The 56,809-nt window shown below is 70.0% G+C and carries 49 protein-coding genes and 2 tRNA genes (1 of these 51 running past the window's edge); 17 read left to right on the top strand and 34 right to left on the bottom strand.

Annotated features, from left to right (window positions below; all coding sequences use genetic code 11):
- From BXA11_RS17020 to deoC, 3 genes are all read right to left on the bottom strand, one after another.
- Nucleotides 1-791 carry the 5' portion of an aldehyde dehydrogenase family protein gene (locus tag BXA11_RS17020; RefSeq protein ID WP_030510791.1) on the bottom strand. The gene continues 82 nt to the left of window position 1, outside the view, so the window shows 791 of its 873 coding nt (coding positions 1-791); it begins with the start codon at nucleotides 789-791; its stop codon lies beyond the left edge, outside the window.
- A 212-nt stretch (nucleotides 792-1,003) separates the two neighbouring features.
- Nucleotides 1,004-2,431, bottom strand: coding sequence for an aldehyde dehydrogenase family protein (locus BXA11_RS17015; RefSeq protein ID WP_030510790.1), 1,428 nt, complete (start codon nucleotides 2,429-2,431; stop codon nucleotides 1,004-1,006).
- Nucleotides 2,432-2,446: 15 nt separating this feature from the next.
- Complete coding sequence (gene deoC, locus BXA11_RS17010) at nucleotides 2,447-3,439, bottom strand: 2-deoxyribose-5-phosphate aldolase (RefSeq protein WP_030510789.1); 993 nt, start codon at nucleotides 3,437-3,439, stop codon at nucleotides 2,447-2,449.
- 207 nt (nucleotides 3,440-3,646) lie between these two features.
- On the opposite strand from deoC, the gene BXA11_RS43170 reads away from it, so the two are divergent.
- Both BXA11_RS43170 and BXA11_RS45370 read left to right on the top strand, forming a co-directional pair.
- Nucleotides 3,647-3,814 (top strand): hypothetical protein, encoded by a 168-nt coding sequence (locus BXA11_RS43170; RefSeq protein WP_156081123.1) that lies wholly within the window; start codon nucleotides 3,647-3,649, stop codon nucleotides 3,812-3,814.
- A 116-nt stretch (nucleotides 3,815-3,930) separates the two neighbouring features.
- Nucleotides 3,931-6,795, top strand: coding sequence for an ATP-binding protein (locus BXA11_RS45370; RefSeq protein WP_275409781.1), 2,865 nt, complete (start codon nucleotides 3,931-3,933; stop codon nucleotides 6,793-6,795).
- Here the strand turns inward: BXA11_RS45370 and BXA11_RS17000 are convergent.
- The 10 genes from BXA11_RS17000 to BXA11_RS16955 form a co-directional block, all read right to left on the bottom strand.
- On the bottom strand, nucleotides 6,792-7,361 hold the full coding sequence (locus BXA11_RS17000; protein ID WP_076435569.1) for a TMEM165/GDT1 family protein: 570 nt from the start codon (nucleotides 7,359-7,361) through the stop codon (nucleotides 6,792-6,794). The genes BXA11_RS45370 and BXA11_RS17000 overlap by 4 nt on opposite strands.
- Nucleotides 7,362-7,574: 213 nt before the next feature.
- On the bottom strand, nucleotides 7,575-8,624 hold the full coding sequence (locus BXA11_RS16995; protein ID WP_076435566.1) for a UDP-N-acetylmuramate dehydrogenase: 1,050 nt from the start codon (nucleotides 8,622-8,624) through the stop codon (nucleotides 7,575-7,577).
- 40 nt (nucleotides 8,625-8,664) lie between these two features.
- Nucleotides 8,665-9,018, bottom strand: coding sequence for a hypothetical protein (locus BXA11_RS16990; protein WP_143734336.1), 354 nt, complete (start codon nucleotides 9,016-9,018; stop codon nucleotides 8,665-8,667).
- Between the two features lie 57 nt (nucleotides 9,019-9,075).
- The gene (locus BXA11_RS16985) at nucleotides 9,076-9,504 is read right to left on the bottom strand and encodes a MaoC family dehydratase (protein ID WP_030510784.1); all 429 of its coding nucleotides are present in this window, start codon (nucleotides 9,502-9,504) and stop codon (nucleotides 9,076-9,078) included.
- A 2-nt stretch (nucleotides 9,505-9,506) separates the two neighbouring features.
- Complete coding sequence (locus BXA11_RS16980; RefSeq protein WP_076435562.1) at nucleotides 9,507-9,956, bottom strand: MaoC family dehydratase N-terminal domain-containing protein; 450 nt, start codon at nucleotides 9,954-9,956, stop codon at nucleotides 9,507-9,509.
- Nucleotides 9,957-10,104: 148 nt separating this feature from the next.
- A complete protein-coding gene (gene rpmG, locus BXA11_RS16975; RefSeq protein WP_030510782.1) occupies nucleotides 10,105-10,269 on the bottom strand; it encodes a 50S ribosomal protein L33 in 165 nt (54 codons plus the stop codon).
- 79 nt (nucleotides 10,270-10,348) lie between these two features.
- Nucleotides 10,349-10,422, bottom strand: a tRNA-Met gene (locus BXA11_RS16970).
- Between the two features lie 178 nt (nucleotides 10,423-10,600).
- A tRNA-Thr gene (locus tag BXA11_RS16965) sits at nucleotides 10,601-10,673 on the bottom strand.
- A gap of 92 nt (nucleotides 10,674-10,765) precedes the next feature.
- Nucleotides 10,766-11,185, bottom strand: coding sequence for a hypothetical protein (locus tag BXA11_RS16960; RefSeq protein ID WP_143734334.1), 420 nt, complete (start codon nucleotides 11,183-11,185; stop codon nucleotides 10,766-10,768).
- Nucleotides 11,186-11,244: 59 nt separating this feature from the next.
- Complete coding sequence (locus BXA11_RS16955; protein WP_076435560.1) at nucleotides 11,245-11,454, bottom strand: transposase; 210 nt, start codon at nucleotides 11,452-11,454, stop codon at nucleotides 11,245-11,247.
- 105 nt (nucleotides 11,455-11,559) lie between these two features.
- On the opposite strand from BXA11_RS16955, the gene BXA11_RS16950 reads away from it, so the two are divergent.
- A complete protein-coding gene (locus tag BXA11_RS16950; protein ID WP_076435558.1) occupies nucleotides 11,560-12,180 on the top strand; it encodes a hemerythrin domain-containing protein in 621 nt (206 codons plus the stop codon).
- On the opposite strand, the gene BXA11_RS16945 is transcribed toward BXA11_RS16950, so the two are convergent.
- Nucleotides 12,161-15,496, bottom strand: a complete 3,336-nt coding sequence (locus BXA11_RS16945; RefSeq protein WP_076435557.1) for an ATP-binding protein — start codon at nucleotides 15,494-15,496, stop codon at nucleotides 12,161-12,163. The genes BXA11_RS16950 and BXA11_RS16945 overlap by 20 nt on opposite strands.
- Nucleotides 15,497-15,515: 19 nt before the next feature.
- Nucleotides 15,516-16,043: a C40 family peptidase gene (locus BXA11_RS16940; protein ID WP_083744300.1), complete on the bottom strand. Its 528-nt coding sequence runs from the start codon at nucleotides 16,041-16,043 to the stop codon at nucleotides 15,516-15,518.
- Nucleotides 16,044-16,269: 226 nt separating this feature from the next.
- On the opposite strand from BXA11_RS16940, the gene BXA11_RS41350 reads away from it, so the two are divergent.
- On the top strand, nucleotides 16,270-16,605 hold the full coding sequence (locus tag BXA11_RS41350) for an STAS domain-containing protein (RefSeq protein ID WP_159454795.1): 336 nt from the start codon (nucleotides 16,270-16,272) through the stop codon (nucleotides 16,603-16,605).
- Here BXA11_RS41350 and BXA11_RS16930 read toward each other — a convergent pair.
- The 3 genes from BXA11_RS16930 to BXA11_RS16920 form a co-directional block, all read right to left on the bottom strand.
- The gene (locus BXA11_RS16930) at nucleotides 16,602-18,749 is read right to left on the bottom strand and encodes a transglycosylase domain-containing protein (protein WP_308441092.1); all 2,148 of its coding nucleotides are present in this window, start codon (nucleotides 18,747-18,749) and stop codon (nucleotides 16,602-16,604) included. The genes BXA11_RS41350 and BXA11_RS16930 overlap by 4 nt on opposite strands.
- A gap of 72 nt (nucleotides 18,750-18,821) precedes the next feature.
- A complete protein-coding gene (gene bla, locus BXA11_RS16925) occupies nucleotides 18,822-19,742 on the bottom strand; it encodes a class A beta-lactamase (RefSeq protein ID WP_076435553.1) in 921 nt (306 codons plus the stop codon).
- A 134-nt stretch (nucleotides 19,743-19,876) separates the two neighbouring features.
- Complete coding sequence (locus BXA11_RS16920) at nucleotides 19,877-20,275, bottom strand: ribosomal maturation YjgA family protein (RefSeq protein WP_076435551.1); 399 nt, start codon at nucleotides 20,273-20,275, stop codon at nucleotides 19,877-19,879.
- Nucleotides 20,276-20,517: 242 nt separating this feature from the next.
- On the opposite strand from BXA11_RS16920, the gene BXA11_RS16915 reads away from it, so the two are divergent.
- On the top strand, nucleotides 20,518-23,847 hold the full coding sequence (locus tag BXA11_RS16915; protein ID WP_275409779.1) for a S8 family serine peptidase: 3,330 nt from the start codon (nucleotides 20,518-20,520) through the stop codon (nucleotides 23,845-23,847).
- Nucleotides 23,848-23,954: 107 nt separating this feature from the next.
- Here the strand turns inward: BXA11_RS16915 and BXA11_RS16910 are convergent, their stop codons facing one another.
- On the bottom strand, nucleotides 23,955-25,310 hold the full coding sequence (locus BXA11_RS16910; protein ID WP_076435549.1) for a protein kinase domain-containing protein: 1,356 nt from the start codon (nucleotides 25,308-25,310) through the stop codon (nucleotides 23,955-23,957).
- Entirely contained in the window at nucleotides 25,300-26,703 is a 1,404-nt protein-coding gene (locus BXA11_RS16905; protein WP_083744299.1) for a DUF4407 domain-containing protein, read from the bottom strand. Before BXA11_RS16905 ends, BXA11_RS16910 begins: the two co-directional genes overlap by 11 nt.
- A gap of 218 nt (nucleotides 26,704-26,921) precedes the next feature.
- Here BXA11_RS16905 and BXA11_RS16900 point away from each other — a divergent pair, with 218 nt between their 5' ends.
- From BXA11_RS16900 to BXA11_RS16885, 4 genes are read left to right on the top strand one after another with little or no spacing between them, the layout of a single operon-like run.
- Nucleotides 26,922-28,346 carry a hypothetical protein gene (locus tag BXA11_RS16900; protein ID WP_076435545.1) on the top strand — a complete coding sequence of 475 codons (1,425 nt, stop codon included), beginning with the start codon at nucleotides 26,922-26,924 and terminating at the stop codon, nucleotides 28,344-28,346.
- An 8-nt stretch (nucleotides 28,347-28,354) separates the two neighbouring features.
- Nucleotides 28,355-29,341, top strand: coding sequence for a DEAD/DEAH box helicase family protein (locus BXA11_RS16895; RefSeq protein ID WP_076435543.1), 987 nt, complete (start codon nucleotides 28,355-28,357; stop codon nucleotides 29,339-29,341).
- On the top strand, nucleotides 29,338-31,635 hold the full coding sequence (locus BXA11_RS16890; protein WP_143734333.1) for a hypothetical protein: 2,298 nt from the start codon (nucleotides 29,338-29,340) through the stop codon (nucleotides 31,633-31,635). Before BXA11_RS16895 ends, BXA11_RS16890 begins: the two co-directional genes overlap by 4 nt.
- Before the next feature lie 13 nt (nucleotides 31,636-31,648).
- Entirely contained in the window at nucleotides 31,649-32,872 is a 1,224-nt protein-coding gene (locus BXA11_RS16885; RefSeq protein ID WP_076435624.1) for an erythromycin esterase family protein, read from the top strand.
- A gap of 3 nt (nucleotides 32,873-32,875) precedes the next feature.
- Here the strand turns inward: BXA11_RS16885 and BXA11_RS16880 are convergent, their stop codons facing one another.
- Together BXA11_RS16880 and BXA11_RS16875 are read right to left on the bottom strand one after the other, a co-directional pair.
- Nucleotides 32,876-34,402, bottom strand: a complete 1,527-nt coding sequence (locus BXA11_RS16880) for a serine hydrolase domain-containing protein (protein WP_083744298.1) — start codon at nucleotides 34,400-34,402, stop codon at nucleotides 32,876-32,878.
- A gap of 247 nt (nucleotides 34,403-34,649) precedes the next feature.
- Nucleotides 34,650-35,519: a hypothetical protein gene (locus tag BXA11_RS16875; protein WP_076435538.1), complete on the bottom strand. Its 870-nt coding sequence runs from the start codon at nucleotides 35,517-35,519 to the stop codon at nucleotides 34,650-34,652.
- A 188-nt stretch (nucleotides 35,520-35,707) separates the two neighbouring features.
- On the opposite strand from BXA11_RS16875, the gene BXA11_RS16870 reads away from it, so the two are divergent.
- Nucleotides 35,708-36,553, top strand: a complete 846-nt coding sequence (locus BXA11_RS16870) for a class I SAM-dependent methyltransferase (protein ID WP_076435537.1) — start codon at nucleotides 35,708-35,710, stop codon at nucleotides 36,551-36,553.
- Between the two features lie 152 nt (nucleotides 36,554-36,705).
- Here BXA11_RS16870 and BXA11_RS16865 read toward each other — a convergent pair whose 3' ends face one another.
- Together BXA11_RS16865 and BXA11_RS16860 are read right to left on the bottom strand one after the other, a co-directional pair.
- On the bottom strand, nucleotides 36,706-37,578 hold the full coding sequence (locus BXA11_RS16865; RefSeq protein WP_204054041.1) for an alpha/beta fold hydrolase: 873 nt from the start codon (nucleotides 37,576-37,578) through the stop codon (nucleotides 36,706-36,708).
- Nucleotides 37,579-37,597: 19 nt separating this feature from the next.
- The gene (locus BXA11_RS16860) at nucleotides 37,598-38,146 is read right to left on the bottom strand and encodes a dihydrofolate reductase family protein (RefSeq protein WP_076435535.1); all 549 of its coding nucleotides are present in this window, start codon (nucleotides 38,144-38,146) and stop codon (nucleotides 37,598-37,600) included.
- A gap of 104 nt (nucleotides 38,147-38,250) precedes the next feature.
- Between BXA11_RS16860 and BXA11_RS16855 the strand changes: the two genes are divergently transcribed.
- Complete coding sequence (locus BXA11_RS16855) at nucleotides 38,251-38,856, top strand: response regulator transcription factor (RefSeq protein WP_076435534.1); 606 nt, start codon at nucleotides 38,251-38,253, stop codon at nucleotides 38,854-38,856.
- On the opposite strand, the gene BXA11_RS16850 is transcribed toward BXA11_RS16855, so the two are convergent.
- The gene (locus BXA11_RS16850; RefSeq protein WP_076435532.1) at nucleotides 38,772-40,718 is read right to left on the bottom strand and encodes a sensor histidine kinase; all 1,947 of its coding nucleotides are present in this window, start codon (nucleotides 40,716-40,718) and stop codon (nucleotides 38,772-38,774) included. The two genes, BXA11_RS16855 and BXA11_RS16850, sit on opposite strands and share 85 nt — an antisense overlap.
- A gap of 158 nt (nucleotides 40,719-40,876) precedes the next feature.
- On the opposite strand from BXA11_RS16850, the gene BXA11_RS16845 reads away from it, so the two are divergent.
- Together BXA11_RS16845 and BXA11_RS16840 are read left to right on the top strand one after the other, a co-directional pair.
- A complete protein-coding gene (locus BXA11_RS16845) occupies nucleotides 40,877-41,419 on the top strand; it encodes a GNAT family N-acetyltransferase (protein WP_076435531.1) in 543 nt (180 codons plus the stop codon).
- A 110-nt stretch (nucleotides 41,420-41,529) separates the two neighbouring features.
- Nucleotides 41,530-42,450, top strand: a complete 921-nt coding sequence (locus tag BXA11_RS16840; protein ID WP_076435529.1) for a LysR family transcriptional regulator — start codon at nucleotides 41,530-41,532, stop codon at nucleotides 42,448-42,450.
- Nucleotides 42,451-42,467: 17 nt separating this feature from the next.
- On the opposite strand, the gene BXA11_RS16835 is transcribed toward BXA11_RS16840, so the two are convergent.
- Entirely contained in the window at nucleotides 42,468-43,535 is a 1,068-nt protein-coding gene (locus tag BXA11_RS16835; RefSeq protein WP_076435527.1) for a bifunctional NAD(P)H-dependent oxidoreductase/GNAT family N-acetyltransferase, read from the bottom strand.
- A 43-nt stretch (nucleotides 43,536-43,578) separates the two neighbouring features.
- Nucleotides 43,579-44,010, bottom strand: a complete 432-nt coding sequence (locus tag BXA11_RS16830) for a nuclear transport factor 2 family protein (RefSeq protein WP_076435525.1) — start codon at nucleotides 44,008-44,010, stop codon at nucleotides 43,579-43,581.
- 345 nt (nucleotides 44,011-44,355) lie between these two features.
- On the opposite strand from BXA11_RS16830, the gene BXA11_RS16825 reads away from it, so the two are divergent.
- A complete protein-coding gene (locus BXA11_RS16825) occupies nucleotides 44,356-44,814 on the top strand; it encodes a hypothetical protein (RefSeq protein WP_076435524.1) in 459 nt (152 codons plus the stop codon).
- A 57-nt stretch (nucleotides 44,815-44,871) separates the two neighbouring features.
- Here BXA11_RS16825 and BXA11_RS16820 read toward each other — a convergent pair whose 3' ends face one another.
- Complete coding sequence (locus BXA11_RS16820) at nucleotides 44,872-45,480, bottom strand: hypothetical protein (RefSeq protein ID WP_076435522.1); 609 nt, start codon at nucleotides 45,478-45,480, stop codon at nucleotides 44,872-44,874.
- Between the two features lie 103 nt (nucleotides 45,481-45,583).
- On the opposite strand from BXA11_RS16820, the gene BXA11_RS16815 reads away from it, so the two are divergent.
- Nucleotides 45,584-46,303, top strand: a complete 720-nt coding sequence (locus tag BXA11_RS16815; protein WP_076435520.1) for a response regulator transcription factor — start codon at nucleotides 45,584-45,586, stop codon at nucleotides 46,301-46,303.
- The gene (locus BXA11_RS16810; RefSeq protein WP_076435518.1) at nucleotides 46,293-48,173 is read left to right on the top strand and encodes a HAMP domain-containing sensor histidine kinase; all 1,881 of its coding nucleotides are present in this window, start codon (nucleotides 46,293-46,295) and stop codon (nucleotides 48,171-48,173) included. Before BXA11_RS16815 ends, BXA11_RS16810 begins: the two co-directional genes overlap by 11 nt.
- Nucleotides 48,174-48,184: 11 nt before the next feature.
- Here the strand turns inward: BXA11_RS16810 and BXA11_RS16805 are convergent, their stop codons facing one another.
- The 3 genes from BXA11_RS16805 to BXA11_RS16795 all read right to left on the bottom strand — a co-directional run bounded on the left by BXA11_RS16805 (nucleotide 48,185) and on the right by BXA11_RS16795 (nucleotide 51,850).
- Complete coding sequence (locus BXA11_RS16805; RefSeq protein ID WP_076435516.1) at nucleotides 48,185-49,780, bottom strand: CocE/NonD family hydrolase; 1,596 nt, start codon at nucleotides 49,778-49,780, stop codon at nucleotides 48,185-48,187.
- A gap of 174 nt (nucleotides 49,781-49,954) precedes the next feature.
- Nucleotides 49,955-50,884, bottom strand: a complete 930-nt coding sequence (locus tag BXA11_RS16800) for an NADP-dependent oxidoreductase (protein WP_076435514.1) — start codon at nucleotides 50,882-50,884, stop codon at nucleotides 49,955-49,957.
- Nucleotides 50,885-50,929: 45 nt separating this feature from the next.
- Nucleotides 50,930-51,850, bottom strand: coding sequence for an NADP-dependent oxidoreductase (locus BXA11_RS16795; RefSeq protein WP_083744296.1), 921 nt, complete (start codon nucleotides 51,848-51,850; stop codon nucleotides 50,930-50,932).
- Nucleotides 51,851-51,936: 86 nt separating this feature from the next.
- Here BXA11_RS16795 and BXA11_RS16790 point away from each other — a divergent pair, with 86 nt between their 5' ends.
- The gene (locus BXA11_RS16790; RefSeq protein WP_076435510.1) at nucleotides 51,937-52,506 is read left to right on the top strand and encodes a TetR/AcrR family transcriptional regulator; all 570 of its coding nucleotides are present in this window, start codon (nucleotides 51,937-51,939) and stop codon (nucleotides 52,504-52,506) included.
- Nucleotides 52,507-52,616: 110 nt separating this feature from the next.
- Here BXA11_RS16790 and BXA11_RS16785 read toward each other — a convergent pair whose 3' ends face one another.
- The 3 genes from BXA11_RS16785 to BXA11_RS43165 all read right to left on the bottom strand — a co-directional run.
- Nucleotides 52,617-53,840, bottom strand: a complete 1,224-nt coding sequence (locus BXA11_RS16785; RefSeq protein WP_076435508.1) for an FAD-dependent monooxygenase — start codon at nucleotides 53,838-53,840, stop codon at nucleotides 52,617-52,619.
- 628 nt (nucleotides 53,841-54,468) lie between these two features.
- Nucleotides 54,469-54,795, bottom strand: coding sequence for a hypothetical protein (locus BXA11_RS16780; protein ID WP_076435506.1), 327 nt, complete (start codon nucleotides 54,793-54,795; stop codon nucleotides 54,469-54,471).
- Between the two features lie 154 nt (nucleotides 54,796-54,949).
- On the bottom strand, nucleotides 54,950-56,809 hold a 1,860-nt coding region (locus BXA11_RS43165; protein WP_208865568.1), incomplete at its 5' end, for a tetratricopeptide repeat protein.

Genomic DNA, 56,809 nt, shown 5'->3' with positions numbered 1-56,809 from the left:
ACGCGATCCACCGGCGGCCGGAGCACCCGTTTGAGGTTCTCCGCGGCCAGCTCCTCACACGTGACGGCCAGCTCGGCGTCCGCGCCCGTCAGGTCGATGCCGTTGACGTCCATGTGGCCCGCGAGCCAGGGGGCGATCTCGGCGGCCGAGCCGGTGAGGATGTTCACCACCCCGCCCGGCAGATCGGAGGTCGCCAGCACCTCGGCCAGCGTGATCGCCGGCAGCGGCGCCCGCTCGCAGGCCACCACCACGCAGGTGTTGCCCGTCACGATCACCGGGGCGATCACGCTGACCAGCCCGAGCAGCGGTCCCTGCGGGGCGACCACGGCCACCACGCCGGTCGGCTCCGGGCTCGACAGGTTGAAGTACGGCCCGGCGACCGGGTTGGCCGACCCGAGGACCGCCCCGATCTTGTCGGACCAGCCCGCGTACCAGACCAGCCGGTCGACCGCCGCGTCCACCATCTCGCCGGCCTGCTTGGCCCCCACGCCGCCCACGGCGGTGATCTCCGCGACGAACTGCGCGCGGCGGCCCTCCAGCATCTCGGCGATCCGGTACAGGATCTGGCCCCTGTTGTACGCCGTGGCGCCCGACCAGCCGGGGAACGCCTTCCGCGCGGCCGAGACCGCGTCCCTGGCGTCCTTACGCGAGGCCCTGGCCGCGTTGGCGATGAAGTCGCCCTTGGAGGAGGTCACGACATACGACCTTCCGCTCTCCGAACGCGGGAACGCGCCGCCGATGAACAGCTTGTACGTCTTGCGCACACTCAGGCGTTCGGTGCGCTCACTCATCGAAGGTTCCAATCTCCAGAGGACGGGCCGGCTGGTAGGTCTGGCCGCAGCGGCACACGCCGCCACGGTGCGCGAACCAGCCGTGCCGTACGGCGAAGCGGCGGGAGCGGCGGCCCCGGGAGAAGCCCTCCCCGGCACCGGCGCGCGCCCGGCGCGTCAGGCGGCGGCGCTGCCCGTCGGCGCACCTGCAGGACGGGCGGCCGGAGGAATGATCACAGCGCAAGATAGCCCTCCAGACCGTGCCGCCCGCCCTCGCGACCGTAGCCCGACTCCTTGAAGCCGCCGAACGGCGAGGCCGGGTCGAACCGGTTGAACGTGTTGGACCAGACGACGCCGGCCCGCAGCCGGGACGCCATCCACAGCATGAGCGAGGCCTTCTCGGTCCACACGCCCGCCGACAGCCCGTACGGCGTGTTGTTGGCCTTCTCCACCGCCTCGGCGGGGGTGCGGAAGGTCAGCACCGACAGCACCGGCCCGAAGATCTCCTCCCGGGCGATGCGGTGCGACTGGGCCACGCCGGTGAAGAGGGTGGGCGGGAACCAGTAGCCGCGGTCGGGGATCGGGCAGGCGGGCGACCACCGCTCGGCGCCCTCGGCCTCCCCCGCCTCCGACAGCTCGCGGATCTTGGCGAGCTGCTCGGCCGAGTTGATCGCGCCGATGTCGGTGTTCTTGTCCAGCGGGTCGCCGAGCCGGAGCGTGCCGAGGCGCCGCTTGAGCGCCTCGAGCAGGTCGGCGGCGATCGACTCCTGCACCAGCAGCCGCGATCCGGCGCAGCAGACGTGGCCCTGGTTGAAGAAGATGCCGTTGACGATGCCCTCGACGGCCTGGTCCAGCGGCGCGTCGTCGAACACGATGTTGGCGGCCTTGCCGCCGAGCTCCAGCGTGAGCTTCTTACGCGTCCCGGCGAGGCTCCTCGCGATGAGGCGGCCGACCTCGGTCGAGCCGGTGAAGGCGACCTTGTCCACGCCGGGGTGGTTGACGAGCGCGGCGCCCGTCCCGCCCGCGCCGGTGACGATGTTCACGACCCCCGGCGGCAGGTCCGCCTGACGGCAGATGTCGGCGAACGCCAGCGCGGTCAGCGGCGTGGTCTCTGCCGGCTTGAGCACGACCGTGTTGCCGCAGGCCAGCGCGGGCGCGATCTTCCAGGCCAGCATGAGCAGCGGGAAGTTCCACGGGATGACCTGCCCGGCCACGCCCAGCGGCCGGGGATCAGGACCGAACCCCGCATAGGCCAGCTTGTCGGCCCAGCCGGCGTAGTAGAAGAAGTGGGCGGCGACCAGCGGGAGGTCCACGTCGCGGGACTCCCTGATCGGCTTGCCGTTGTCGAGCGTCTCCAGGACCGCCAGCTCACGCGCCCGTTCCTGGATGATCCGGGCGATCCGGAACAGGTACTTGGCCCGCTCCGCGCCCGGCATGGCCGACCACACGGGGAACGCCTTGGCCGCCGCCTGGACCGCGCGGTCGACGTCGGCCTCCCCCGCCCACGCGACCTCCGCGAGCACCTCCTCGGTGGCCGGGTTGACGGTCTTGTGGCGCTCCTCGCCCTGCGGCTCGACCCACTCGCCGTTGATGAAAAGGCCGTACGACGGCCGGATGTCGACGATGTCCCGCGACTCTGGTGCGGGTGCGTATTCGAACATGCCTCAGTCCAGCCCTCAGTCCAGCGTGAAGTAGTCGGGACCGGCGTACCGGCCGGTGGCCATCTTCTGCCGCTGCATGAGCAGGTCGTTCAGCAGCGAGGAGGCGCCGAGGCGGAACCAGTCGGGGTCGAGCCAGTCCGGCCCGGCGGTCTCGTTGACCAGCACCAGATACTTGATCGCGTCCTTGGTGGTGCGGATGCCGCCGGCGGGCTTCACGCCCACCTTGCGGCCGGTCGCGGCCAGGAAGTCGCGCACGGCCTCCAGCATGACGAGCGTCACCGGGAGCGTCGCGGCCGGCGACACCTTGCCGGTCGAGGTCTTGATGAAGTCCGCCCCGGCGATCATCGCGAGCCAGGAGGCCCGCCGCACGTTGTCGTACGTCGCGAGCTCGCCGGTCTCCAGGATCACCTTCAGATGCGCACCCTGCCCTCCCTGCGCGCCTCCGGCACGACGCCCTCCCTGCGCGCCTCCGGCACGACCACAGGCCTCCTTGGTGGCGACGATCTCCTCGTACACCTTGAGGTAGTCGCCGGCGAGGAACGCGCCGCGGTCGATGACCATGTCGATCTCGGCCGCTCCCGCGGCCACGGCGAGGGACGTCTCGGCGACCTTCACCTCAAGGGAGGACCGGCCGCTGGGGAACGACGTGGCGACGGACGCCACCTTCACGCCGGATCCGGCGAGGGCCTCGACGGCGGTCGCGACCAGGTCGGGGTACACGCAGACGGCGGCGACCGGCGGCACGGAGGAGTCGCCGGGGTCGGGCCGCACCGCCTTCGCGCACATCGCCCTGACCTTGCCGGGGGTGTCCGCGCCTTCCAGGGTGGTGAGGTCGACCATCCGGATGGCCATGTCGATGGCCTGCTTCTTGGCGGTCGTCTTGATGGATCGCGTGCCCAGCATCGCGGCCCGGGCGTCCGCCCCGACCCTGTCGACCCCGGGAAGGCCGTGCAGGAACGCACGCAGCGTCGAGGGTGAGGAGGCGACCTCCGCGAGCGGAGTAGTCATAGTTGGCACGAGACCAGCATCCCCGACCACGCGGAATGATTCCAAACCCGGGGACCCAGGCGTTCCTAAGGCATCTCCTTACCCGCCTTAGAAGTCCTACGCCGTCGGGCCGTGCCAGAGATAGGGCATCCGCCCGATGTGCCGCACCACGCCTTAGACCGAACCTTGAGGAGTACGAGAAGAGACCCGAAACAAGGAGACGCTCTGATGGGTCCCGAACTGCACTACCAGGTAATGATCAACCGGGCGGCCGAGCTTCAGGAGGAGGCCGCCGCCCACCGCCGCGCCCGTCAGGCGCAGGCGGGCAGGAAGGCTCAGGAGCGCTCCGGCCAGCGCCGGCTGCGTGCGGCCTTCGGCAAGCTCCGCACCTCATGAGACGCGTACGAAGGCCCGGCCGGACCCTCCCTCCCGGCCGGGCCTTTCAGCCGCCGTGACAAGGGCTCCGAAAATTCAAGCGAACCCACGCAAAGGGTCATGACATGCTTGAGGACATGACACGCCGGGCGGTGAGCCCCGTTTTCGTCGGGCGGGGCGCGGAGCTGGAAACCCTGGGCGAGGCCTATGACCAGGCGCGCAAGCAGGCCACCGCGGCAGTGCTCATCGGGGGCGAGGCGGGCGTGGGGAAGACCCGCCTCGCCGGCCGGTTCGCTGAGCAGGCCGCGCAGGACGGCGCCCACGTGCTCGTCGGGGGCTGCGTGGAGCTGTCCGCAGAGGGCCTGGCCTACGCGCCGTTCACCGCCACGCTGCGGCAGCTCGTCCGGGAGTGCGGCGCGGCCGAGGTCGCCGCCCTGCTGCCCGACGGCGCCGCCCGCGACCTGGCCAGGCTGCTGCCCGAGTTCGGCGAGCCGAGCGGCGACGGGGAGACCGAGTCGGCCCGCGCCCGGCTTTTCGAGCTGATCCTCGCCCTGCTCGAGCGCCTCGCCGAGCGGCGGCCGGTGGTGCTCGTCATCGAGGACATCCACTGGGCCGACCGCTCCAGCCGGGACCTCATCGCCTTCCTCAGCCGCAACCTCAAGTCGGCTCCCGTCCTGATGGTCATGACGTACCGCTCGGACGAGTTGCACCGCACTCATCCCCTGCGGCCGGTGCTGGCCGAACTGGGGCGGGTCGACGGCGTGGTCCGGGTGGACCTGCCCCGCTTCACCCAGGACGAGGTCGCCGCGCAGATGGCCGGGATCCTCGGGGTGACCCCCGAGTTCGCCAACGTGGACCGGGTCTTCGACCGCAGCGGCGGCATCCCGCTGTTCGTGGAGGCGCTGCTCGACTGCGGCGACGAGTGCTCGTTCCCCGACTCGCTGCACGACCTGATCATCGGATCGGTGGAGCGGCTGCCCGAGGAGAGCCAGCGGGTGCTCAGGATCGCCGCCGCCGGGGGCGTGCGCGTCGGTCACGACCTGCTCGCGGCGGTCAGCGGCCTGTCCGACGTGGACCTGGAGAACGCGCTGCGGCCGGCCATCGCGGCCAACGTGCTGCAGGTGGCCGACGGCGGGGCGTACGCGTTCCGGCACGCCCTGATCCGCGAGGCGGTCCACGACGAGTTGCTGCCCGGCGAGCACGCGCGGATGCACGCGCGGTACGCCGAGGAGATCGACCGCGACCGCGCTCTGGTGCCCCCGGGCCGGGCGGCCATCGAGATCGCCCACCACTGGTACTCCGCACGCGACGACCTGTGGGCGCTGATCTCGGCGTGGGAGGCGGCCGAGAAGGCGGCCAAGTCGTTCGCCTACACCGAGCAGATCCAGCTGCTCGAACGCGTGCTGACGCTGTGGGACAAGGTGCCCGACGCCGCCGAGCGCATCGGCCACGACCACTGCACGGTGCTGGAGCGGGCCTCTGAGGCGGCCTTCCTCAGCGGCGAGATGGAGCAGAGCCAGAAGTACGTGCGCGGCGCGCTGGCCGAGCTGGACGAGCAGACCTCCCCCGAACGGGTGGCCGAACTGCTGGTCCGCATGGCCAACGTCAAGGCGCACAAGGGCAAGCCGGGAAGCCTGGAGTATCTGTGGCACGCCGAACGACTGGTCCCTGAGCCCGGCGACGTACGCGCGCTCGTGCTGACCCGGCTGGGCCAGACCCTGATGTGCGCCGACGGGGTCGCCGAGGGCACCGCGCTCACCGAGGAGGCGCAGCGCATCGCCCGCGAGATGGGCGACGAGGTGCAGGAGGCCGACCTCCTGATCAACCTGGCGCTCGGCCACTCCATCAACGGCGACCTGGAGACCACGTTCGCGCTCAACGAGCAGGCGCTGGCGATGGGCACCCGCCTGAACTCGCCCCGCATCATCCTGCGCGCCCTGGCCAACAACGTCGACGCCCTCGACAACCTCGGCCGTTCGGAAGAGGCCGTGGCGCTCGCGCTGGAGGGTGAGAAGCTCGCCCGGCGGTTCGGCAGGTTCCGCCACCAGGGCACGTTCATCGCCAACAACCGGGCGGAGGCGCTGGAGTCGCTCGGCCGGTGGGACGAGGCCGTCGAGATCATCGAGCGGTCCCTGACGATGGGACCGACCCTGCGCAACCGGTGGCACATGCTGCGGGTCCGCGCGGACATCGCGATCGCGCGCGGCGAAGAAACCCTCGCGCAGGACATCCTCACCGAGGTCGGCGCCTTCTCCCCGCACCGGGACGAGCAGACCCAGGAGTGGACGAACAACGTCCGCCTGCGTCTCGCGTGGCACCTGCTGCGCGGCGAGCCCCTGAAGGCCCTCGACGTGCTGGAGGGGGCGCTCGACGACCCGCCGCTGGCCCGCAAGGCCATGCTCGCCGGACGGCTGCTCGCCTCGGTCCGATACGTCTGCGACGCGGCGGCTCCGGTCGCCTCCGACCGGGTGGCCCACGTGCGGGGGCTGGGCGACCGGCTGGCCGTCAACCTGGGCGCCGGTCCGGTGAACGAGGCGTTCGGGCTGGTCTACCGGGGCGAGTTCGACGCCGCGGCCGAGGCGTGGCGCCGGCTGGGCCGTCCGTACGTCCAGGCGAAGGCGCTCCTGCACGGCGCCACGGCCGCCGCCGCGAGCGGCGACCGCGAGGGAGCCTCGGCGCGGCTGCGCGAGGCCTGCCCGCTCGCGGTCGCGTTGCGCGCGGCCCCTCTGGTCGCCCAGATCGAGACGCTGGCCCGCCGTCTCGGCGCTCCTCTCTCCGAGCCCACGCCGTCCGAGCCCGTACGGCAGGCCGACCTGACCCCGCGCGAGCTGGAGGTGCTGCGCCTGGTGGCGGCCGGGCGCAGCAACCGGGACATCGCGGCGGAGCTGTTCATCTCGGCCAAGACCGTCAGCGTGCACGTGTCGAACATCCTGCCCAAGCTCGGCGTGTCGACCCGGGGCGAGGCCGCCGCCGCGGCCCACCGCCTGTCTCTACTCGATTAGGCGAACAGGGGTTCGACCAGCAGCAGCACGCCGAAGACGGCGAACGCGGCGGCCGCGCCATACTTGATCCACTTTTCGGGCAGGCGCGTGCCGAGGAACCGGCCCACCAGGATGGCCAGCGCGTCGGCGACGACCATGCCCACGGTCGAGCCGACCCACGTGCCGAACCAGCCGTGCTGGGTGGCCAGCGTGATGGTGGCGAGCATGGTCTTGTCGCCCAGCTCGCTGAGGAAGAACGCCACGGCGACGGCGATGAACGCGTTGCGGGTGGTCTTGGCCGCCTTGCCCTTCTCCTCCTCGGTGAGCTCGTCGCCGCGCAGCGTCCACGCCGCGAAGGCGAGGAACGCCAGGCCCGCGATGATCGAGATGGCGGTGGTGGGGAGAGCGTCGCCGACGACCCTGCCGAGGCCGACGCTGACGAGATGGACGAGCGCGGTCGCCACGGTGATTCCGGCGAGCACCGGCCCCGTCTTTAACCGGGTCGCGAAGGTCAGGGCCATGAGCTGGCTCTTGTCGCCGAGCTCCGCCACGAAGATGACGACGAGGGAGATCCAGAGGGCTTGCACGGGGTCGCCTTCCTACAGGGGAGATGCGACCGGGCCGCCGTGCGTCACCCGGGGAGTTCGGGCACGACTTCGGCCCGGCAGCATGTGATCATGACTGTCGGGCCGAAGGTCTCGTCCGCCACGAGGGCTCCACGACCGGGCGGACGAACCGCCAGTGTGTCGATCAGTGGATTTCGGACTACTCCCCTTCGGTGTTGTCCCAGTTTAACCGAGCTAAAGACTTGCTCCCACCAGCACGGGCTCGTTGACCAGCCACACCCCGAACTTCTCGTGCACGCCCTCGCGCACCTCGCGGGCCAGCGCCAGCAGCTCGGCCGCGCCCGCCTCGCCCGTGGGGTTGGTGAGGGCCAGCGTGTGCTTGGTCGAGATGCGGACCCGGCCCCTCTCGTAGCCCTTGGGGAACCCGGCGTTCTCGATCAGCCACGCCGCCGGCACCTTGACCATGCCGTCGGGCGTGTCCCAGCGCGGATGGCCGGGGGCCCGCAGCGCCAGGGCAGCCGCCTCCTCCGGGCCGAGCACGGGATTGGTGAAGAACGACCCGGCGCTGCGCGTGTCCGGGTCGCCGGGGTCGAGCACCATGCCCTTGCCCCGTCGCAGCTCCAGCACCGCCTCCCGCGCGTCGGCCAGCGGCACCCGCGCGCCGATCTCCACACCGAGCCGCGCGGCCAGCTCCTTGTAGGCCACGGGCCCCGACAGCCGGGAGCGCTCCAGGGCATAGGTGACGGCCAGCACGACGTGCCGGTCGGGGTCGTGCTTGAACGCGCTGTGCCGGTAGGCGAAGCCGCACTCGGCCGCCGTGAGGTCCCTCACCTCGCCGGCCCTCCGGTCGTACACGCGGACGACGGCGACGGTCTGCGAGACGTCCTGCCCGTACGCGCCGACGTTCTGGATCGGGGTGGAGCCCACCAGCCCGGGAACGCCCGACAGGCACTCGACCCCCGACCAGCCTTCGGCGACGCAGCGGGCGACCAGGGCGTCCCAGTCCTCCCCCGCCTGAACGGTGACCCGCGCGCGGCCGTTCTCGGATGTTGCTTCCACGCCCCGGGTGGCGACGCGCACCACGAGCCCGTCGAACCCGTCGTCGGACACCACGAGGTTGCTGCCACCGCCGAGCACCAGCACGGGCTCGCCCTCACGGTCGGCCTCGGCCACGATCGCGACCAGCTCGTCCTGCGTCCGCGCCTGCGTGAACGCCCGGGCCGGTCCGCCCGTCCGCAACGTCGTGTACGGGGCGAGCGGCACCCCTGCCAACCGGTCAGCCATCGGTCTCCTCGCACCCGGAACATCCCGACGAACAGGATAACTACCCGTGGTCCTCGCGCTCGGCCTCGGCGATCGACTCGTCGACCCTGGACGTGGCCGAACTGCCGTCCCACAGGAGCTGGGAGGCGACCACCGACGGCTCGCCCGAGGGGGTCAGCGCGGTCTCGATCGTCCCGCCGGGGGCGACGTCCCGTTTGACCTCGGTGATCTCCTCCGGGCCCACGGCTCCCGCGGCCTCCCTGGCGTTCCGCGCCCGCGGGCGCGGCATCGCGCCGCCCTGGGCGTCGCCCGCCTTGCCCGGGTCCTGGGTCTCGGCGGCGACACCGGCGACGTCGCCGTGCTCCCGCTGCGTCGTGACCGGCTCGTTCTTCGCTTCGCTGTCTCGCTCGCTCACGATCCGACCGCTACCCAGCACCGCCACGGCCAATCGGGCCCGGCCGGGAGAGGGAGCTCAGGAGAGCTGGACCACCGCGCGGGCCTTGGACAGCACGCGGGCGTCGCCGGACCTCGCGGTCAGCGCCACGACGACGCGCTTGTCCTCGCGCTTGTCCTCGACGACCCCGCTGATCGTGATCGTCGCGCCGTTGTCGTCGTCCGGCACCACGACCATGGAGGAGAACCGGACGCCGTACTCCACGACCGCGCCGGGGTCGCCCGCCCAGTCCGTCACGAACCGGCCGCCCTGCGCCATCGTGTACATGCCGTGCGCGATGACGTCGGGCAGGCCGACCGCCTTCGCGTACCGCTCGTTCCAGTGGATGGGGTTGAAGTCGCCCGAGGCGCCGGCGTACCTCACCAGGTCCACGCGGCGGACCTGGTATTCGACGGCCGGGATCTCCTGGCCGGTCTCCACCTCGTCGTACTTGACCGTCGCCGCCATGATCAGGCCGCCCCTCCGCGCTCCACGATGATGTTGTACGTCCGGCAGACCAGCTCACCCGAGGTGGTCGAGACGTCGCTGCGCAGGGTCAGGAACTCGTTGCGGCCGACGCTGCGGATCTCCGCGACGGTCGAGGCGCACACCAGCTCGTCGCCCGCGTGGATGGGCCGCTCGTACTCGAACCTCTGCTCGCCGTGCACGACCATCGCGAAGTTGAGCCCGAGGTCGGGGTCGGCGAGCGCCTCACCGGTCCCGAAGAGGCTGAACACGATGGGGAACGTGGGCGGCGCGACGACGTCGGGGTGCCCGGCCGCCATGGCGGCCTGCCGGTCGTGGTAGATCGGGTTGGAGTCGCCGATCGCGGTGGCGAACTCGCTGATCTTCACGCGGCTGACCTCGTAGGGCGCGGACGACTCGTACGTCCGCCCGACGAAATCGCGGTTCAAAGGCATCGGGCCGGGCTCCTTAGAGACGAGCTGGGTAGGCCGTACCGTAACAGACCCACACCTGCGGACACCGGCCCGCGCCGCTCCGGACACGACAAACCGGCGCCCCGCAGGGAACGCCGGTGTCGGAAGTGCGTGCGGTCCGCGCCGTAACCTAGCGGGTCTCGCGGTGCGCCCGGTGCGTCTTGCAGTTGGGGCAGTACTTCTTCAGCTCAAGCCGATCCGGGTCGTTGCGCCGGTTCTTCCGCGTGATGTAGTTGCGGTGCTTGCACTCCTGGCAGGCCAGCGTGATCTTCGGCCTAACGTCTGCGGCAGCCACGTGGGAGTGCCTTTCTGCGTTCGGGACTACTGGACAACCCACACCGGGGTCTCCTTATGCAGGTGACCCGGCAGGGTAGTAGCGGAGGCCGGACTTGAACCGGCGACACAGCGATTATGAGCCGCTTGCTCTGCCTGACTGAGCTACTCCGCCTCGGCCGGAACTGCATCCGGCCACGCAAGGATACCCGACCTGTACGGCTATTCACGCATCGGGATCAGCCATGATCGAGATCGGTGCTTCGGCGAGGATGAGGCATCCCCACCAAGCCGAAAGCCCCACCCGGCAGCGCTCAGTCAGAAACACTGCTTGGATAGGACTTTCTGGCTAGAGCCCCCAAACGGAATCGAACCGTTGACCTTCTCCTTACCATGGAGACGCTCTGCCGACTGAGCTATAGGGGCGGGTCCGCTGCCGCTCTCGCGCTGCGGACAGGTGTAACCATACACGGCCACGGCGGCGTATGCGAAATCGAATCTCCCCTCCCGCACAGGGCTCAGGGCGTCGGCAGCACCCCGGCCAGATCGGCCTCGGGACGGTGCTGGACGGGCACGTCGGCCGTGACGGCGTAGCGGCTGAAGTACCCCTTGCCCTTGACCGGGACCACGCTGCTCAGCGTCACCGTGGCGGCGTACGGCGCGTCCGCGCACTCGGGCAGGCACCAGGTGCCGCTGATCCGGCCGGCGCCGGTCGCCCTGGTCGGCCCCCAGGTCCGCCAGGTGACTTCGCTCATCGTGCTGAACTCCGAGAGCACGAGGTTCGCCGGCCGCTGCTCCGCCCTGCCCCGCTCGGAGTTCTGGAGGTTGAGCACGTACACCGGCGTCTCGGGCGCGGAGTCCGTGGGCGCCGCCCCGCAGCCGCCGACGGCGACGCAGAGCACGATGGCGGTGCCGGACAAGCGGGCAGACAAGCGCATGGATTCCCCCTCGGCACCTTGAGTGCCCAGGGCCCGCCGCTGTTACGCCTGTGACCTGGCTACTTGGCGGCCGTACGAGCGTCGCCGGCCCTGACGGGCAGCGGGATCACCTCGCAGAGGTCGGCGAGATCGACATATCGGGCGACCTCCTCGACCGAGAGACAGTCGGCGACCACCTGACCGTTGCGCCGCACCCGCAGCACCTGGCGGTCGCGGCGGTACGCGGGGACGACCTCGTATCCGTCCGGTCCCACCCATCGGCTGTCCATAGGGGAACAAGCTATCGGTTTTCCCCAGGGCTATCTCCCGTCCCAGGGGAATCGTCTTAAGTAAGGTCTCAATCGACCCCAAGTGGGCAGCCGCAGGATGAGCCCATGTCCGATACCCCCAACCTGCTGGGCTTCCGCATCGCGCACCGGGCGATGCGCACCGACTCCCGGCGCCTCGCCGACGTCACCGCCGAGATCGCCGCGGGCCGGCAGCCGTGCGGCCAGGATCGCGCCGCCGCCATCCGCGAGTACGCGACCAAGCTGTGCCGCGGCATCCACCACCACCACAAGGCCGAGGACGACCACCTGTGGCCGCTGCTCGTCCGCTCGGCGGGCGCCGAGATCGACCTGAGCGAGCTGAGCGAGGACCACTCCGAGCTCGACCCGCTGCTGGAGGAGATCCAGGCGGTCGCGGGCGACCCGGCCGAGCTGGCCAAGCCGCTGCGCCGGCTGGCCGACCTGCTCGACGAGCACATCCAGGAGGAGGAGCGCACGATCTTCCCGATCATCATGCGGCACGTCTCCGGCACGGACTGGGAGGAGATGGAGCAGCATGTCCGCAAGGGCGGCGACGTGCGCTTCGAGCTGCCCAGGATCGAGCAGCACGCGCTGCCGGAGGAGCTGGCGGAGCTGCGCAGACTGGCCGGCCCTGTCCTGGTCGTCATGCTGGCGCTGATGCGCCGCGCCCACCGTCGCCGCGAGCGGCTCATCTTCGGCGCCGCGTGAGCGCTGCGTTGTCGGCTTCGCGGCGGGCGGCCTCCTCCCAGTGCGGGGAGCCCACCTGCCGGGCGACCTCTGCGGCCCGCAGGTAGTGGGCCTCGGCGTCGCCGGACCGGCCGAGGAATGCCGCCAGGTCGCCGAGCGTGTGCGCGACCGGCCCGAGCGTGACCGAGCCCGAGTGCAGCCCGGCGAGCTCGCCGTCGGACGGCAGCAGCAGGCGGTAGCACTCCTCGGCCGCCGCCCGGTGACCGAGCGCGATCGCGTTGTCGGCACGCAGGGACATGAACACGAGCCAGTAGTAGTCCCGGCGGGGGACGCGCGCGGAGGCCCACACCACGCGGGCCTCCTCCAGCCGGCCGGCCCCGGCGAGTGCCCGCGCGTACAGCTCTCCGACGTCCTGCGGCAGGCGTTCCCACAGGGCGGCGAGCTCCTCCACCGACTCGTGGACCCGCCCCGCCGCCAGTTTGACCACGAAGCGGCCCACCGTCCCCACCATCGCGCCGTTGGCGTCGCCGGTGCCGGCCAGCCGCTCTCCGAGCTGCGTGTAGACGCTCTCGGCCCGCTCGAACTCGCCCCTGACCAGCAGGTGCACGGCGTCGAGGAACGCGAGGATGCCGAGGGCCAGGCCGAGCTGGCCGCTCGTCGACAGCTCCATGGCCTTGTCGGCGTGCCGGCGCGCCGTGGTCCAGTCGTTGCGGCCCAGCGCGACCATGAGAAGCGCGAAATGACCGAGCGTCTGGTAGCCGAGAAGCCCGGCGGCGGCCGAGGCGGCCAGCAGGTCGTGCCCGAGTTCCTCCAGGTCGTCCCGTCTTTCCGGGGTCAGGCAGACCCAGTAGCGCCCGTTGAGCGCCATGCACCGCAGGCGGGGATCGCCGAGGGCGTCGGCGATGGCCAGCGCCTCCGCACTGGCGGCCTCGATGCGCTCCGCGTCGTGTCCTTCGAGCGCGTGGCAGAGGGCGACGAGCATCCGGCAGCGCAGCTCTCCGGCCTCCGCGGGCAGCGCCTCCTCGATCGCCCCGACGAGATCGGCGTCGAGCACGCGGTCGGGCTGGATGGTCCAGATGACCGGCGCGTCGAGCGAGGACACCGCCCGCGCCACCGCGCCGCGATCCCCCGTCTGGCGGGCCACCGCGAGCGCCTTCGTCCGGTTGCGCACCGCCGTGATCACGTCGCCCGCGTGCGACTGCGCGGACACGAGGCGGCACAGGAGGCCGAGGCGGACGTCTCTGGGCGCGTCTCCGGCCCCTTCGCCCACCAGGTCGAGCGCGCCCAGCGCGCCCTCCAGCAGGGCCGCCGCCTCTCGATGCGCGTACAGCGCGGTCGCCTGCCCGGCGGCCCGCGCCGCGTACTCGGCCGCGGTGAGGGCGGTCGCGGTCGTCGCGGCGGCGAGCGCGTGGTGCCCGAGCGCCCCCACGTCGCCGGGGCGCACCCGCTCGAGCGCCGCCAGGACCTTGCCGTGCATCCGCGTACGGCGCAGCCGCGGGATGTCCTCGTACAGCGTCTCGCGGACGAGTACATGGGCGAACCGGACGCGGCCGGGGCGAGGCTCCTCCAGCAGGCCGGACAGCACGCCCGCCTCCAGGCCGTCGAGCACGGTCTCCTCGTCGGCCCCCGGCATGGCGATCAGCACGTCCGCGTCGGCCTCGCGGCCGAGGACGGCGGCGTTGCGCAGCGTCGTCCGGGCCGTCGCGGGCAACCGGGCGAGACGCCGCCGGATGAGGTCGCGCACGCCGGGCGGCAGCGCGTGGGCCGCGGACGGGCCGTCCACCGCGAGCAGCCGGGCCGTCTCCGTGACGAACAGCGGGTTGCCGCCGGTGCGTTCGGTGACCGTGCGCACCGTTGCCTCGTCGACCCCCGTGCCGGAACGCTCCGCGAGCAGCCGGGCCACCTCGCGTTCGCCGAGGCCGCCCAGCGTGATGTTCTCCGCGGCCTGCACGGCGAGCGCCGCCCCGGTGGCCGTGAGGTCGTCGCCCGCTTCGGCCGGCCGGTGCGTCAGCAGGACGAGGACCGGCGTCCGCGCCAGGCGGCCGGCCAGGTGGCGCAGGAGCTGGAGGGTCTCCTCGTCGGCCCGGTGCACGTCCTCCAGCACGATGAGCAGCGGTCCCGGCACGCCCTCCAGATAGTCGCCCGCCGCCCGCGCCAGCCAGAACTGCCCCACGGGCGCGGCGTCGTCGGTCAGCAGAGGCGCCAGCCTGGCCGCGGTCCCCGGCTCGGGCGGGCAGGTCGCGGACAGCTCGCGCAGCACCTCGCTCCACGCCCACGCGGGCGGCACGCCGCCGGTCGTCTCGGGGCAGCGGCCGACCACGGCCTGCCAGCCGTCCGCCGACAGGCGCCGCACGAGCGCGTCGGCCAGCGTGCTCTTGCCCGAGCCCGCCTCGCCGCCGAGCCAGGCGATGCGGAAACCGGCCCTGGCCCGTTCCGCCGCGGCGGCCAGGCGGGACAGCTCGGCCGTACGGCCGACCATGCGAACGGGCTCGGGATCCGCGGCGGGCGCCGGGTGCCGCGCCGACGGCGGGACGGGCGCCGCGCGTACGGGGGTCGCGCGTACGGGGGTCGCGTCGAGCGACGCGGCCTGCGTGAGGATGTCCGCCTCCAGCGCGCGCAGGGCGGGCCCGGGATCGACGCCGAGCTGGTCGGCGAGCAGGTCGCGAGTCCTGCGCAGGACCGCCAGCGCCTCCCCCTGCCGTCCGGCCCGGTAGTAGGCGAGCGCGAGCAGCCGCACGGCGTTCTCGCGCAGGGGGTGGGCGGTGAGGTGACGCTCCAGCTCGGGAACGACCTCGGCGTGGCGGCCGAGCGCGAGCCCGGCCTCGGCGCGGTAGTCCACCGCGACCGCCCGCAGCTCGTCCAGGTGGACCACCTCGGGGACGGCCCACTCCTCCTCGCCGAACTCCGCGTACGCCTGACCGGTCCACAGCGCCAGCGCCTCGTCCACGACTTCGAGCGCCTGCGCGTGCCGCCCCTCGGTGAGCAGGCCGGCGGCGGACTCCACCAGCCGGGGGAAGCGCCACGCGTCCACGTCTCCGGGCTCCAGCGCCAGCCGGTAACCGGGGGGAGCGGTGACCAGCACGCGGGCGGCGGCGCGGGGGGCGCGGCCCGGTTCGAGTGCCCGCCGGAGGTTGGAGACGTAGACCTGGAGCGCGCCCAGTGCGCGCGGCGGCGGCTGGCCCCTCCACAGGTCGTCCACGAACCGGTCGGTCGACACCACGTGTCCCCGGGCGCAGACCAGCCGGGCCAGCACGGCGCGCTGGAGCGACGTCCCGAGGTCCGCCGGGCGCCCGTCGACCTCCGCCGTGATTCGCCCCAGAACCCGCAGTCTCACCATTACGGGGCAAGCATAGGGATCAGGGCCGGTAGTGGTAATACCCGAGCAGGTCATCCAGCACGGACACGTCGTCCATGCGGATGCGCGTCCCGGTGGCGAAGGCGTTGATCATCTTTCCCGCGCCGACGTACACCCCGACGTGGTGGGTTCTGCCCGGCCTGCCGTAGAAGACCAGGTCTCCCGGTTGCGGCACGCCGACCCTGCGCAGCCTGCCGATGTGGTCGTCGGTGTTGCCGGGGCCGAGCACGTCGTCGCCGAACGCCAGGTCGTACACCCAGCGGGTGAACCCCGAGCAGTCGAAGCCGCGCGTACGGTTCGCCGGACAGGGCGTGATCGCGCCGCTGTATCCCCGGCAGGTTCCCTTCGACGGCCCCGGCCGCGTCGCGTGTCCCCCGCCCCACGAGTACGGCAGCGTGCCCTGGGCGGCGTACGCGACGGCGACGGCCCTGGACAGTTCCTCGTCGAGCGGCGCGGATCCCGCGGCGGCCAGGGCGACGATTCCCCCGATCAGGACCAGCCGGCGCCTCAACGCACGCTCAACCTCCATGGATCGTGACAATAGCCACTCAATTCGGTGGTGACCACGGAAGCTTTACTTCACCCGATCGACGCACCGGAGGGGGATTGTTACCCTGAGTACGGCTCAGCTCGTACCGTCAACAGCTCGCACCGTCATCGGCGTGTCGGTCGAAGCGCTTCGTCGGTCGCCGCGGACCTCCCCGTCCCGCTCCTCCCGGTGGTCCCCGGCGTCAAGGAGAGCGAAGGGAACCACCGTGGAGACGTGGACGGCACAACCCCCTTCCCCCACCCGCTGGTGGGTGCTCGGGCTGCGCGGAGAGCTGGATCTCCACGCGGTGCGCCACCTGCGCGAGCCGCTGCTCACCGAGATCGAGGCCCACGGCCCGTGGCTGGCCATCGACCTCAGCGAGGTGCGGTTCATCGACACCACGGGCGTGGGACTGCTCGTGCGCCTGGTGCACAACCTGCGCGACAGGGACGGCGACCTCGCCCTGATCGCGCCGGCCGGCCAGGTGCTGCGGATCCTCCGATGGACGAACCTGATCAGGGTGTTCCGCGTCCTCGACACGGCCGACGCGCTTGAGGGCTAGTTGGGCAGGATCGTCACCGGCGTGTTGTCGCCTGGCAGAGGACCGTCGTCCCCCGTCGGAGGCGTGACGGACACCAGGCCCCGGCAACTGTCGCCGCAGCCGCCGAACCGCTCGCCGTCGACGGGCGTGAAGTCCGTCGGCGGCACCCCGCGCAGCGCGGTCAGCATGGTGTCCTTCCAGATCGGGCCGGGAACGCTGGCGCCGAACACCTCGCCGTAGTAACGGCCGCCGATCGTGACGCCGTTCAGCTTGTACTTCTGGGCGCCGCGTGGATCGCCGAGGCTGACCGCGCCGGCGAGGTCGGGGGTGAACCCGGCGAACCAGGCGGAGGAGGAGTTGTCGTTGGTCCCGGTCTTGCCCGCCGCGTCACGCCCGATGCCGCCGACCGCCGCCATCGTGCCCTTGGTCAGGACGCCCGACAGCACGTGCGCCGCCGCGTCCGCCACCTCGGGGTCGACGGCCTGACGGCACTTGGGCCTGTAGTCGGTGGTCTTGCCGGTGCTGTCGGTGATGCGGCTGATCGCCATCGGCGCGCAGTACTTGCCGCGCGCGCCGATCGCGGCGTAGGCGTTGGCGACGGTCACCGGGTCCATCTCGTTGATGCCGAGCGTGAACGTCTCGTACTCCTGGAGCGGAGCGCCGTCGGCGCGGTGGATGCCCAGCGACTTGGCCGTCTTGACCACGTCGCAGAGCCCGACCCGCTGCTCCAGCATCATGAAGAACGTGTTGACCGAGTGCCAGGTGCCGGTCTGCAGGGTCAGCCAGCCGGGCGAGCCCTCGTCGTTGGTGACGGTGTGGCTCGGGTCGCCGATGGACTGGCCCGCGCAGTTCTTGAACGTCGCGTAGGCCGGCGCGGTGTAGCCGGCGCCCGCGCTGAACCCGTCGTTGATCTTCATGCCCTGCTTGAGCGCGGTGAGCAGGGTGAAGGTCTTGAAGGTCGAGCCCGCCTGGAAGCCGATGCCGCCGCCGTGCGCGACGTCGGCCACGAGGTTGTAGGACACCTCGTTCCTGGTCTTGTGCGTCCCGTACGGACGGCTCGCGGCCATCGCCTTGATCGCCCCGGTGCCGGGCTGGACCAGCGCCTCGGCGGCCACGGGGGCGTCGGACGGATGGACCCACTTCCTGATCGCCTTGTCGGCGGCGGCCTGCATCGTGGGGTCGATCGTGGTCTTGATGGTCAGGCCGCCGCGGTTCAGGAACGCCAGGCGCTGCTTGGCCGTCTTGCCGAAGTCGGGGTTGCTGAGGATCTCGTTGCGCACGTAGACGCAGAAGTACGGATACTTGCTCGACTCGCAGCCGCCGGGCAGCGGGGTCCCCTTGTAGCCCAGCCTGGCCTTCTTCGCCTCGGCCGCCTGATCCTTGGTGATCTTGTTCAGCTCCGCCATCCGGTCGAGCACGACGTTGCGCCGCTTCAGCAGCCGGTCGCGGCTGGTCTTGCCCAGGTTGGGGTCGGTGGCGTTGGGGTCCTGCACCGCTCCCGCCAGCGTCGCCGCCTGCGACAGCGTCAGCTCGCTCGCGCTGACTCCGAAGAACCGCTTGGCCGCCGCCTCGACGCCGTACGCGCCCGCGCCGAAGTAGGCGATGTTGAGGTATTTCTCCAGGATCTGGTCCTTGGAGTACTTCTCCTCCACGCCCATCGCGTAGCGCAGCTCGTTGAGCTTGCGGGCGTAGCTGGGCGCCAGGGCCTTGTTCTTCTCCTCCTCGGTCTGGGCGGAGTTGAGCAGCACCTGCTTGACGTACTGCTGGGTGATGGAGGAGCCACCCTGGGCCACCCCGCCCGACTGCAGGTTCTTCGCCAGAGCGCGGACGGTGCCCTCGATGTCGATCGGACCGTGCTCGTAGAATCGGTAGTCCTCGATCGAGATGATGGCCGTCTTCATGATGTCGGCGATCTGGTCGAGCGGGACCACCTCGCGGTACTGCTCGTAGAACCGCGCGATCTCGTGGCCCTTCACGTCCTGCACGACCGAGACCTGCGCCAGCGGAGGCTCGGGGAGGTCCCGGGGCTCCAGGCCCACGTCCTCGACGGCCGACACCAGCCCGACGCCCGCGCCTCCCACCGCCGGCAGCGCGATTCCCGCGACCAGCACGCCCGCCGCCGCTCCCATGGCGACCAGGCGCAGCACCTTCCCCGTGGCGTTCACACGAACCTCCCCCAAATGGCTATAGACAAGGTTATGGGGCTGTAAAACGCGGTCGGCCCCATAACGCGGTATTTACGAGAGCCGGCCGAGACCGCGCGCGAGCACGGTCGCCGTCTGGGCGACGACCTTGTCCGCGGTCGCGCCGTCGGCCGCCCGGCGGTTGGTGTAGATCGCCATGATGATCGGAGCGGCGCCCTTGGCCGGCCAGACGACGGCGATGTCGTTCGCGGTGCCGTACGTGCCGCCGGTGCCGGTCTTGTCCCCGACGATCCACGTCTTCGGCAGCCCGGCGCGGATCCGCGCGTCCCCGGTCGTGTTGTCGCGCAGCCACCCGATCAGGCGGGACCGGTCCTTCGCGCCCAGCGCGTCGCCGGTCGTGAGCGCCCTCAGGTCGCGGGCGACGGACGCGGGCGTGGTGGTGTCGCGCTTCTGCTTGGGCGACCACTCGTTGAGCTCGGTCTCCCAGCGGTCCAGCCGGGACACCGGGTCCTTGAGCGTGCGGAAGTAGCGGGTGAGGCCCCGCGGCCCGCCGATCCGCTTCAGCAGCATGTTGCCCGCGGTGTTGTCGCTGTAGATGATCGCCGCCCGGCACAGCTCGGCGAGGGTCATGCCGTCCTTCACGTGCTTGCCGGTCTCCGGCGAGTTCGACTTCACCTCGCCGGCCGTCCAGTGGACGACCTTCCGCGTCAGCTCCCGGTCGGTCGTCCGGGCCAGCACCGCGCCCGCGGCCACCGCCTTGAAGGTGGACAGCAGCGCGAACCGCTCGCCCGCCCGGTAGCCGATCGTCTTCCCGGTCGCCGTGTCGATCGCGTACGCGCCGATGCGGCCCTGGAACGACGCCTCCAGCGCGCGCAGCGCGGCGGCCACGTCCGTCCGGGGCGCGGCGGCGGCCTGGGGCGCAGCGGCGGCAGGGCCCGCCGCGGGAACGGCGCCGACCAGGAGGGAGACCGTGAGCGTGGCGGCCTTCAGCGCGACCGGCGGTGTCCGTGTCATGGCATGTCCTTGCTCTCGTCCGTCACAGGAGTGTCAGACGCAGGAGCAAAGCAAAGTGTTCGGAACATGTCCAATATTCATATGAACAACCGACCGATATGCGTTTCCGTATAGATCCAGCTCACGACGGCGGGTCACCCGGCGTCGCGACTGTCCGGCGGGCCCAGATATTTCCCGCGGATCGAATGGACGGCGTACCCGGCGGCCGCCCCCACCGCGTACCAGAACAGGTCGGGGGCGTTGAACGTCGTGCCGAGGACCAGCCGCGCCGGCGTGCTGTGCGCCGACAGCTCGGCCGGCACCCCGGTGAGCTGGGCGAACTCGACCAGCCAGCTCACCCCGAGCGCCACGGCCGCCACCACGAACGGCCGGGCGCGCGGCGCGGCCACGACGACCAGCGCGTACACGAGGACGGTGTAGAGGAGGTCGCCCGCATACTTGGCGACCGCGCCGGGCAGCAGCGCCCGGACCGCCAGACCGGCGGCCACGACCACTACGGCGGCGGCCAGGGCGGCAAGTCGGCGGCGCGGCATCCGGGCACCCTATCGGGAATCCGGCGCCACCCATTACCACCACACACGCGAAAAATCACGCCATGGAACGATCTAGCCGGAAAAACGATGGCTAGTTAAACTCCGAGTCAGCTTCGGCCACCCGTCTGGGGTGGCCGTTCGCTCGTCGCCCAACGGGGAGGGCCGTGCCCTCCCATGCCCGTGGGCGACACGGCTCCTCCACGCCCGGACGGCGAGACATCACCGGTCTTCATGGAGGTGTCGTGTCGAAGAAGCCCCCACCTGCCTACGTACGGACCACAGCGATCGTCGCCGGTCTCGGCCTCGTGACGGCGATGATCCCGGCGGCCACCGCCGCCGCGGACCCCACCCCCACCCCCTCGCGGTCGTGGAGCGCCACGGCCGTGACAGGCGCCGAGCGCGTCCAGGGCGCCAAGTCGGTCAGCGGCCGGCTCGCCAAGAGCGACGCGTCGCTGCTCGCCTCGAAGTCGCCGCAGCGGACGAGCGTCGTCGTGAAGCTCGACTACGACGCGGTCGCGGCCTACAAGGGCGGCCTGCCGGGGCTCCCCGGCACCAGCCCGTCGGTCACCGGGAAGTCGCTCAACCTGAAGAGCGGCGACGCGGCGAAGTACCAGAAGCACATTGAGGGCATCGAGAACACCTTCCTCGGCGAACTGGGCAAGAAGATCCCCGGCGTCACGGTGGGGCGGAAGCTGCGCACGGTCTACGGCGGCATCGCCCTGACGCTGCCCGCCGACAAGGCCGCCGACCTGCTGAGGCTGCCCGGTGTGGCGGCCGTGCAGGAGGACAGGCGGGAGCAGCCCCTCACCGACTCCAGCCCGGAGTTCATCGGCGCGACCACCGTCTACAAGCAGCTCGGCGGCGCGAAGTCGTCGGGCAAGGGCGTCATCGTCGGCATCCTGGACACCGGCGCGTGGCCGGAGCACCCGTCGTTCGCCGACCCGGGGACGCTCCCCGCTCCCCCGCCGAAGGCGGACGGCACCCCGCGGACGTGCGACTTCGGCGACAATCCGCTGACGCCGGCGGCCGACCCCTTCCAGTGCAACAACAAGCTGATCTCCGGTCAGCCGTTCCTTGAGACCTACAACGCGGTGGTGGGCGGGGAGGTGTACGCCGACAGCGCCCGTGACTCCAACGGCCACGGCACGCACACCGCCACGACGTCGGCGGGCGGGCCGGTCGACCACGCCAACCCGCTCGGCATCGACCGCGGCGCGATCCACGGCATCGCGCCCGCCGCACACGTCGCGGTCTACAAGGTCTGCGGCGCGGAGGGCTGCTACCAGTCCGACTCGGCGGCCGCCGTCGCGCAGGCCATCGCCGACGGCGTGCGAGTGATCAATTTCTCGGTGGGCGGCGGCGCCGACCCCTACAGCGACCCGGTCGAGCTCGCGTTCCTCGACGCGTACGCGGCGGGCGTGTTCGTGTCGGCCTCGGCGGGCAACTCGGGACCGGGCGCCGGGACGACCGACCACCGCGGGCCGTGGGTGACCACGGTGGCGGCCTCGACGCAGAGCCGCACCTACCAGTCGACGATCACGCTGACCGGCGGGCCGTCGATCAAGGGCGCGTCGATCACCCAGGGCGTCACGTCGCCGTTGCCCGTGGTGCTGGCGTCGGCCCCGCCGTACAGCGACCCGCTGTGCGTCAACCCGGCGCCCCCGGGGCTGTTCGCCGGGAAGATCGTCGCCTGTGAGCGCGGCCCCAACCGGGTGCTCAAGGGATTCGCGGTCAAGCAGGGCGGCGCCGCGGGGATGATCCTCTACAACTCCACGCCGCTCGACGTCATGACCGACAACCACTGGCTGCCGACGGTCCACATCGACAAGCCGGAGACCGACGTGCTGCTCGCCTGGCTGAGCGCGCACCCGGGCGCCACGGCGAGCTTCACCCAGGGCGAGAAGACCACCTGGCAGGGCGACGCGATGACGACGTTCTCCTCGCGCGGACCGGGCGGCGACTTCCTCAAGCCGGACGTCACCGCGCCCGGCCTGCACATCCTGGCGGGCAACACCCCGACCCCCGAGTCGCCGCTGGAAGGTCCTCCGGGCAATCTCTACCAGGTGATCGCCGGCACCTCGATGTCGTCGCCGCACGTGGCGGGCGCGGGCGCGCTCGTGTTCGCGCTGCACCCCGACTGGACGCCGGGCCAGGTCAAGTCGGCCCTGGAGACCACCGCCACGACCAAGGTCACCAAGCAGGACCGGACCACCCCGGCCGATCCGTTCGACTACGGCGGCGGCCGCATCGACCTGACCAAGGCGGGCGACCCGGGCCTGACCCTCGACGAGACCGCGGCGAACTACGCCGCCTCGGCCGCCGACCCGATGAACCGGATCGACCTCAACCTCCCGTCGGTCAACGCGCCCGTCATGCCGGGCGTGATCAGCGCCAAGCGCACGCTCGTCAACACGACCGGCAAGACGCTGGTCTACACCGCGACGGGCACGACTGTCAGCGGGGCGAACATCACCGTGCTGCCGCCGCTGTTCACGGTCAAGCCGGGCAAGAGCCAGACGATCACCATCGTGATCACCGCGCCGGACCTGCCCGACGGGCAGTACTTCGGCCAGGTGAACCTCAAGCAGGTCGGCGGCAACCGGGAGCAGCACCTGCCGGTGGCCTTCTACCGGCAGGAGGGCGCCGTGCCGATCGACCAGACCTGCGCGCCGAGCAGCATCCCCAGGAACACGGGCACGTCCACCTGCACGGTCACCGTCCAGAACAACACCCTGGAGGACGCCGAGGTCACCGCCCTCAGCACGCTCGACCTCAGGCTGCGCCTCACCGGCGTCACCGGCGCGACCAAGATCGGCAGCCAGATCGTGACGGCCAAGCGCACGCTGCCGGGCAAGCAGCCGGACAAGCCGTCCATCGCCCCCGGCGCGACCCCGGCGGGCTACCTGCCGCTCGCGGCCTTCGGCATCGCCCCCACCCCGATCGGGGACGAGGAGGCGCTGAACTTCACCGTCCCGGCGTTCACCTACGCCGGCCGCACGTACACCAGGATCGGCGTCGTCTCCGACGGCTACACGGTCGCGGGCGGCACGAACGGCTCGGCGGACATCCAGTTCGCGCCGCAGACGCTCCCCGACACCGCGCCGCCCAACGGCGTGCTCGCGTCGTACTGGACCGACCTGAACGGCGAGGGCGCCCCCGGCGTCTACGTCGCCAACCTGACCGACGGGGTGAACAGGTGGCTCGTGGTCGAGTGGCAGGTCTACCTGTACGGCACGAACAGCCTGAAGGTCTTCCAGCAGTGGATCGGGCTCAACGGCACCGAAGACGTCTCGTACGCCTACGACCCGGGCAACCTGCCCGGTGACCCGGGGGCGGCCTACGGCCTGACCGTCGGCGCCGAGAACGCCGACGGCACCGCGGGCGGCCAGATCAGCGGCCCGCCGACGCAGGACTACCGGATCACCAGCACGCCGGGCGCCCCCGGCGGCACGCTCACCTACTCCTTCACGGTCAAGGGCGTGTCCTCGGGCACCGGCACTGTCACGACCGGCACCTCCACTCCCCAGGTGAAGGGCATCACGGTCGAGGTCGACAAGATCACCGTTCAGTAGGATTCCGGGGCTTTCCGAGAGGCCCGGCGGACCCGCGTGTCCGCCGGGCCCTCGTCCCCGGGGGTTCGGCCGGCGCGGCTCAGTCGGCGCGGTTCAGTAGGCGCGGCTCAGTCGGCGACGGCGATCTGGGCGCGTACGGCGGGGCTGAGCCCGGCCAGGAGGCGAGCCGCGCGGCCGTCCGTGGTCGCCCGGAGCAGGGCCGCGGTGACCGGCGGCGGCACGTACTCCAGCACCTGCCTGGCCCGCCGGGTCGTCATCGCCTCGACCAGCCGGACCGCGGCGGGGGTGACGCCGAGCGCGTTGAGGATGTCGGCGGCGACCCGATCGGGGACGTCCGCGAGGATGCTCGCGCCCCGGCTCGCGGGCAGCTGCCGCAGCAGCGCGGCCGCTCCCGCCGCGGTCATGTGACCGACCGTCCGGCCGGCCTGACCGGACGGCAGCAGGGCCAGCACGCCGGCCGCCCGGGACGGATCATCGGTCATGGCGTCCAGCGCCTGCCCGGCGGCGGCCGGCGCCATCGCGGCGAGCGCCGCGGCGGCACTGCGCAGAGAGGAGGCATCGCGGAGAGCGGAGGCCTGCCTCGGCGGCGGCTGGGGTGGTCGTGCTCGCGGCCTCTCGACCGGCGGCTCACGCCGCGGCGGGGCGGTGATCGCCGCCAGCCTGCGGTCGACTTCGGCCGCTCCCATGCGGAGAGCGGGGTCCTTCCTGAGCAACGCGGCGATCACGTCGTACAGCGGCCCGCCGCGGCGAGGCGGCGGAAGGTCGTCGGTGCAGACGGCGTGCACGGTCGCGTAGGCGTTGTCCCGCCGGAAGGGCGAGTAGCCCTCCAGCGCGCAGAAGAACGTGACGCCGAGCGACCACAGGTCGGCGGCGGGCCCCACCGCCCGCCCGTCGATCCGCTCCGGCGCCATGAACTCGGTGGTGCCGAGCATGATGCTGCGCGAGGTGAGCCCGCTCTCGCCGACGATCTGCGCGATGCCGAAGTCGACGAGCACCACCTTTCCGTCGTGGCCCACTACGATGTTGGCCGGCTTGACGTCACGGTGCACCACGTGCGCGGCGTGTGCGGCCGTCAGCCCGGCCAGCACCTCGCGTCCCAGGGCGGCGATCTCGCGCTCGGACAGCGTCCGCCGCCGGATCAGGTCGTCCAGGGAGCCGCCCTCGACGTGGACCATGACGATCCACGGCGAGCCGCCCTCCTCGAAGACGTCGTAGATCTCGGCGATCGCGGGGTGTCTGATCCGGGCCAGCGACCGGGCCTCGCGCAGGGCCCTGGCGCGCTGGATCTCGATCCCCTCGCCGTACGGCGTCAGCACGACTTCCTTGAGCGCGACGAGCCGGCCGAGCATCCGGTCCATCGCGAGCCAGACCGTGCCCATGCCGCCGCGGCCGAGCTGGGTCCTCAGCTCGTAGCGGTTTTTGATCAGCCGTCCCGGGCCCCCCGCCGGAGCGTCAGTCGTCATCGGGCAGCAGCTCGACACCGCCGGGGCGGTCGGCGCCGGCCCGCGGCACCCGCGTGGTCCTGGCGTCCGGCATCCGCCTCAGTTCCTGGTCCTCCATCGAGTCGTACGCGTCGGTCTCGCCGACGGTCTCCGCGCGGGTGCCGGTAGGGCCGCGGTACGCCGCGCCGTCCTCGGGGAGGGTGACGACCGGTTGCGGGCCGGTCTCGCCCGTACGGGACCAGATGCGCCAGACGTCCTGCGAACGGCCCGAGGGCGACGCGGGCGTCCCGGCACCGCCCACGCCCGGCGAGGTGAAGGCGCCCTGCGCGGCGAAGGAGCCGCGCGCGTCCCGGAACTCGTGCTTCTCGGCCAGCGCGAGGACCTTCTCGTAGTTGCCCGGCCGCTGCATCAGCTTGATCGTGACCGGCAGGCACTCGATGAGGAGGAACAACAGGAACAGCAGCAGGCGGGTGACGCCGAGGCTGCTGTCCTTGCCGGTCACCTCGTTCAGCGCCTGGATGCGGATGAGCAGGCCGTTGGTCGCCATGTTCTCCGCGTCGAAGGTCGTCTGGAGGTCCGTCTGCCGCTTGATCCCGGCGTCGAGCTGCGCCTTCGCCTTGGGCAGGGCGTCCCGCGCGCTCGCGAGGCGGGCCTGCTTGGCCTCCTCGCTGCCGGCGCTCAGCTCCCGCTTACGGTCCTCGATCTGCCGGTTGACCAGATCGATGCGCCGCTTGTCCTTCTCGTACGCGCGCCGGCTGTCCTGGGCGAGAGGGCCGTCTCCCTTCTTCGGGCACGACGGTCCTCCGTACAGCTGGCACTGCCACTCGCCGTAGTGCTTGTCGGCCAGCTTCTGCTGCCTGGCGCGCTCGGCGGTCAGCGCCTTGATGTTCGGGTCCTGCTCGGTGTCGATGGGCACGTCACCTCCGGAGGAGATGACTTTCTCCAGGTCCGCCACCTCCTTGCGGAGCTGGCCGACGTCCTTTCCGACGTTGCCCTGCTGCTGCCGTGCGGCGAACGCGTCCGCACGCTGCTGCTTGATCTGGACAATCTGGGCATCGATTTCGGACCGGAAGATCTGGAGCACCAATGGCGTGGAGATGACGAACCCGAGCAGAAGCGCCATGAGAAAGCGCGGAACGGCCAGCGGCCAGCGGCGCGGCGCGTCCGCCTTCATCGTGCTGACCAGCCAGCGGTCGAGGCTCAGGATCATCAGGCCCCATACCAGCGCGGCGAGAACGGCCAGGACGACGTTCACGCCCAGAGCGCTGTTGAGGGCGAACGTCATCGAGACGACCGCGAGGACGGCCGTCGTGAGCACGGCGCCGCCGATTCCCTCAAACTTCCCGTACTCACTCGGGCACCGTTCGAGCACTTCAGGCCGCGCTCCGGACAGCGCAATCAGAAACCGTCTCATGTTTCTCCTCGCCTACGCGCACATATTGGAACGTGGCATAACGATCGAGACTCGGGCTATCGTAGATCACCGCCATAAGATTGCGGGAAACCGAGAATGATCCGACGCAACGACACGACAAGAACCCTACCGTTATGACAAGTCGTCTTTTCGTTGTTACCCACTAGTTCGGATATAGGGGGACAGGGGCGACGAATAGGACAATAAACGGAGGATCTGTGTCAGAGCCCGACAAGGCTCTGCTTCGCAAGGCCGTCGCCCGAGCCGTTGCGGGGCTCACCGCCACCGGCCGCCTCACGATCGTGGAGGTCGCCGCCGACGGCATGACCGTCTTCCGAATCCACCGGGACGACAACGGCAGGCCTCGCTGCCATTACTGGTCGTCGTCATGGGAGGACCTGACCTCCGAACAGGGGTGGGAGCACGAGTCCTCCCGGCAGGCCGTGCTCCGGGCCGCCGACTCACTCCTCGCCGACGAGGTCGTCCTCGTCTGCTCGTTTCCCGAGGGCGCCGAGGCCAACCGGGCGCTCGCCTGGCTGAGCGAGGCGCGGCCCGTCCCCGTCCTCCCCTGCGACGGGCCGGTCGTCGCGATCGTCGAGGACGTCCTGGCCTCCGACCCGCTCTCCCGGTCGTACGACCTGGTCGTGCTGCGCGCCGACCACGCGAGCGGGCGGCTGCGGCTGGGGAGCAAGCAGCTGTTCCCCATCGGCACCCTGCCCGGGACCAGGGCCGAGGTGGTCGTCCGCTGCGAGCCCGGCGACGAGTACGGCACGGCGTTCGCCGTGGTCACCTGGCAGGGCCGGGAGCCCCGGTTGCTGTCGGTGCACAGCGCCAGGCTCACCCCCGGCCGTTATCTGCTGACGGCCGAGCTGGTGCGGCCGGGGAAGGTGCGCTTCACCGGCGTGCCCGAGCTGACGCGAGATCCGCGCGGCTGGAACGACCTCGTGGCGGCGGCGCCGTCGCAACTGCCGACCAGGGCCGGGCCGGCACACCTGATCTGCGCGGTGGAGGTGAGCGGGCCGGACGCGAAAGTGGAGGAGCGCCTGAGCCGGGTGCGCCAGATGGTCAGTCATCTGTCCGCCGAGCTCGCGGACCTCCTGCGGGTCTCCCTCGTGGCGTACGGCGCGCACTCCTACGACGACCGGGCGGCCAGAGAGCATCCGGTGGAGGTCGCCGCGTGGCAGGTCACGCCCGAGCGCGCGCTGGCCGCCCTGGAGTGGCTGGAGGAGCGCGGCGCGATCACCGAGGGCTACCCCTACTATCCGCACGCCGCCCAGGTGGAGGACATGCTGGAGGCGGTGGCCCGGCGGCTCACGACGGCGGAGCAGGTGCGCACGGTCCTGCTCACGGTCGGCGACCGCCCGCCGCACCCGGCGCGGACGAACCGGTCGCTGATCCTGCCCTGCCCGCACCCGCACGACTGGCGGTTACTCGTGGGCCGCGTCCAGAGCCGGCCGGACACCGCGCTCGCGGCGATCTGCGACCGCGAGGACACCTTCGCGCACCCGGCCTGGCGCCGGCTCGGCGCGAACGCGCTCGCGCATCTCGACGCCCTCGACGTCCGGGGGCTCGCCGCCGACCTGGGGCTGGCCGCGCCCGCCGCCCTCCCCATCCCGTTCCCCCTCCTCGACGAGACGGAGTGAGACCAGACATGCAGTCCGACCCGGCGCAGGGACCACCGGCCCACGAAATCGCCATGTGGGGCGCCCCCGGCAGCGGCAAGACCACGCTTCTGGCCGCCCTGAACATCGCGCTGATGCGGCGGAAGGACGAATGGAAGATCGTCGGCTCCGACGCCGCCTCGTCCGACTACCTCATCGAGAGAACGAACGCGCTGTCGAGCGGGAAGATCTTCCCGGAGGCGAGCCAGAGCCTGGAGCACTACCGCTGGACGCTGCTCGGACCGGCCGAGCGGCAGGAGCGCCGGTGGCTCCGCAAGGCCCGGCCCACCGCACCGCTGAAGATCGGCATCAGCATGGTCGACGCGCCGGGCGGTCTGTTCAGCGCGGGCCCCCTCCATCTGGGGAACGGCTCCGGCGTCGCCGACGACCTGCGCCGGCGCCTGATGGACAACCTGGTGAAGAGCCGGGGCCTGGTCTTCCTCTTCGACCCCATCCGGGAGTTCGAGCTCGGCGATGCCTTCGACCACCTGCACCCGCCGCTCACCCGCCTGGCCGAGAAGATGCTCGAGAGCGGGGAACTGCGGGACGGCATGCTCCCCCATCACGTCGCGGTCTGCATCACCAAGTTCGACGACCCCAGGGTGCTGGAGACCGCGGAGAAGCTGCACCTGCTCGACTCCGCGCCCGACGACGAGTACGGATTCCCCCGGGTGACCAGCGAGGACGCCCGTGACCTGTTCCGGGCGCTGTGCGAGGTGTCCGCGAGCGGCAACGCGGACATGGTCGTCAACGCCCTGGACCAGTTCTTCCACCGCACCCGCGTCGAGTTCTTCGTCACCTCGTCGATCGGCTTCTACCTGCGGCCGCACACCAAGACGTTCGACTGGAACGACTACCAGAACCTGCTGCCCGAGGCGGGCAGGGACCTGCGGATCCGGGGACAGGTCCATCCCATCAACGTCGTCGAGCCCATGCTGTGGCTCGGCCGGCGCCTCGCCGCCGGCGGTCCGCGGTGATCGGTTTCGAGTGGGCGCTGGAAGGCAAGCGGCCCGGCAGCTACGACGAATACGGCCTGCTGGAGTGGAGCGACGGGCGGCTCGGCCGCGAGGTGTTCGACAAGCTCAGGCACCGCTACACGGCCGGCACCGCCGGCGACCTGCCCCAGGTGACGATCGGGACCGCGAGGATCGGCGAGAACGGCCAGATCTCCCACTATCTGGTTCTGGCGATCCGGCAGTGGTCGGGCCACCGCGACTTCGCGAACCGCAAGATCGCCTACACCCGGTGGTTCTACGTGCCGTACGAGCAGCTCGTCGACCGGCCGGTGTCGTACACGGCGCTCTACACCGCCTTCGCCGCGCTGCCGCTGGAGCCGCGGCCTCCGCTGACCGTGGCCGTGCCGCCGTACGACCCGGAGGCCATGGCTCCCGGACCGGACACGTTCTCCGCCGCGGCGCTGCTGCTGAACGGCCGGCCCGTGTGCGTGGTCGGCGCCGACACCGTCCCTATGATCGAACGGCTGCGCTTCGCGGACACCGTCGCGGCGCTGCTGCCGTACGGGACGCGGACCAGGTTCACCGCCGCCACCTGGACCAGCAGCACGAGCGAGCACAGCATCAAGCTGTCGTTCGCGCGGTATGCGCCAGAAGGGGCGCAGACGGTGGTCTGGGGACGCGCGGCCGACAGCGTCCTCGGCCAGACACCGTCGAAGCTCTGCCACCAGTTCTACACGCGGTCCGACGTCCCGGCGGCGGAGATGATCGCCAGGCTCGCCCGGCAGACCGAGCCGCTGTCGATCGAGAAGGACCGGCCCAAGGTGCTACAGCTGGTCGAGCTCTCCGGTTCCGCTGCGCCGGAGCCCGAACCCGAGCCGGACCGCTCCCCGCCCGGCCCTCCTCCCGCCCAGCCCACGGGCTCCGCGGAGCCCACGGTGGCGTACCGGAACGGCGCGGGAAGCCCCTTCATCGAGGCGCTGGCCGACGCGCTCCCGTACGCCGCTGACGTCGGCGCCGCGGTCGAGGACCTGGCTCGCTCGGGCACGACCCCCACCGCCCGGCAGCACCTCCAGAGGGTGCTGCTCAAGCGCAACTGCTTCCGGAGTGTGATCGGTCCCCGGAGCGACGCGACCCGGCTCTACGCGCGGCTCGTGGACGCGGCCTTCCCGGCCGAGGAGATGCGGAGCCAGTCCAGCCAGCACAGGCAGTCCAGCCAGGACGTCGCCGACGCCCTCATCTGCTCGCCGGACACGCCGGACGCCGTCCGGCACAGGCTCGCCTCTCTCCTGGGCACGCCCGCGGCCGAGCACCGGCGGACCTGGTGGCCTCCCGGCCGGCGCGTCCGCCTGGCGTTGATCCTGACCGGCACGGCCGCACTCGCCGCGGTGGCGGTCGTGGCCGTCTTCCTGACCCTGGGCGACGCCGGGGAGACCCCACAGGAGAGCCTCTCCCCTCCACCGCTGGCGGTGGCCGTCCAGGCGCCCGCGGACCAGCGGTACGCCGCCGAGGCCTTCGCCGAGAGGCTCCGCCGCGACGGCTACGCCCCGGCCGTAGAGACGATCGACCCCGCCACCGTCACGCCGCCGGTGGGCAAGCCGGCCGTGACCATCGCGTACGACCTCGACGTCCTGGAGTCGGTCAGCGGCGGCCGGCACTCCGGCAAGGACGTAAGGGAGGATCTGCGGCAACGGGGCCTCAGTGAGCTGGCGGACCTTCCGGTGACGAGCAGCGACGTCCTGCTCGTCAGGGAGGGCGTCAAGCCGCAGCGGTTTCTCGACCAGCCCGGCGAGGGCGACGACGTCCTCATTCGCAACACGATCGGCGAGGAGCAGCTGCGCGCGCTGACCGATCACGGCCTCCAGCTGGCCACCGCGCCGGCCCAGAACATCGCACGCCGGCTGGCCGAGCGATCCGCCGACGCCGCGATCGTGCCCGAGAACGTGAGCGCGGTCGAGGGCTACCAGCGCGTCGCCCCGCGGGACCTGCCGCTCCCCCAGCGCAGGCTGGTCGTGCTCGTCAACCGCGAGGCGGACGAACCGATGCGGCAGGACCTGCTCCAGGTCATCCGAGCGCCGGACTTCGGACTCGCGCCGCAGGGCGACCCGATCCTGGCCGCCCAGGCCCTCGTCGACCGGATCGCCCCGCTGGTGGAAAAGACGGTGGTGGAACCGACGTCCACGGCAGAGCCGGCAGGGAAGGCCTCTTTGCTGTGGATCCTCTTCTTCGTGGTGGTCGTCCTCGCCTTCGTGGCGGTGGTGCTGTTGATGTGGCGTCCTTCCCGGCTCGACGACAGGATCAGCCGGCACCGCCGATGACGTGAGGAGCGCCGTGTCCGGCACGACGACCGAGGACCAGGTGACGCAGTGGCTCAAGGCGCGCGCCATACCGCTGAACGGCCTGACACCGGGAGCCGGAACCGCCGACCTGGCACCGCTTCGCGCCGCACTGGACGGCGTGCGGGTGGTGGGGCTCGGCGAGGCCACGCACGGCAGCCGTGAGTTCTTCCTGATCAGGCACCGGTTGCTGGAGTTCCTGGTCGAGGAGCTGGGCTTCACGACGCTGGCGGTGGAGGCCAGCGCCTCGGCGTCCCGCGCCGTGGACGACTACGTGCAGGGCGGCTCCGGCGATCCCGTCGAGGCACTCGCCGGGCTGGGCTTCTGGACGCTGCACACGGCGGAGATGCTGGCGACCGTCGAGTGGCTGCGCGACCACAATCGCACCGCCGCCCGGAAGGTGCGGTTCGCGGGCATCGACCCGCAGCATCCGGCGGCGTCGCTGGACGCCCTGCGCGCCCACCTCGGCGATACCGCGCGGGACCTGCTCGACCCCCTCACGCCCCTCGCCGGAAAGCGCCTGGGCGTCGGCCCGCCGCTCGACCGGCGGATCGAGGCCGACGCCCGCCGTGTGGAGGAGTTCATGGCCGGCCTCTCCGCCCCGGACGAGGCACTGGCGCATGCGCGGATCGTGCGCCAGAGCGCCGACCTCGCGAGCCGGCCGTTCCGGCACCCCGACCCCGCACAGACCGTGAGCGTCGCGCGCGACCGCCATCTCGCCGACAACGTGGACCTGCTCCTGGCCGACCCGGACGCCAAGGTCGCCCTCTGGGCCCACAACGGCCACGTCATGAAGGGCGGTCACAGCGGCGGCTCGGTGCCCGCCATGGGTCTGCACCTCAGACAGCGGCATGGCGAGGCGTACTACGCACTCGGCGTGCTCTTCGGGTCGGGCCGGTTCCGGGCGCGCCGGCGACGATTCGGCAGGGTGGACCCGGCCAGGCCTCCGGTCACCTTCCACGTCCCGCTCGTCCGCAGACCGACGATCGTGGAGGCTCGCCTGGCCACCGCTCACCCCGGTGATCACGTGATCGACCTGCGGAACGGCCCACGGCCGGAGGCCGTGACGCGGTGGCTCGGCGAGCCCCTTCACATGCGCAGTTACGGGGCGGTGGCGAGGCGGTTCACCTACAAGCTCAGCCACATGCCCACGGTGCTCGCCGAGCACTTCGACGGCATCGCCTTCGTGCCCGAGACCACAGCCTCCACCCCTCTGTGATCCTCACAGGTCGAGCGCGAGCGTGGCGAGGTGGCGGGCGATCCCGGCGGTGTCGGTGTCCTGCACGTTGCTGAGCACGACGACCTGGATGTCGTCGTCGGGCAGGTACATGTTGCTCGCCGTGTACCCCATGAAAAGACCCGGGTGATACCGGAGCCGGTGCCCCTGGAGCCGGTCGACGAGCCAGCCGAAGGCGTACGCGCTCGACGGCAGGTTGAGGCAGCCGCCGGGGGGACACTTCGCCTGCGGCGTGAACGCCAGCTTGACGGTCGCGGGCGGCGCGACCGCGTACGAGCCGAACGCCCGGTCCCACCGAGCGAGGTCGTCGACGGTGGTGTAGAGGCCGGTCGCGGAGAACAGCTCGGAGTTATTGAGGAGCGGGGCCGGCGACCCGAGCCTGAAGTAGCCCTTCGCGAACCCGCGTGGCGGATATGTCGTGCTGTAACCGGTGTGCCGGAGGTTCAAAGGCTCGGTGATCAGCTTGCGCAGTACGACCCCGTACGGCTGGTGCGTCACCGCCTGGATGATCGCACCGGCCAGGACGTAGCCAGAATTGGTGTAGCTCCAGTCGGTGCCGGGCGTGAACAGCAGCGGCAGGTTCACGAACTGCCGGATGAGTCGCCGGGGCGTGGTCGGCCGCGTGACGTTGGCGAGGTAGCTGGGCAGCTTCTCGATGTTCGGAATGCCCGAGGTGTGCGTGACCGTCTCGCGGATCGTGATGGGACGCCACGCCGCCGGGCAGGCCTTGATGTATTGCGGGACGAGATACGGGCAGATCGGGTCGTCCAGCTTGAGGAGCCCGCGGTCCTGCAGTTTCAGCACGAGCATCGAGGTGAACTGCTTGGTTATCGACATGACCCGATAGACCGTGTCGGGCCGGTTGGGGATGTGCCGCTCCTCGTCCGCCTCGCCCGCGGCGAAACGCGCCAGCACCCGTCCATGCCGTACGACCAGCGCCGAGCCGGTGAACTGCTTCTTCGCCGCCAGATCCCGCAGGTACGCCAGCATCTCCGCACTGGCGGCGTCGTCCTGCGGCGCCGGTGACGTGACCGGCTGGTCCGATTTCTGCGTGGAATCGCTCGTGTCGCCGGTGGCCGTCGAGTCCGATTTCTGATTGGGCCGGTTCGTGATGTCCGACAGGTTGTTTTGATCGCTGAAGAAGTTCGCGGTCGCGTCCGTTTTCTGCCAGTTGTACGGCAGAGCCCGCGAATCCGTCTGGCCCTTCTGCATGGGCGTGAGGGCAAGCGTGACGTCGTGGGCGAGGTTCTGCTGTTGGCGCCCCGACTGCCGCTGCTTGTCGTGCTGCCCGGCGCGATGGCGCCCATGCGCTCGGGCGTGATCGCGCGCGGACGGGTGATCGGCGTCGGGGCCGGTCACGACGGCTCCGCCGGCGGACGCGGCCACGGCGGGAGCGCCCAAAGGCATGGCCCCACCGGCCAGCACGGTGCCGAGCATTAGAAACCCGACAGCATTAGGACACTTGGGCATTTTCTCCCCCATGAAACGTACCACTGTCCCGAATTCAGACATTTCCCGAATTGATTGAGTTCGAGAATGCCTGGCGGACCATTCTTCCGGGGAGCTGTTTTCCGTTCACCGGCCTCGGAAACGCCGATCGACGCGGTTTTCCTTTTGCGTGAGAACCTCAATGCGCCGGTTCGGAATAACGCCGCGCCCGCCAGCCGTGGACCAGCAGGTCGAACACCGTCTCCACGGCCGCCCGCGGATCATGCCTGCCCTGCACCAGTCGGGACTTCCAGGACGAACCGCGCCGTGGTCAGTTCGACCAGGTCTTCTCCGAGCAGAACACCCGGGCGGCCTCGTGGGGCTCCGCGTCGCGGACGTGATAACGCCCGTCTTCCATCCCCAGCAACGTCACGACGCCCGAGGCGAGAACACGTCGGCCATGGGGGTCACGGACGTACACGATCCTGCCCGTCAGAAGATTGCCGTCCTCCGGATCGCCGTCAGCGGTCTCCCTCTCCCAGCGCCACATCCGGTAGGTGCCACCCGTCTCCTTGATCCGGAGGTCATGCTCCTCGTACGGGTGCGACGGGATCAGGAAGGTGGACACGTGATCGGGGTTCAACGCGTTGGAGACCGGATCTCCGCCGGGGAACCCCGGTGGCGTGGCCACCCACCGCACGCTCCTTTCCGAGGGCCGATGCTTGTCCGGCCGCAAGGCCGCCCACTGCCCCGCCGTCGTGACAGGGACAGGCACCCGACGGGGCTCCGGCGGTGACGTGGATCCGATCGGTTCCGGCGGCTTCATATGGACGAGCGGGTCGAAGACATCGCGGATCGGCCAGAACCGGAACAACCAAGCGATGTCCGAGTCGCCGATATGCGCGGTCAAACCGCACTCGAAGAGGGGAGGTCCGATCAGGAAGTCAGGGCCGCTGTCGTCCATCACGCCTATCTGGATCACCCCGGTCTCGGCCGTGAAGTGCAGCCGCCCGATCGGCCTCCAGGAGGATCCCGGGTCCGGCGGTTCGGCGTCCCACGCCTCCAGGTGGACGGTGGCGGTGTAGTGGAGAGTCTCCAGCTCGTCGTCGCGGAACTCCGGGCAGTCGGTGCCGCCGTAGACACAGAGCCCGCCGTACTGCACGTAGAGCTCGTCGTCGCGGTAGCGGAGCAGGCGGGCCACTGAAGTCCTTCCCGTAGGCGGGGCGTGCGAAGGCAGCATGCCCGACGGCACCGACAGAACGGCGACCACGCAGGCAGGCTCACCCCGGCGTTCATCGGGCTGCTTCTCGGACGGCTCACCCTGGCTGCGGCTTCCGCGGTCGGCGCACTACCATCCCTCCACGTCACCGACGCGTGGAGGGAATCGACATGCCTGACGGATGGGAGTGGGACCCCACTCTGTTCCAGGGGTGCGCGGCCTACTACGAGCGCGGCCGGCTGCCGTACGCTCCGGGATTCGCCGAAACGCTGGCCGCGACACTCGGTCTCGACGGCCGGGGCCGGCTTCTCGACGTGGGCTGCGGGCCTGGCACCGTGATTCTCCCTCTTGCGCGGTTCTTCACCGAGGCGGTCGGCATCGACCCGGACGAGGACATGCTGGCCGAGGCCGAGCGACAGGCCGGGCGTCGCGGGGTGACCAACGCGCGGTGGGTGGCAGCGCGCGCCGAGGACCTGCCGGCCGGTCTGGGCACCTTCCGGGTCGTGGTGTTCGCCCAGTCCTTCCACTGGACCGATCGAGATCGCGTCGCCGCGACGGTGCTGGACATGCTGGAGCCGGGAGGCGCGTTCGTCCACATGAGCGACCTCGAGAATCCCCCCGCCGAGCCGGCGCCACTGCCGCTGCCCGCTCCCCCGTACGCGCGGATCGGCGATCTGGTGCGTCGATATCTGGGGCCGGTACGCCGCGCGGGACAGGGAACGCTCGTCAACGGCACGCCGGATCGTGAGGACCTCGTCCTGGCACGCGCCGGGTTCGAGAACTTCGAACGCCATGCCGTCGCGTCCGGAGCGGTGGCCGATCGCACCGCCGACGACATCGTGGCGTGGGTGTTCTCCCGATCCGACTCCGCCCCTCACCTGTTCGGAGAGAGGCTGGAGGACTTCGAACGGGACCTGCGCGCGGTGCTGCGACAGACGTCACCCGACAACCGCTTCGCGGAGCGCCTTCCGGCGACCGAGATCATGATCTGGCACAAGCCGCATGCCGAACCGTGACGGCACCGCCGCATCGCCGTCCAGGTGACGACCTACTGACCGCCGTTCCTCATCCGGTCATGCCGCAGCGCGAGCCGCACCGCGAAATAGACGACCGCGAACAGTACGGCCACATCGAACACCAGCAAGAGCAGTTCCGCACCTGCGCTCCCCTACGGCCGGTCGAGGAAGGAGGAAACGGCTGGGAGCAGCAGTTCGGCGTTGTTCTCCATGCCGACGTGGGTGGTGCCGGGGAGCACGGCGAGCTCGGAGGCGGCCGGGCCACCGGCCTCGTCACCGGGGAGGCCGCCGCCGCGGAGGCGGAACATTTCCGCTGCGTGTTCGATGCTGGGGAGGTCGGTGTCGCCGATCGCGATCAGGGTCGGCGCGCGCATCCCGCGGATGGCCGAGGGCGGATAGCTGGGGGTGTGCCGGTTGATGTCCTTGATCTTTTCGACCAGGGTGGGGAAATCCTGCGGGCGCGGCGCGACCTTCAGGTAATCCTTGAGCCAGACGGTGTCCTGGAAGTTCTCCGGGCGGACTTGCTCGATTTGGCCGAGGTACCCGGGCGGCAGGCCGGAGGCGTCGAAGACGGTGGAGGCGATCACCAGCTTGCGCACCTGGGCCGGATATCGGACGGCGACGTTCAAGGCGATTCCTCCGCCCATGCTGTAGCCGAAGAAGTCGGCCTGCCTGACGCCGAGCAGGCGTAGCAGTTGGACCGTGTCGTCGGCCATGTACTCGAAGCGCAGCGGACGGTCGATGTCGGCGGTATGCCCGTGTGCCTGCTGCTCTATGGCGATGACCTGGCGATTCTTGGCAAGAGCGGGCAGCAGGCGTCCGAAGGAGACGCGGATCGACGACATTCCGCCGTGGAGCAGGACGAGCGGTGGTTCGCCGTGGCTGCGGCCGTGTATCTCGTAGTACATGCGTAAGCCGTTGACGTTCGCGTAATGGCCGGCGCCGGTGGCGGATGCGGCGGGCTTACCGACGGTCAGCACGAGGGCGACCGCTGTCAGCAACATCGCGGGAATCGACTTCTTCACTGTCGTCTCTCATTCAGGTTCAGCCGACGGGCCCGGCGGGGCGGTAGTCGAGGACGATTGCGCCGGAGTCGAAGGTGTGGGTGCCTGCCAGGCGCCACGCCCTGGCACCGAGACCGTCGGGGAAAAGGCGCTTGCCCCTGCCGACGACGACCGGGTGGAGGAAGAGCTTGAGCTCGTCGAGCAGGTCGTGCTCGATGAGGTAGTTGACCAGGTCGCCGCTGCCGTAGACGAGGATGTCCTTGCCGTCCTCGGCCTTGAGCTTGGTGACGGCCTCGGCGACGTCGCCGTCGATGACGGTGGCATTCCACGTCGGCTCCTTCAACGTGGTGGAGGCCACGTACTTCGGGATGCTGTTCATGACGCCCACGTCCTCGCCGGCCTTCTCCATCGCGGGCCAGGCCTGGGACATGCCGTCGTAGGTGACGCGGCCGAGCAGCAGGGCGCGGCTCTGGGAGAGCTGGCCGGCCTGGAACTTGCCGTGGTCGTCGTTCCAGTACGGGCCGGTCCAGGCCGGCTCCTCCACGACGCCGTCCATGGAGATGAAGAGGACCGAGACGATCTTGCTCATGATGTTCCTCACGACGGTTGGGGTTTGGTGTGTAATGAGAGCTTCCCGAGCCGCCGAATCGGTCGGTAGTGCCACGTTCACGAGTCCCGTGTGAAGGATTCACATTGATCAGAATCATGATCGCGGAGGATGTGCGGATCCTCAGGGAGACGCTGTCCGCAGTCCTCGATCTCGAGGACGACCTGGAGGTCGTCGCCCAGGTGGAGCGTGGCGACCGGATCATCGCCGCGGCGCTCGCGCACCGCCCCGATGTGGCTCTGCTCGACGTCGACCTGCCCGGACTCGACGGTCTCACCGGCGCGGACCAGCTCCGGCGGCAGCTCCCCTCGTGCCGGATCATGGTGCTTTCCGGGCTCGCCCGTCCCGGCTACTTACGCCGCGCCCTGAACTCCGGGGTCTCCGGTTTCCTGCTCAAACACGCACCCACCCATGAGGTCATCGACGCGATCCGCCGGGTGAGCGCCGGCGAGCAGGTCGTGGACCCCCAGCTCGCGCTCATCGCGCTCCAGAGGAGTGAGAGCCCGCTCACGGAGCGCGAGGCCGAGGTGCTCAAAGCAGCCGCGACCGGGGCGGAGGCCGATGAGATCGCCGGAATGTTGTCGCTGAGCCGCGGCACCGTACGCAACTATCTGTCGTCGGCGATCGTGCGCCTCGGCGCGCGCAACCGCGTCGACGCGATCCGCATCGCGACCGACGAGGGCTGGATTTGAGCCGGCTCAAGCGGAGCGAGCGGGATTTCGGCGGTCAGCTCATAGGAGCCGTCCACGGCCTCGCTCCTCAAGGTCCCGCCCACGGCTTGCAACCGGTGCCTGAGGTTGTCCAGACCCGCTCCGGGCGGAACGTCGTTCGTCCGGACGCCGTCGTTGCGCAGGCGTAACCGCACCGTACCGCCGGTGACTCCGGCCTCGATCGTGCAGCTCCGCCCGTCACTGTGCCGTAGGACGTTGGTGACGCCCTCGCGCAGTACGGTCGCGAGGGCGTTGCTCTGCTCGGCGGTGAGCGGCGGGGTGTCGACGGTTCCGTTCACCGCGAAGCCCGCCGTTTCGAGTACGGCTCTGGCCGACTCGACCTCGTCCAGCAGGCGGACGCTGCGATAGCCCGCCGCCACGGCGGCGATGTCCGCGAGCGCCTGGCGGGCGGCTTCCAGGCCGTCGCCCAGCTCTCGTTCCGCGCGCGCCCGATCCTTGTCGAGCAGGCGGAAGGCGAGCTCGCTCTTGAGAACGATCACCGAGAGGCTGAACCCGAGCAGGTCGTGCAGGTCCCGGGCGAACCGCAGACGTTCACGAGCGATTTCGGTGCGTGCCAGCTCGGCGCGAGCGTGCTGCAGTTCGCGCGTGAGGCGATTCATGCGGACGAACCCGTAGACGACGAGGACGCGCTCGCCGACCCAGACCACCTGGTAGGTCTGGTCGACGAAGGTCGGACCCTGGAGCGTGACGTCCCAGAGCGCGAGGGTGAGCCAATCCTGGGCGATCAGCGGCATCGTCACCGCCCAGCGCAGCCATCCGCGCAGCAGGACGAGCGTGAGCGCCGGCAGGAAGATGCTGAGATACCAGAACGACCGCTCGAAGACGATCTCGGGAGCCAGCGCGACGACGAACGCGGCGGCGAGCGCGGTCCGCCAGAAACGTGGCCGCCCGTCGTCGCCGCCGATCCAGCAGCACCACAGGAACAACGCGGTGAAGACGGCCACGAGCCCGATGTACAGCGCGGCCTCGCCGCTTGTCTCGTCCGCCTTGAGTATGGACTTGATCGGGTTGGTGAGCAGCATCAACAGCACCGCGGCCACGCCGAGCCCCATGACGACACTCGCCGTCAGGTCGTCGGCGACCCGCCGTCCCGTGGGGGCGCCGTCGCGATGGGCGTGCGCGACCGATCGGGTGTCAGCCAGCGCGGACCTGGCCGTCGCCAGGCTCTCGGCCAAGCGTTCGCGGGCGGCCGGCACCTCGGCCGCCCGCCTGACCGCCTCACCGTGGCGCACCACCTCCTGAAGGCTCATCCCGACCCGCTCGTTGAGCAGGTGGGCGAACGCCAGCCGCTCCCGGGTGACTTCGGCGTCGGCCAGAGCCGTTCTGGTCTTCTCCAGATCCCCGACGAGGTCGGCGAAGCGGGCAACGCCGTAGAGCGCGATACCCACGAAGGCCGTATGGCCGATGGCCAGGTAGGCCGCGTCCCAGACCGTGGGGCGTACCTCGAGTCCCGAGAGATATTGCGCGAGGACGATGACAGCGAATCCGGCCCAGGCCGGCCCCGCCGGACGGATCAGCAGGAGAACGGCGGCGGCGAGAAAGCCGGTGTTGCCGTACCACGTGCTCGGAAACATCAGCAGTCCGGCACCGGTCAGCACAGCCTGCAGGGCGAGCGTCCACTGCCACGCCTTCGGACGCCGCCCGTCGACCATGCGTACGCAGTTGTAGAGGTGCATGAGGAGCAGGCCGACCAGGAGCCCGCATCCCAGCGCCTTGGCGGTGGCGGGGTCGTCGGAGCGGAAGATGCCGATGAACCCCCCATAGGAGAACCCGACACTCACCACGATCGCGACAAAACGCGCGAGCCTGTACGCCGACCACATGGCTCGGAACCTAGCCGGAACCCCCCAAGCCGTACAGAATGAACCGCGCCGGGTCTGAGGGAGACCGGGTGAGCCGACGTGTTCTGTGAAGCCCGAGCACCCCCGCCGGAGGCAGTCCTTTCTCCGGGCCTGTCGGAGGGCTCTGTCAGGCTGGGGCCATGACGCACGAGAGTGTTCCGGCGTTCCTGGAGATCATCGAAGGACGGGAGATGTCTTCCGGCCTGCGGCGGGAGTTGGTCGAGTGCTGGGTCACGGTGACCAACGCCGGGGGCGCCGCCGGCTTCCCGTTTCCTCCTGTGAGCTTCGACGAGGTCGCGGTGGTGGCCGATCGGCTCATCGCCGGCCTCGATCCGGAGCGCAGCCGATTCCTCCTGGCCCTCGTGGACGGGACGCTCGCCGGGTGGCTGAACGTGCGCAGGAGCGTTGACCCGCTGATCGCTCACTGGGGCACGGTTCATCACCTCCAGACGCACACGGGGTTTCGTGGCAGAGGCATCGGTGCCGCGCTGATGCGCCGGGTGCGGCAGGTGGCCCGCGAGGAGATGGGCCTCGAACAGCTTCGCCTCGCCGCTCGGGGCGGTGTGGGGCTCGAAGATTTTTACGGGCGGCTCGGCTGGAAGGAGATCGGCCGGTGGCCCGGTGCACTGCGGCTCGCTCCCGGCGATGATCGCGACGAGATCCTCATGATGCTCGATCTCTGACCAGACCTGCGATCACGTGATCGTCGCTGGAACCGAGAGTGTCGCCGGGCGAATGCGCCCCGATATCGACAGCGGCTCGAGGCCGTACCGGACGGTACTCTCACTTGTTCATGTGGGAGTCCATCGAGTTGCAGGAGGTCCGCGCGTTCCTGATGGTCGCGGCCGAACTGCACTTCGGCCGGGCAGCCGAACGGATGTACCTGACCCAGTCACGTGTGAGCCAATTGGTCAGAAGCCTTGAGGGACGCATCGGCGGCCGGTTGTTCGAACGCAGCAGCAGACGGGTACGGCTGACCGCGCTCGGCGCCCACCTATATGACCGGCTCGAACCTGCCTACGGCGCGCTGTGCGCGGCGCTGGACACAACCCGGGACATGGCGACCGGCACGGCAGGGACGATCACGGTCGGTGTCATGTTGCAATCATCGGCAGGTCCGCACCTACTGCCCCTGGTCCGGATCTTCGAGCAGCGTTACCCACAGTGCGCCGTGCACCTCGTGGAACTCACCTACAATGCTCGGCCCTACGAGCGACTACGCAGGGCCGAGCTCGACATGCTCGCGATCCGGCTACCCGCTCCGGATGACGCCGAACTGACAGTCGGACCCGTCCTGTCGGTGGAGAACCGGATCCTGATCGTAGCCAGAGATCATCCGCTCGCCGGACGGGAATCGGTGACCTACAACGATGTCGCGGACTATGCCACGGTCGATGTGCCGAGCGCGCCGAAGGAAGTGCTCGACGAGCTCTTCCCGCCACGCGCGCCGGACGGGCGGCCGATCCGGCGGATCGTCCCGGTCAACTCCGTCGGCGAGGCGTTGACGCACGTCGCCATGGGCACGGTGGTCTATCCGACCGTCGCGTCGATCCTCCGCTACTACCAGCATCCTGACGTAGTGGCTCTCCCGATGGCCGGAGCCTCCCCATCACGGTCCGGGCTGGTATGGCGGACCGGCCGGCTTTCCGCTGCCGCACAGGCGTTCGCCGACCTCGTCGCCGAAGAGTTACCCCGCCTCGTCCACGACGCCTGACCACCCTGGAATGCCGATCAAGACGCCACTGCCTTGATGAGGCGGACGGTTCCCTCGTCATCTGCGAGTGGCAGCGGCTGGTATCCCTCGCTCTCGTAGAGCCTGATGTTCTGCCGGCTTTTCGCGCCGGTGAACAACACGATGCGACGGCACTCCGGGGCCACACCGGCCTCGGCGCTGCGGAGCAGCCAGCGTCCCAGACCTTGCCCCCGCTGATCGGGCGCGACACCGAGCCGGCCCACATGCCAGTCGTTGCCGATACTACGGGCCCGCACCATGCCCAGGAGCCGGCCGTCCCGCCACAGGCCCGTGGCGTGCCAGGTGGCCAGCCATTCCCCGACCTGCTCCAGCGACTCCCCCAGGGCCGGTATGTCCAGGGTGTCGTTGGCGAGGGCCTCGTCCACCCAGCAGCACCGCTGCAGCACGGTGACCTGCGGGGCGTCGCCGGGTGTCAACGGCCTGATGTAGGACCCCGGCAACGGTCCGGGGCGCACCCCCGCCCCGGTCCCCTCACGCATCGGCCGGAGGGCGTGGGCGAGCCGGACCAGCTCGTCCAGGACACCGACGGCCGCCCCGGCCTGAGCGGGGTTCGGCCGGACTCGGCCGTTGTCCATCGCGTCGCCGATGCGAATGGCGACAGTGGCGCCCAGCGGCACGAGACGCAGCGTGGTCACCACCTGCTTGGCGTGCTGGACCGAGCGCGTGCCCGCCGAGGTGTTGCCATAGCTGACGAAGCCCATCGGTTTCCACGCCCACTCACGGCCGAGGTAGTCCAAGGCGTTCTTCAGGGTCGCCGGCATGCCGTAGTTGTACTCCGGCGTCACCACGATGAAGCCGTCCGCCGCGTCCACGATCGCGCTCCACCGTCGCGTGTGCTCGTGCCCGTAACGACCCGACGACGGATGCTCCTCCTCGTCGAGGAACGGCAGATCAAGGTCGCCGAGAGTCACCTGTACGAGATCGGCGCCGAGTTCCCCAGCACGCGGCCCGATCATCTCGATCAACCACTCCCCCACCACCGGGCCGAGGGCGCCGGGGCGGGTGCTGCACACCAGGACGACGATCCGTACGCATTCCGTTGACATGCGAAACACACTCACAAGATGACTATCGGTTTCGCGTCTGCCGTCAGGCGGTGGGCAAGGCGTCCACGACGACCTGGAAGCGGCGGGGATCGAAGTAATCGTGGTATTCGCTGACCAGGCCGTCGGTGAAACGGAAAACGGCGATGTTGTCGTTGGTGTACTCCGTTCCTCCGACCAGGGTGGCTACATTGTGGTATTCGACACAGACGGCGTCGGAGTCGACCGCGGGGTAGATGCCGGTGATCCGCGCGTCGAAGGTCTCGAAGTTGGCCATCAGGTGGTGAAAGCCGGAGACGATATCGTCCTTGCCGCGGATGACGGGGGGGAATCCGGCTGCCGGATAGGGCACCGTGATGGTCGCATCCGTGTGCCACAGGTCGCCCCACCCGGTCACGTCCTTGACGGACAGCAGACGGAAGAACTCCCGGACTACGGCAACATGCTCGACGCCCAACCGCTGGGCCGTCTGGCTCATGTGAACGCTCCTTTTGCAGAGATGGTTCCGAACGAAAAATCCGGCCGTTCGGCATTGCCGCTATAGGGCGGGCTAATGGTGATTACGCGGCGCAGCGCACAAGCGGCCGATAAACCGATCGGACCCCCACATCGAACATCCGGATTCGCGGTGGGCGGCTCTGCCATCGTGGCGGACGGGCCAGACGTCCATCAACGGGGGATTTCTCATCGCAGCCAGTCGCACGGCTCATCGATCGGAACGCCGGCTTCTGACCGAACATGTCCGTGCCGGCCGGGCCGGAACCTGCGGAGGGGTCGGCGGTGTAGAGGTAGCGACCACGTACGCCCTCCTGAGGAGTCGCTCATGCCTCGCACCGCACTGATACCGATATCGGCGCTGACCCTGGCCTGTTCCCTGCTTGCGGGGTGTGCCGAGCAGCCGTCCGGCGGATGTCCCGACCGGTTGTCACCGGCACCGCTGCCCACCTGGGCCCGTACGGGGTTCCGGCCGCCCGACCAGGCGATGCCGTACGTCCTGGGGGACCGGGGCGACATCGCGGCCGTGGTGTTCGGTGATCCGCTGCTGTCGCCGCCGGGCAAGGATCGCGGCAACAAGATCCTCTGGGTGTCGCGGGTGTCCCAGAACGGGGATCCCCTGCTGATCGAGGCGCGCCTGGACGGCTCGGGCCCGCCTGTCACGCGCGAGGTGCCCGGCGGGCCCGGTCCGTCGGGCGTCGACCTGCCGGAGGCGGGCTGCTGGCACGTGACGTTGCGCTGGTCCGGGCACGTCGACACCCTCAGGCTGCGGTACGTCCAGCCGTGACGGCGGGGCGGCGGGCGCCACCCGAAGCGGTGCCGCCCGCCGCCCCGCGCCGGGTTGTTACTGCGGGCCGGGCCGGAGCGCGCGGCCGCCGCCGTACGCCTTCACGCGGCAGTCATCCTGGATCTTGGCGATGTCGACGCCGGGTCCGGGAACGCTCCCGTACCGCCAGCCGAGCTTGGCGGGGCCGTCCACCTTGACGAGGTGGACGTCGAAGCCGTGGTCCTGCAGGCACTTGGCCTCGATCCGGACGCTCTTGGCGTAGTTCGGGTTCTTGGCCGGGTCGAGCTCCGGCGGCAGCAACGGCCGCAGGTGCTCGCAGGCGGCCCGCGCTGACTTCTCCGCCGCCTTGGGCCAGGTCCCCTTGCTCGGCATGCCGTGCTCGCGCAGGCAGCCGGCGTACGCCTCGCGGAGCTTGCGCACCTCGGCCTCGGAGCTGTCCAGGCGCAGCTGCGGGCGGGACTTCGTGGCATGGGCGGGCTTGGACTCGGTCTGCGCCGCAGCCGGCCGGGGGGCCGACACGTGGCCGGCCGAGACGGGAGCGGGGGTGCCGGGGGCGTCCGCCGCCTGGGCGGTGCCGCAGGCGGTGAGGAAGCCGCAGGCCAGGGCGGCGAAGGACAGTGCGGTGGCGTGCCGTGCGGACACGCGCCGGTCGGTTCGGTTGCTCATGCCGGAGAGGATGGCCGAGCAATGTCAGGAAGTTGTCAGGAACCTTTGGCCGGCGGATGAGCAGGGGCGAGATGGTCCTCAGGCCGACCTACTATCGCCATCTGTGAGTGCATATGTCCTGGTCGCAGAGGACGACGTGAAGCAGGCCGAGCTCATCCGCCGCTACCTGGAGCGGGAGGGCCACGAGGTCGTCGCCGTCCACGACGGCCGCGCGGCCCTGGAGTCGGTACGCCGGCGGGCCCCCGACCTGCTGGTGCTCGACGTGATGATGCCCAGGGTCGACGGACTGGACGTGTGCCGCGTCCTGCGCGCCGAGTCGGACCTCCCGGTGCTGATGCTGACCGCCCGTTCCACCGAGGACGACCTGCTGCTCGGCCTCGACCTCGGCGCGGACGACTACATGACCAAGCCGTACAGCCCGCGCGAGCTGATGGCGCGCGTCCGCACGCTGCTCAGGCGCGCCCGCACCGTCGCCGCGCCGGCCACGTCGCCCGTGCCCGCGTTGAGGGCCGGTGCCCTGGTCGTCGACCCGGACCGCCACGAGGTCAGCGTGGACGGCGTGCCCGTCGAGTGCACCCCCGGCGAGTTCGCGGTGCTGGAGCTGCTCGTCACCCAGCCGGGCCGGGTGTTCACCCGCGAGCAGATCCTCGCCCGGCTGCACGGGTTCGACCGCTACATCACCTCGCGCACCGTGGACGTCCACGTGATGAACCTCCGCCGGAAGATCGAGCCCACTCCGCGCCGCCCCGTACGGCTCCTCACCGTCTACGGGGTGGGCTACAAGCTCGCCGACGACCGGCGGGACCCGCGCGATGCGGGCTGACGTGCCGCTGCACCGCAGCCTGTTGCTGCGGCTGCTCGCGGTGTCCGTGCTGGTGTCGGTCTGCTCGATCGCGGCGACGGCCTGGCTGACCGCGCGGAGCACCACCGTGGCGATCAGGCAGGAACAGGGACAGGCGCTCGCCGACGACGCCCGCACGTACGACACCCTGCTCGGCTACGCGGCCACCCACCCCGGCTGGGACGGCGCGGGGGAGGTCGTGCGGAGGCTGGCGCGCGACACCGGTCGCCGCGTCACGATCACCACGGAGCGGCGCGTGCCGCTCGTGGACTCCGACGCCGGGCCGCCCGCGACGCTGCCCGCCCGGCCGACCGCGTCGATCGACCCGCTGCACGTCGACACGGTCCTGGCGGCCGCGTCCGGTGCACCACTGGCGCAGGGCACGCCTCTGGCGTCCGTGCCCGACCACATCGACCCGCGCGCCGTGGGCCCCTTCCTGCTGCCGGGCAAGGAACGTGACGCGCTGCGCACCGCCGCCGAGCGGCGTGCCGCCTGCCTGCGCGGCAGCTTCGGCGCCGCAGCCACGATCGCCGACAGTCCGAGCGGACGGCCCGTGCTGGACACCGAGGGCGCGCGCCCGTACTCCGAGACCCGGTGCGTGAGCACCGTCCTCGACCGGCCGACCGCCACGGAGGCCAAGGCCCTCGCGGCGCTGCAGAAGCTCGTCGACAGCTGCCTGGAGCGGCGGCACGAGTCGAAGGTGCGGCTCAACCTCGACTTCACCTGGACGCCCCTGCCCGCGCCCGTTCCCGCCCAGGCCGCGACGGACGACGGCCCCCGCGGCAGCGTCGTCCCGGAATGCGTCACCGGCAGCCGCCGCGAGCAGCTCGCGCCGTACGTCGCGCCGCCCGCGATGCTCTTCATCAGCAGCCGCGGCGGCGACACGTCGACCGCCTTCGACCTGTCGCCGGAGAACCAGGCCCGCATCGCCGGCGTCGCCGCCCTCGTGCTGCTGATCACCGTCACCGCCGGCGTCATGGCCGGAACCCGGCTGAGCCGCCCCCTGCGGGCCCTCACCGACGCCGTACGGAACATGGAGGAAGGGCGCGCCGCCCGCGTCGAGGTCAAGGGGAAGGACGAGATCGGCAGGCTCGCCGCCGCCTTCAACGCCATGGCCGAGCGGCGTGAGCGGCTGGAGGAGCTGCGCAAGGCGATGGTCGGCGACGTCGCCCACGAGCTGCGGACGCCGCTGAGCAACATCCGCGGCTGGCTGGAGGCCGCCCAGGACGGGCTCGCCGACCCCGATCCGGAACTCGTGTCGTCGCTGCTGGAGGAGGCCCTGCTGCTCCAGCACGTCATCGACGACCTCCAGGACCTGGCAGTGGCCGACGCGGGCGAGCTGAGGGTGCACGCCGAGCCGGTCGACGTGGCCGACCTGCTGGCCCAGGTCGCGACCGCGCACCGGGGCGGCGCGGAAGCGGCCGGCGTCACGCTGGTGACGCGGGCCGACGGCCGCCTCCCGTTGGTCGCCGACCCCGTACGGCTGCGCCAGGCGGTGGGCAACCTCGTCTCGAACGCCGTACGGCACACTCCGCCCGGCGGCACCGTGAGCCTGCTCGCCCACCGCGCCGACGGCGACGTGGTGATCGACGTCGCCGACACCGGCAGCGGGATCGCGCCCGACGACCTCCCGCTGGTCTTCGAACGGTTCTGGCGGGTGGAAAAGTCGCGCAGCAGGCGGAGCGGGGGCAGCGGGCTCGGCCTGCCCATCGCCCGCAAGCTCGCCGAGGCCCACGGCGGGTCGCTCAGCGCCACCAGCGTCGTCGGCGAAGGTTCGACCTTCACGCTCCGGCTGCCCGCGCACGGTCACGCCGGAGCCCACTCGTCCGGCCCTGATCGTCGAACGCGTTGACGGCGTTCGTCTCAACGAGCCAGGGGAAAGATGATGCGCAGGCCATCTTCGCCGCCGACGGCGACTGCCTGATGAGCGACGCGGATCCGGGTGGCCGTTGCGGTCGGCTCTCCGTTGCCGAGGTTGCGGTTGTAGTAGGGGTGGGCACCGCTGGCTACCACGAGGCGAAGGCGGTGGCCGTCCGCGAAACGGTGACCGATGGGGCCGAGGTCGACCTCGACGGGTACGCCTTCGCCGAGGCCGGGATCTGTGACGCGGAGGATGCCGTCGGCAACGTTCTGCACCTGCCCGTTCTCGTAGACGTCCAGGACCCGCAGGAACAGGTCGGCGCTGGGCGCGTCCGAATAGAAGGTCGTGGCGGCGAAGGCGCGACCGGCCAGGTCCAGCGGCTCCCGCAGAGGAGCACTGGTGAAGACGCGCACATCCGTCCGTTGTTCGAGGGTGCCGCTGTCCCAGAGGCCACTGACGTCGCCGGTGCCGATGGTCAGGAACCCGACGGACGGGGTGGGGTCGGCCGGGTCGTACGTCCATTCCATTCGCTCGGCCAGGTCACCGGGGGCGGCCAGCAATCGCTCGTCGGAACTCGCGTAGAAGACGGTGGTCTCGGGTTCCTGCCACTTGTCGAGCTCGTGCCAGCCGGCGTCGACGCCGGTGCGGTAGTAACGCAGGGCGCCGGAACGGTCCTCACCTTCGCCACGCACGTAGGTGTCGAACCAGGCGAGCCTCTCGGCCATGGAGATGCGCGGGTCGAGGACGGCGTGCGGCCATGGCCCGATGACGAAGCGGTACGGCACGTCGCCGGTGTTCCGGTTCAGGCGCTCGAAGTCGTGCCAGAAGTAGCTGCGGTGGTAGTCGTACCAGCCGTCGATGTGCAGGACCGGCGCCGGAGGGTCGTCCAGCAGTTCGGCGAAGTTCAGGGCCTGCCAGTGCGGGTCCTCGCCGTCGTGGGCCAGGCGCTCTTGGTAGAAGTCGAGGGTGGTTCCGGTGGCGGCGACGTCCGCCTGGTCGAGCGGCAGATGGTCGTACGGGTGCTCGCCGACCTCGGAGCCGTTCGCCTGCTGCACGGCGGTCCAGCCGAGGGCCAGTTCGAGAGCGAAGCCGCCGCCGGGGTACCAGGAGCTGACCCGGTCCGTGCTGTACATCGCGGTGGCGATCGCCTTCAGACTGGCGGGCCGCGTGGAAGCGGTGGCCCAGGAGCTGAACGCGTGGTAGCTGGCGCCGGTCAGGCCGAGGCGTCCGTCGAACCACGGCTGCTCCTCCATCCAGCGAACGGTGGCGGAGCCGTCGGCGGCTTCGTCGAAGTACGAAGTGGTGGTGCGCGTGGTCTGCACGAGGCAGGCATATCCATGGGACGCCCAAGCGATCACCTCGCCCATGTAGAAGGCGGCCACTTCGGGCCTGAAGGAGGCGGGGTTGTAGGGCGAGCGGATGAGCACGGCAGGCACCTTGTCGCTCCCTGCCGGGAGCGCCAGGACGCCCTTGAGCTCGACGCCGTCGTCGGCCTTGACGATCACTCCGTCGATGAGTTCGACGGAGTGCGGGCCGAGCGGACCGTACTGCTGCTCGATCGTCCGCCGCTGCTGCTCGTCAACGGTGGTAATGCTCATAGTTCTCCTTGCGACTGAGCGGATGGGCGCGGGTCTTCGGTGTCGGCGTGCTGCCAGGTCCCGCCGCGCACCGGAGCCCGCGCCTCAGGAAATGCCTGCCGTGGCAGAAGGGCCCGGTATGGGGCGCGGGCCGGTAGCCGGTGGCGGGGGTCACGGAGAACTCGAAGACGAGGTTCATGGCGTGATGATCAGCTTGCCTCGCTTGGCCGTGCCGTTCTGTTCGAGTTCGGTGAGCGCCGGGATGGCTTGCGAGAGCGGGACGGTGCGGGCGATCGGCAACCGCAGGATTCCCTGGCCGGCGGCTCGGGTCACATTTTCGAGGTCTTCGGTGATCGGTTGGGCCACCAGGACGTGGAACGGCCCGGGCAGGACGCTTCTCGCGAGGTTCGACGGGGTGGGGAGGATGCTGATGATGCGGCCGCCGGGCTTGAGCATCGTCCGCGCGGCCTTGACCGGAAGCGTGCCGGCAGCGATGAGGACGAGATCGAATCGTCTTGCGAGCGAGGCAGGGTCGAAGCCGAAGTCGACGACCGGGCCGATACCGAGGTCGCGTGCTTCGGATTCGGCGTTGTCGCGGCAGCTGCCCGCGACCGTGGCCTGGTGCGCGAGGGCGATCTGCACGGCGGAGCGGCCGACTCCGCCGAGGCAGCTGTGCACGAACACGGCCTGGCCCGGCTGCAGCCTTCCCTTCGTGATCAGGGCCTGCAGGGCGGTGATCCCGACCGTCGGGATCGCGGCGGCGTCCTCGAACGAGAGGTTCTCGGGTTTGCTGACGACGCCCTTCTCCTGAGCGACGACCACATCGGCGAACGCGCCCGCGGACTTGATCGGCGTCCCGCCGAGCACATCGTCGCCGACGTGCAGCCGGGTGACGCGGTCGCCGACTGCTTCGACGACGCCCGAGAAGTCATAACCCATCGCGCGCGGAAAGCGCCTACCGGTCACGTGCTTCATGCGGCCGGCGCGGATCCCGAAGTCCATCGGATTGGCCGCGGCCGCGTGCACCCGGACAAGGACCTCGTCGGCGCCGAGCGGTGCCGGCTCGAAGTCTTCGAGCCGCATGACTTCCGGCCCGCCGTACTGGTGGTACTGGATCCGCTTCATGTCGTCATCCCTTCATCGCTTCCGCAAGAGGTCTTTCAGGTGCGGTCACAGCGTGACCACGACCTTGCCGTGGACATGGCGTCCGGCCTGCAGCGTCACGGCGTCGCGGATCTTCTCGACCGGGAATGCCGCGGCGATGGGAACGGTGAGCTTGCCGGCGAGGATCGCGTCCGTGATCTGCTTCAGGGCGTCCGCCGGTGCGTCGATGGCGCCGGTGGCGCGTACGCCGCCGGGAGAGTTGGGGCCCGCGGCGACCGTGGAGATCCGCTCGGGCGCCGCGCCGAGCGCCAGCGCGGCCTCGGCCGTCTCCGTGCCGAACAGGTCGGTCGCGGCGGTCACCCCACCGGGTTCCAGTGCCCGGACCCGGTCCGCCAGCCCTGCGCCGTAGGCCACCGGTTCGGCGCCCAGCTGCCGCAGGAACTCGAACGTGCCCGGCGACGCGGTCCCGATCACGGTGGCGCCGGCGAGCCTGGCGAGCTGCACGGCGAACACGCCCACGCCGCCGGCGGCTCCCCCGATCAGGACGGTGTCGCCGGGGCCCGGGCCGATCGCCGCCAGGGCGGCGGCGGCAGTCAGGCCGGCCACCGGAAGCGTGCTCGCCACCTGATCGCTGATGCCCTCCGGCGTATGCCACAGCGGATCGGCAGGGGGCCTGACGACCGCGAAGTCGGCGATTGCCCTGCCCAGGGCGCCGCCGTAAACGCGGTCGCCCACGGCGAAGCCCGTGGCGCCGTCGCCCACCTCGTCGATCACGCCGGCGAGGTCGGACCCGAAGCCGGACGGCACGGTGATGCCGAACCGCGCCGCCGCCTCCGGCCGCGAGGCGATGCCCCAGTCCATCGGGTTCAGCCCGGCGGCCGTCACGCGTACCCGGACCTCACCCGGGCCGGCGTGCGGCTCGGGAACCTCCCGCAGCTCCAGCACTTCAGGGCCTCCGAACGTCTCATAGACCACAGCTCGGCTCATTGCGGACTCCTCGCAAGACAAGTGATGGGACTTAGTCTCATCACCGTAGCATGAGTTCACGGGACCAAGTCCCGTACACTGTGCTCATGGCTCGCTGGGAACCGAACGCAGCAGAACGGCTGGCTCACGCCGCCCTGGACCTGTTCGCCGAGCGCGGCTACGAGAACACCACCGTGATCGACATCGCGCAGCGCGCGGGGCTGGGGAAGAGCACCTTCTTCCGGCACTTCCAGGACAAGAGGGAAGTGCTCTTCGGCGGCAGCGCGATGGACGGGCTCCTCACCGAGGCGATAGCCGCGGCGCCGGCAACCGCCACCCCACTCGAAGCGGTCGCTCACGCGCTGGACGCGGCCGGCAGAGAAGTCTTCACGCCCGCACGTCGCGAATTCATCGCCCGCCGACAGGCGGTGATCGCCGCCAACCCCGAACTACAAGAACGCGAAGCGCTGAAGAACCTCGCCCTCATCGCATCGATGACCGACGCGCTCAAACGGCGAAGCGTTCCCGACCTGACCGCCCGCGTGGCCGCGGAACTCGGCGCGCTCGCCTCCACCATCGCCTTCGAACGCTGGAGCCAGACGACCACCGGCGCCGACTTCAGCGAGATCGCACGACAAGCACTCGACGACGTGCAGGCATCCACAGCCCTCTGCTGACGCGACGACTGCCTTGAACAGGCCGGAGACGGCCGCCGTGACTCGCAATCCCCGCCTCTGGGTGTCGAAAATCGTGTCGCCTCATGACGGCTGCTGGACGCTTTGCCGGCTCACCTAGGACGGCTCGCGTCGCCGCGTTCGGGGGCGACGACGGGAGCCGACTTCGTAGCGGACGCCGGCCGGCTCAAGGAGGTGTAGCCGGGCAGCTCGAAGTGGCCGCCGGCCATCTTCTCCCCCATCTTGGCCATCGACCTGAGCAGGAAGCTCCGCTTGAACAGCTGGTTGCGCAGCCACAGACCCTTGCGAGTGCGCGGTGCCAGGAAGGGGCCGGCGTTGTTGCTGTCGGCGGCCTTGATGAACGGGCGGATGGTCTCCTCGTAGCGCTCGAAGGCCGTGCCGTAGTCGGCCTGGCTCAGCTCGCCCGCCAGCACATAGGCGGCGACCATGGCCAGGCCGGTTCCGACGCCGCCGAGGGTGTTGGCCGCGGCGGCGTCGCCGAGCAGCACGATCCGGCCCTTCGAGAAGCGCTCGATCGCGACCTGGGCGATGGCGTCGACGTAGACGTCCTTCGCGCGGGCCAGCTTGGCCAGGATCTCGGGTGTCCGCCAGCCCATACCGCGGTAGGCGTCGATCAGGATCTGCTTCTGCTCCGCCACCGAGTAGCGGTCGTAGGCCAGCTCGGGCGAGGCGAAGCAGAAGAAGGCGGGTGCCTTGGGGCCGCCGATGGAGACGAGCCTGCCCGGCTCGTTGTACATCACCGGCTCGTCCACGACACGCTCCATGTCCACCAGCGCGTAGTAGTGGCCCATGTGCTTGACGTAGTTCGACTCCGGGCCGAAGGCCAGGCGGCGCACGTTGGAGTGGATGCCGTCCGCGCCGACGACCACGTCGAAGGTCCTGGGCGCACCCCTTTCGAACGTCACGTGGACGCCCGAGGCGGTCTCGGTCAGCGAGGTGATCGAGTCGCCGAAGATGTACTGGCACGTGTCACGGGTGCGCTCGTAAAGGACCTCCGCCAGGTCGCCGCGGAGAATCTCCAGGTCGCCACCAGTGAACCAGCCCGGCATAACCGTGATCCGCTTGCCGTACGAGTCGATGACCGTCTGGTCGGTGCCCCCGGTCTGGCGGCGCTTGATCTCCTCCAGGATGCCCATGCGGCGCAGGAGTTCCATGTGGGTCTCGCCCTTGAAGTCGATGGCCTGGCCGCCGGTGCGGAGGACTGGGGCCTTCTCCACAACGGTGACCGTGGCACCGGAGCGGGCCAGCCAGTAGGCGAGGGCGGGGCCTGCGATGCTGGCGCCGGAGATGAGGACCGAAGTGTGCTTGTTCGTCATGGCCCTACCTTCGGAAACCCCGCTGACAGCTCACCGACGATCCGCTGACGACCGCCTCGATCGTTGTCAGCGCGTCCTCGCGGCTCATCGCCGCACCTGGCCGCATCGGGGTCGGGCCGGAAAGCAGAAGAGGCCCCGGAGGGCCTCTGAACTGCTGTTCTGCTGGTGGCAGGTCCAGGGTTCGAACCTGGGTAGGCTGAGCCGACGGTTTTACAGCGCGTGACCATTCCCGGTCGCTCGATGCTCTTGACCTGCGCCGGAGCCCGCTCATCCGGCTCTCTGTGGCAAGATCATTGCACGCATATTGCACGGCGCCCTTTCGGCCCATGCGGCGCCGCACGCTCCTCCCCCGTCCGCGCATCCCGTATGCCCTCGACCCGCTGCGGAGCAGCAGCAGGCCGGCGACGGAGGCGCAAGCCCGTCTTCGCGTGTATGTCAACCGGTCGCCGTTCCTCGGTCGTCGGACGCCAGGGGTCACAGACGGGCTTGCGCCGTAGGAGCTGGTCTGCTGGGCTTGCCCGGGTCGATGGCAGGAGGGATGCGCGGGCTCTACATCAGCCACCTACGGCCCGCGCTCTCGCGCTTGGCCGCATCCCGGAGCCGGAGGCCCCCGCCGGAGGCTTTTGAATCAAGCTGTATCGGCGAGATCAACGATGGCCAGGGCTCGTAGTAGCCCGGATAGATGCGTTAGGTCGTGCCAGAGGATCGCGGCGTCATTCTTCGAGCGATCAGGTGCGCCGTGCAGGTCAGCCAGGTCGTCACTGACCTGTCCGCATCCGACGTGTTGGGCTGGATCATTGTCCATGTCGAAAGCGGCCTGCAGTGGGATGTCCCAGTAGTAGTCGACGTTCCATCGTGAGAGGTCGATGCGGGCGCCATGTCGCCGCTCCACGGCGTCCAGGAGCAGGGTGGTTAGTCGGCGGAGTTCTGCAATCTCCAGGACCATGTCGCTCATGCGGTCATCGTTGCAGGCGAGCAGGGGGCACTCTCCACGTCCGCGGCCGAAGCCGCCGACGGCCGGGACCGGCCCCCAGGCCGCATGCCCGGCCGGCGAGCGGGCGAAGGCCCGCGAGGCGGCGCGCAGCGCCGCCGCCTTGATTTCTATAAGCTCAATTCTGCAACGGTGCTTCTCTACGCGAGAGCTGTCCCTTAGGGCCGAATGTTACAGTGAAGCGCCCAGGGCCAAAAGTCACGTCTCCTGTGGGGCCTGGGGCAACGACTGAACTACCCGCCTGCAAATCTGCCTCAAAACCCGGAAGCTTGAAACGGATGAGCGCAGGCAGTAGGACAGCGATTGTGAACATGCCCGCAAGTATAGGCGTCGCTGTGGTCACCATTACGGCGGTAACCTTGTTTCCAACAAAGAAGCTTGTCCACATCACAGCCAGGAGACTGAAGGATATTGTTGCAATTGCGTAACCTCCCCAAACCGCAGGTCGACTTGCCTTCATTTCCCGCTCGATAATTTGCAGGCTTCGCTGAGCTTCGATATGGGCGGGATCGCGCTTCAAGCATTGCCGTAAGTGCTGCACCGCACGGCGACGATATCCAAGGCGGCCGGCACCGTCGACTAGCGATGACCCGATTCTATGTTGTGCTATGCCAGCCACATAGTGGGGATCCGCTTCCCTGTCTGGCGCAACCTCAATAGCATGTTGCGCATGGGCATATGCCTCAGCATGCAAGTCTGAGTTTTGCGACTTGTCCCCTCTCTGTATCAGCAGACGAGCAAGCGCGAGATGCAGTCGCCAACGCTGGGTTCGATTTTGGCTAACCAGTACACTGCGCAGGACTGTCTCCGCTTCGGATTCGTCTCCATGTCGGATCAAAACTTGAGCTAGCCCGACGGCCGCGTCGGCGGAAACTGGTTCTATACCTAAACTTCGGCGGAACTCTCGCTCGGCATCCCTAAGGTGATCGTCACCCTTCCTTAGTGCCAATGATCCCAGTTCTATGTGTGCTGCTACATCGTACCAATCCCTTTCGATTGCTTTACTTAGTTGGGCCTCCGCCTCGTCGTCTCGGCCTATTTGTGCATAAAGCGCACCCAGGTCTGTGTGACTCGCATGAAATGGATCAATCTCTAGCGCCTTCTTGAAGTGATGCTCAGCCGAGGCAGGGCTGCCAAGCTTAAAGGAAAGAACTCCAAGGCAGATTTGGGCAGAGGTGGAGATGGAAATGGGGCGACGTCCTTCGATGCTATATATTATTTCTTGCGCTTCGCGCCATCGTTCTTTGCTACCCTGCCTGGCCAATGACCACGCTACTGCAAGTAGATGACTTTCATCGCCAGGTTGTTGAGATAGAGCTTCCCGGAATTCCAATTCGGCTCCCGGGAAGTTATCTGCCGCGAACGCCACCCATCCGAGGCACTGGTGCGCTAAAGCTTTTTCCTCTTCGCTTACAGCTTTTTCAAGTAGATCCTTGAATTTCCTTTCCGCCTCACCTAAAAGGCCTTGGTCATGGTAAATCCATCCGAGCTCTGCTAGTAAATCCAGGTCGTGTAGTTTAACCTGTCGAAGACGACTAATGTCACGTTCTGCGAGCGACCAACGTCGTAGCGATCGGAGGGTGGCTGAGCGAGCTATATTAACTTCTGTGTCGTTAGGGTCCAGCTCCAATGCAGAGGCAAATGAGGCTAATGCCGCATCAAATTTCAGCTGGGCATCGTACACTCGCCCCAACTCGGTATATAGCGATACGCTACAATGATTTTGATTTAGTGCCGATTTCGCAACTTGTTCGGCCCGATCAAAGTGTCCGAGTTGGCGCAGTACGTAAACCTGCCCTTCAATTGCCCTTTCGTGTCCGGGGCTGAACGTAATAGCTAGTTCGCAGCAACGAAGAGCGTCCTCATACCGGGCCTGTGCGCTGTTGAGCGTTGCTATGGTGACGTGTAGATCGGGGTCGTTGGGGTGGTGTTGGAGCGCTTCGGTGGCGGCCTGGTGAGCCTCTTGATAGCGCCGGGC

The organism is Microbispora rosea, assembly GCF_900156315.1.
Lineage (GTDB): Bacteria > Actinomycetota > Actinomycetes > Streptosporangiales > Streptosporangiaceae > Microbispora > Microbispora rosea.
This window is presented reverse-complemented; position numbering and strand designations above follow the sequence as displayed.

Excerpts from the sequence above, each read along its gene's own strand:
- BXA11_RS17015 (WP_030510790.1), bottom strand. The coding sequence starts at position 2,431 with ATGTTCGAATACGCACCCGCACCAGAGTCGCGGGACATCGTCGACATC.
- deoC (WP_030510789.1), bottom strand. The coding sequence starts at position 3,439 with ATGACTACTCCGCTCGCGGAGGTCGCCTCCTCACCCTCGACGCTGCGT.
- BXA11_RS43170 (WP_156081123.1), top strand. The coding sequence starts at position 3,647 with ATGGGTCCCGAACTGCACTACCAGGTAATGATCAACCGGGCGGCCGAG.
- BXA11_RS45370 (WP_275409781.1), top strand. The coding sequence starts at position 3,931 with ATGACACGCCGGGCGGTGAGCCCCGTTTTCGTCGGGCGGGGCGCGGAG.
- BXA11_RS16995 (WP_076435566.1), bottom strand. The coding sequence starts at position 8,624 with ATGGCTGACCGGTTGGCAGGGGTGCCGCTCGCCCCGTACACGACGTTG.
- BXA11_RS16985 (WP_030510784.1), bottom strand. The coding sequence starts at position 9,504 with ATGGCGGCGACGGTCAAGTACGACGAGGTGGAGACCGGCCAGGAGATC.
- BXA11_RS16980 (WP_076435562.1), bottom strand. The coding sequence starts at position 9,956 with ATGCCTTTGAACCGCGATTTCGTCGGGCGGACGTACGAGTCGTCCGCG.
- BXA11_RS16960 (WP_143734334.1), bottom strand. The coding sequence starts at position 11,185 with ATGCGCTTGTCTGCCCGCTTGTCCGGCACCGCCATCGTGCTCTGCGTC.
- BXA11_RS16955 (WP_076435560.1), bottom strand. The coding sequence starts at position 11,454 with ATGGACAGCCGATGGGTGGGACCGGACGGATACGAGGTCGTCCCCGCG.
- BXA11_RS16950 (WP_076435558.1), top strand. The coding sequence starts at position 11,560 with ATGTCCGATACCCCCAACCTGCTGGGCTTCCGCATCGCGCACCGGGCG.
- BXA11_RS16945 (WP_076435557.1), bottom strand. The coding sequence starts at position 15,496 with ATGGTGAGACTGCGGGTTCTGGGGCGAATCACGGCGGAGGTCGACGGG.
- BXA11_RS16940 (WP_083744300.1), bottom strand. The coding sequence starts at position 16,043 with ATGGAGGTTGAGCGTGCGTTGAGGCGCCGGCTGGTCCTGATCGGGGGA.
- bla (WP_076435553.1), bottom strand. The coding sequence starts at position 19,742 with ATGACACGGACACCGCCGGTCGCGCTGAAGGCCGCCACGCTCACGGTC.
- BXA11_RS16920 (WP_076435551.1), bottom strand. The coding sequence starts at position 20,275 with ATGCCGCGCCGCCGACTTGCCGCCCTGGCCGCCGCCGTAGTGGTCGTG.
- BXA11_RS16910 (WP_076435549.1), bottom strand. The coding sequence starts at position 25,310 with ATGACGACTGACGCTCCGGCGGGGGGCCCGGGACGGCTGATCAAAAAC.
- BXA11_RS16905 (WP_083744299.1), bottom strand. The coding sequence starts at position 26,703 with ATGAGACGGTTTCTGATTGCGCTGTCCGGAGCGCGGCCTGAAGTGCTC.
- BXA11_RS16895 (WP_076435543.1), top strand. The coding sequence starts at position 28,355 with ATGCAGTCCGACCCGGCGCAGGGACCACCGGCCCACGAAATCGCCATG.
- BXA11_RS16880 (WP_083744298.1), bottom strand. The coding sequence starts at position 34,402 with ATGTCTGAATTCGGGACAGTGGTACGTTTCATGGGGGAGAAAATGCCC.
- BXA11_RS16870 (WP_076435537.1), top strand. The coding sequence starts at position 35,708 with ATGCCTGACGGATGGGAGTGGGACCCCACTCTGTTCCAGGGGTGCGCG.
- BXA11_RS16860 (WP_076435535.1), bottom strand. The coding sequence starts at position 38,146 with ATGAGCAAGATCGTCTCGGTCCTCTTCATCTCCATGGACGGCGTCGTG.
- BXA11_RS16850 (WP_076435532.1), bottom strand. The coding sequence starts at position 40,718 with ATGTGGTCGGCGTACAGGCTCGCGCGTTTTGTCGCGATCGTGGTGAGT.
- BXA11_RS16845 (WP_076435531.1), top strand. The coding sequence starts at position 40,877 with ATGACGCACGAGAGTGTTCCGGCGTTCCTGGAGATCATCGAAGGACGG.
- BXA11_RS16840 (WP_076435529.1), top strand. The coding sequence starts at position 41,530 with ATGTGGGAGTCCATCGAGTTGCAGGAGGTCCGCGCGTTCCTGATGGTC.
- BXA11_RS16835 (WP_076435527.1), bottom strand. The coding sequence starts at position 43,535 with ATGTCAACGGAATGCGTACGGATCGTCGTCCTGGTGTGCAGCACCCGC.
- BXA11_RS16830 (WP_076435525.1), bottom strand. The coding sequence starts at position 44,010 with ATGAGCCAGACGGCCCAGCGGTTGGGCGTCGAGCATGTTGCCGTAGTC.
- BXA11_RS16825 (WP_076435524.1), top strand. The coding sequence starts at position 44,356 with ATGCCTCGCACCGCACTGATACCGATATCGGCGCTGACCCTGGCCTGT.
- BXA11_RS16820 (WP_076435522.1), bottom strand. The coding sequence starts at position 45,480 with ATGAGCAACCGAACCGACCGGCGCGTGTCCGCACGGCACGCCACCGCA.
- BXA11_RS16810 (WP_076435518.1), top strand. The coding sequence starts at position 46,293 with ATGCGGGCTGACGTGCCGCTGCACCGCAGCCTGTTGCTGCGGCTGCTC.
- BXA11_RS16805 (WP_076435516.1), bottom strand. The coding sequence starts at position 49,780 with ATGAGCATTACCACCGTTGACGAGCAGCAGCGGCGGACGATCGAGCAG.
- BXA11_RS16800 (WP_076435514.1), bottom strand. The coding sequence starts at position 50,884 with ATGAAGCGGATCCAGTACCACCAGTACGGCGGGCCGGAAGTCATGCGG.
- BXA11_RS16795 (WP_083744296.1), bottom strand. The coding sequence starts at position 51,850 with ATGAGCCGAGCTGTGGTCTATGAGACGTTCGGAGGCCCTGAAGTGCTG.
- BXA11_RS16790 (WP_076435510.1), top strand. The coding sequence starts at position 51,937 with ATGGCTCGCTGGGAACCGAACGCAGCAGAACGGCTGGCTCACGCCGCC.
- BXA11_RS16785 (WP_076435508.1), bottom strand. The coding sequence starts at position 53,840 with ATGACGAACAAGCACACTTCGGTCCTCATCTCCGGCGCCAGCATCGCA.
- BXA11_RS16780 (WP_076435506.1), bottom strand. The coding sequence starts at position 54,795 with ATGAGCGACATGGTCCTGGAGATTGCAGAACTCCGCCGACTAACCACC.